General features: G+C 39.9%; 51 protein-coding genes and 1 pseudogene (1 of these 52 only partly in view). 17 read left to right on the top strand and 35 right to left on the bottom strand.

All coding sequences use genetic code 11. From position 1 onward, the window contains the following. Positions 1 to 560: 560 nt before the first annotated feature. From AC1M9I_RS06810 to AC1M9I_RS06790, 5 genes are all read left to right on the top strand, one after another. Positions 561 to 1,535: an MlaA family lipoprotein gene (locus AC1M9I_RS06810; protein WP_481593346.1), complete on the top strand. Its 975-nt coding sequence runs from the start codon at positions 561 to 563 to the stop codon at positions 1,533 to 1,535. A gap of 117 nt (positions 1,536 to 1,652) precedes the next feature. Continuing rightward, positions 1,653 to 2,621: an RsbU family protein phosphatase GigA gene (gene gigA / locus AC1M9I_RS06805; protein ID WP_035268527.1), complete on the top strand. Its 969-nt coding sequence runs from the start codon at positions 1,653 to 1,655 to the stop codon at positions 2,619 to 2,621. A 112-nt stretch (positions 2,622 to 2,733) separates the two neighbouring features. Further along, positions 2,734 to 3,240 carry an anti-anti-sigma factor GigB gene (gene gigB, locus AC1M9I_RS06800; RefSeq protein ID WP_035268529.1) on the top strand — a complete coding sequence of 169 codons (507 nt, stop codon included), beginning with the start codon at positions 2,734 to 2,736 and terminating at the stop codon, positions 3,238 to 3,240. Between the two features lie 38 nt (positions 3,241 to 3,278). After that, on the top strand, positions 3,279 to 4,106 hold the full coding sequence (locus AC1M9I_RS06795) for a carbon-nitrogen hydrolase family protein (protein ID WP_481588732.1): 828 nt from the start codon (positions 3,279 to 3,281) through the stop codon (positions 4,104 to 4,106). A 108-nt stretch (positions 4,107 to 4,214) separates the two neighbouring features. Beyond that, on the top strand, positions 4,215 to 4,640 hold the full coding sequence (locus AC1M9I_RS06790; RefSeq protein WP_481588731.1) for an organic hydroperoxide resistance protein: 426 nt from the start codon (positions 4,215 to 4,217) through the stop codon (positions 4,638 to 4,640). A 317-nt stretch (positions 4,641 to 4,957) separates the two neighbouring features. On the opposite strand, the gene AC1M9I_RS06785 is transcribed toward AC1M9I_RS06790, so the two are convergent. Both AC1M9I_RS06785 and gspE read right to left on the bottom strand, forming a co-directional pair. Continuing rightward, on the bottom strand, positions 4,958 to 6,655 hold the full coding sequence (locus tag AC1M9I_RS06785; protein ID WP_481610845.1) for a DUF4394 domain-containing protein: 1,698 nt from the start codon (positions 6,653 to 6,655) through the stop codon (positions 4,958 to 4,960). A gap of 616 nt (positions 6,656 to 7,271) precedes the next feature. Next, positions 7,272 to 8,759 (bottom strand): type II secretion system ATPase GspE, encoded by a 1,488-nt coding sequence (gspE, locus tag AC1M9I_RS06780; RefSeq protein WP_481595073.1) that lies wholly within the window; start codon positions 8,757 to 8,759, stop codon positions 7,272 to 7,274. Between the two features lie 99 nt (positions 8,760 to 8,858). On the opposite strand from gspE, the gene AC1M9I_RS06775 reads away from it, so the two are divergent. Then, positions 8,859 to 9,677, top strand: coding sequence for a hypothetical protein (locus tag AC1M9I_RS06775; RefSeq protein ID WP_092768367.1), 819 nt, complete (start codon positions 8,859 to 8,861; stop codon positions 9,675 to 9,677). Positions 9,678 to 9,686: 9 nt separating this feature from the next. Further along, positions 9,687 to 10,604 carry a mechanosensitive ion channel family protein gene (locus tag AC1M9I_RS06770; RefSeq protein WP_035268545.1) on the top strand — a complete coding sequence of 306 codons (918 nt, stop codon included), beginning with the start codon at positions 9,687 to 9,689 and terminating at the stop codon, positions 10,602 to 10,604. Positions 10,605 to 10,633: 29 nt separating this feature from the next. Here the strand turns inward: AC1M9I_RS06770 and AC1M9I_RS06765 are convergent, their stop codons facing one another. Continuing rightward, positions 10,634 to 13,345, bottom strand: coding sequence for a DUF2339 domain-containing protein (locus tag AC1M9I_RS06765; protein WP_481610844.1), 2,712 nt, complete (start codon positions 13,343 to 13,345; stop codon positions 10,634 to 10,636). Between the two features lie 160 nt (positions 13,346 to 13,505). Here AC1M9I_RS06765 and polA point away from each other — a divergent pair, with 160 nt between their 5' ends. Next, a complete protein-coding gene (polA, locus tag AC1M9I_RS06760; protein WP_481595071.1) occupies positions 13,506 to 16,265 on the top strand; it encodes a DNA polymerase I in 2,760 nt (919 codons plus the stop codon). Positions 16,266 to 16,343: 78 nt separating this feature from the next. Here the strand turns inward: polA and AC1M9I_RS06755 are convergent, their stop codons facing one another. From AC1M9I_RS06755 to ppx, 5 genes are all read right to left on the bottom strand, one after another. Next, positions 16,344 to 16,892, bottom strand: a complete 549-nt coding sequence (locus AC1M9I_RS06755; RefSeq protein WP_481595070.1) for a YggT family protein — start codon at positions 16,890 to 16,892, stop codon at positions 16,344 to 16,346. Between the two features lie 23 nt (positions 16,893 to 16,915). Beyond that, the gene (gene proC, locus AC1M9I_RS06750; protein WP_179998602.1) at positions 16,916 to 17,746 is read right to left on the bottom strand and encodes a pyrroline-5-carboxylate reductase; all 831 of its coding nucleotides are present in this window, start codon (positions 17,744 to 17,746) and stop codon (positions 16,916 to 16,918) included. Between the two features lie 21 nt (positions 17,747 to 17,767). Beyond that, positions 17,768 to 19,120: a tRNA lysidine(34) synthetase TilS gene (gene tilS, locus AC1M9I_RS06745; RefSeq protein WP_481595069.1), complete on the bottom strand. Its 1,353-nt coding sequence runs from the start codon at positions 19,118 to 19,120 to the stop codon at positions 17,768 to 17,770. Next, complete coding sequence (locus tag AC1M9I_RS06740; RefSeq protein ID WP_035268558.1) at positions 19,057 to 19,881, bottom strand: acetyl-CoA carboxylase carboxyltransferase subunit alpha; 825 nt, start codon at positions 19,879 to 19,881, stop codon at positions 19,057 to 19,059. The genes tilS and AC1M9I_RS06740 overlap by 64 nt, the downstream gene beginning before the upstream one ends. 67 nt (positions 19,882 to 19,948) lie before the next feature. Continuing rightward, positions 19,949 to 21,469 (bottom strand): exopolyphosphatase, encoded by a 1,521-nt coding sequence (gene ppx / locus AC1M9I_RS06735; protein WP_481595068.1) that lies wholly within the window; start codon positions 21,467 to 21,469, stop codon positions 19,949 to 19,951. Between the two features lie 269 nt (positions 21,470 to 21,738). Between ppx and trxA the strand changes: the two genes are divergently transcribed. From trxA to AC1M9I_RS06720, 3 genes are all read left to right on the top strand, one after another. Then, entirely contained in the window at positions 21,739 to 22,065 is a 327-nt protein-coding gene (gene trxA, locus AC1M9I_RS06730) for a thioredoxin (protein WP_035268564.1), read from the top strand. A 319-nt stretch (positions 22,066 to 22,384) separates the two neighbouring features. Next, entirely contained in the window at positions 22,385 to 23,653 is a 1,269-nt protein-coding gene (gene rho, locus AC1M9I_RS06725; protein WP_035268567.1) for a transcription termination factor Rho, read from the top strand. A gap of 401 nt (positions 23,654 to 24,054) precedes the next feature. Then, positions 24,055 to 24,339 (top strand): hypothetical protein, encoded by a 285-nt coding sequence (locus AC1M9I_RS06720; protein WP_035268570.1) that lies wholly within the window; start codon positions 24,055 to 24,057, stop codon positions 24,337 to 24,339. A 143-nt stretch (positions 24,340 to 24,482) separates the two neighbouring features. On the opposite strand, the gene AC1M9I_RS06715 is transcribed toward AC1M9I_RS06720, so the two are convergent. The 3 genes from AC1M9I_RS06715 to pheS all read right to left on the bottom strand — a co-directional run bounded on the left by AC1M9I_RS06715 (position 24,483) and on the right by pheS (position 28,258). After that, the gene (locus AC1M9I_RS06715; protein ID WP_035265376.1) at positions 24,483 to 24,779 is read right to left on the bottom strand and encodes an integration host factor subunit alpha; all 297 of its coding nucleotides are present in this window, start codon (positions 24,777 to 24,779) and stop codon (positions 24,483 to 24,485) included. After that, the gene (pheT, locus tag AC1M9I_RS06710; RefSeq protein ID WP_481595067.1) at positions 24,776 to 27,157 is read right to left on the bottom strand and encodes a phenylalanine--tRNA ligase subunit beta; all 2,382 of its coding nucleotides are present in this window, start codon (positions 27,155 to 27,157) and stop codon (positions 24,776 to 24,778) included. Before pheT ends, AC1M9I_RS06715 begins: the two co-directional genes overlap by 4 nt. Before the next feature lie 120 nt (positions 27,158 to 27,277). Further along, on the bottom strand, positions 27,278 to 28,258 hold the full coding sequence (gene pheS, locus AC1M9I_RS06705) for a phenylalanine--tRNA ligase subunit alpha (RefSeq protein ID WP_035265373.1): 981 nt from the start codon (positions 28,256 to 28,258) through the stop codon (positions 27,278 to 27,280). Between the two features lie 169 nt (positions 28,259 to 28,427). Between pheS and AC1M9I_RS06700 the strand changes: the two genes are divergently transcribed. Next, positions 28,428 to 29,453 carry a hypothetical protein gene (locus AC1M9I_RS06700; RefSeq protein WP_481588721.1) on the top strand — a complete coding sequence of 342 codons (1,026 nt, stop codon included), beginning with the start codon at positions 28,428 to 28,430 and terminating at the stop codon, positions 29,451 to 29,453. Here AC1M9I_RS06700 and AC1M9I_RS06695 read toward each other — a convergent pair. The 6 genes from AC1M9I_RS06695 to AC1M9I_RS06670 all read right to left on the bottom strand — a co-directional run bounded on the left by AC1M9I_RS06695 (position 29,438) and on the right by AC1M9I_RS06670 (position 32,197). Next, positions 29,438 to 29,977, bottom strand: coding sequence for a P-loop NTPase family protein (locus AC1M9I_RS06695; protein WP_481593335.1), 540 nt, complete (start codon positions 29,975 to 29,977; stop codon positions 29,438 to 29,440). The two genes, AC1M9I_RS06700 and AC1M9I_RS06695, sit on opposite strands and share 16 nt — an antisense overlap. 84 nt (positions 29,978 to 30,061) lie before the next feature. Next, positions 30,062 to 30,421, bottom strand: coding sequence for a 50S ribosomal protein L20 (rplT, locus tag AC1M9I_RS06690; RefSeq protein ID WP_004867327.1), 360 nt, complete (start codon positions 30,419 to 30,421; stop codon positions 30,062 to 30,064). A gap of 11 nt (positions 30,422 to 30,432) precedes the next feature. Continuing rightward, complete coding sequence (gene rpmI / locus AC1M9I_RS06685) at positions 30,433 to 30,627, bottom strand: 50S ribosomal protein L35 (RefSeq protein ID WP_004278281.1); 195 nt, start codon at positions 30,625 to 30,627, stop codon at positions 30,433 to 30,435. Positions 30,628 to 30,785: 158 nt separating this feature from the next. Then, positions 30,786 to 31,211, bottom strand: coding sequence for a YqaA family protein (locus AC1M9I_RS06680; RefSeq protein ID WP_481591523.1), 426 nt, complete (start codon positions 31,209 to 31,211; stop codon positions 30,786 to 30,788). Next, the gene (locus AC1M9I_RS06675; RefSeq protein WP_092768345.1) at positions 31,208 to 31,507 is read right to left on the bottom strand and encodes a hypothetical protein; all 300 of its coding nucleotides are present in this window, start codon (positions 31,505 to 31,507) and stop codon (positions 31,208 to 31,210) included. Before AC1M9I_RS06675 ends, AC1M9I_RS06680 begins: the two co-directional genes overlap by 4 nt. 72 nt (positions 31,508 to 31,579) lie before the next feature. Further along, positions 31,580 to 32,197 carry a glutathione S-transferase family protein gene (locus AC1M9I_RS06670; RefSeq protein WP_035265364.1) on the bottom strand — a complete coding sequence of 206 codons (618 nt, stop codon included), beginning with the start codon at positions 32,195 to 32,197 and terminating at the stop codon, positions 31,580 to 31,582. Between the two features lie 280 nt (positions 32,198 to 32,477). Here AC1M9I_RS06670 and AC1M9I_RS06665 point away from each other — a divergent pair, with 280 nt between their 5' ends. Then, positions 32,478 to 32,948: an Hsp20 family protein gene (locus AC1M9I_RS06665; protein ID WP_179998611.1), complete on the top strand. Its 471-nt coding sequence runs from the start codon at positions 32,478 to 32,480 to the stop codon at positions 32,946 to 32,948. Between the two features lie 459 nt (positions 32,949 to 33,407). On the opposite strand, the gene infC is transcribed toward AC1M9I_RS06665, so the two are convergent. Together infC and thrS are read right to left on the bottom strand one after the other, a co-directional pair. Next, positions 33,408 to 33,959 carry a translation initiation factor IF-3 gene (infC, locus tag AC1M9I_RS06660; protein ID WP_081403231.1) on the bottom strand — a complete coding sequence of 184 codons (552 nt, stop codon included), beginning with the start codon at positions 33,957 to 33,959 and terminating at the stop codon, positions 33,408 to 33,410. Positions 33,960 to 33,964: 5 nt separating this feature from the next. After that, positions 33,965 to 35,887, bottom strand: a complete 1,923-nt coding sequence (thrS, locus tag AC1M9I_RS06655) for a threonine--tRNA ligase (RefSeq protein ID WP_092768341.1) — start codon at positions 35,885 to 35,887, stop codon at positions 33,965 to 33,967. Positions 35,888 to 36,212: 325 nt separating this feature from the next. On the opposite strand from thrS, the pseudogene AC1M9I_RS06650 reads away from it, so the two are divergent. Next, positions 36,213 to 37,831 (top strand): annotated as a pseudogene (locus AC1M9I_RS06650) (glutamate synthase-related protein). A gap of 56 nt (positions 37,832 to 37,887) precedes the next feature. Here the strand turns inward: AC1M9I_RS06650 and AC1M9I_RS06645 are convergent. The 3 genes from AC1M9I_RS06645 to AC1M9I_RS06635 are packed head-to-tail and all read right to left on the bottom strand — an operon-like array spanning position 37,888 to position 42,119. Then, positions 37,888 to 39,087, bottom strand: coding sequence for an alanine racemase (locus AC1M9I_RS06645; protein WP_035265356.1), 1,200 nt, complete (start codon positions 39,085 to 39,087; stop codon positions 37,888 to 37,890). A gap of 3 nt (positions 39,088 to 39,090) precedes the next feature. Beyond that, positions 39,091 to 40,380 (bottom strand): D-arabinono-1,4-lactone oxidase, encoded by a 1,290-nt coding sequence (locus tag AC1M9I_RS06640; RefSeq protein ID WP_481595064.1) that lies wholly within the window; start codon positions 40,378 to 40,380, stop codon positions 39,091 to 39,093. Further along, positions 40,377 to 42,119 (bottom strand): neutral/alkaline non-lysosomal ceramidase N-terminal domain-containing protein, encoded by a 1,743-nt coding sequence (locus AC1M9I_RS06635; RefSeq protein ID WP_481595063.1) that lies wholly within the window; start codon positions 42,117 to 42,119, stop codon positions 40,377 to 40,379. Before AC1M9I_RS06635 ends, AC1M9I_RS06640 begins: the two co-directional genes overlap by 4 nt. A gap of 264 nt (positions 42,120 to 42,383) precedes the next feature. On the opposite strand from AC1M9I_RS06635, the gene AC1M9I_RS06630 reads away from it, so the two are divergent. After that, on the top strand, positions 42,384 to 44,024 hold the full coding sequence (locus AC1M9I_RS06630) for an acyl-CoA synthetase (RefSeq protein ID WP_035265353.1): 1,641 nt from the start codon (positions 42,384 to 42,386) through the stop codon (positions 44,022 to 44,024). 57 nt (positions 44,025 to 44,081) lie between these two features. On the opposite strand, the gene yjgA is transcribed toward AC1M9I_RS06630, so the two are convergent. From yjgA to mazG, 9 genes are all read right to left on the bottom strand, one after another. Continuing rightward, complete coding sequence (gene yjgA, locus AC1M9I_RS06625; protein ID WP_035265351.1) at positions 44,082 to 44,615, bottom strand: ribosome biogenesis factor YjgA; 534 nt, start codon at positions 44,613 to 44,615, stop codon at positions 44,082 to 44,084. Positions 44,616 to 44,617: 2 nt separating this feature from the next. Then, positions 44,618 to 44,887: an HPr family phosphocarrier protein gene (locus AC1M9I_RS06620; RefSeq protein ID WP_035265349.1), complete on the bottom strand. Its 270-nt coding sequence runs from the start codon at positions 44,885 to 44,887 to the stop codon at positions 44,618 to 44,620. Then, entirely contained in the window at positions 44,884 to 45,735 is an 852-nt protein-coding gene (rapZ, locus tag AC1M9I_RS06615; RefSeq protein ID WP_035265345.1) for an RNase adapter RapZ, read from the bottom strand. The genes AC1M9I_RS06620 and rapZ overlap by 4 nt, the downstream gene beginning before the upstream one ends. A 39-nt stretch (positions 45,736 to 45,774) precedes the next feature. Beyond that, entirely contained in the window at positions 45,775 to 46,614 is an 840-nt protein-coding gene (gene panC / locus AC1M9I_RS06610) for a pantoate--beta-alanine ligase (RefSeq protein WP_035265343.1), read from the bottom strand. A gap of 2 nt (positions 46,615 to 46,616) precedes the next feature. Continuing rightward, positions 46,617 to 47,426 (bottom strand): 3-methyl-2-oxobutanoate hydroxymethyltransferase, encoded by an 810-nt coding sequence (panB, locus tag AC1M9I_RS06605; RefSeq protein ID WP_035265341.1) that lies wholly within the window; start codon positions 47,424 to 47,426, stop codon positions 46,617 to 46,619. Between the two features lie 40 nt (positions 47,427 to 47,466). Next, positions 47,467 to 47,955, bottom strand: coding sequence for a 2-amino-4-hydroxy-6-hydroxymethyldihydropteridine diphosphokinase (folK, locus tag AC1M9I_RS06600; protein ID WP_035265339.1), 489 nt, complete (start codon positions 47,953 to 47,955; stop codon positions 47,467 to 47,469). Then, positions 47,952 to 49,409 carry a polynucleotide adenylyltransferase PcnB gene (gene pcnB, locus AC1M9I_RS06595; RefSeq protein WP_481595062.1) on the bottom strand — a complete coding sequence of 486 codons (1,458 nt, stop codon included), beginning with the start codon at positions 49,407 to 49,409 and terminating at the stop codon, positions 47,952 to 47,954. Before pcnB ends, folK begins: the two co-directional genes overlap by 4 nt. Before the next feature lie 153 nt (positions 49,410 to 49,562). Further along, on the bottom strand, positions 49,563 to 49,973 hold the full coding sequence (locus tag AC1M9I_RS06590; RefSeq protein WP_035265336.1) for a ComEA family DNA-binding protein: 411 nt from the start codon (positions 49,971 to 49,973) through the stop codon (positions 49,563 to 49,565). Beyond that, on the bottom strand, positions 49,966 to 50,760 hold the full coding sequence (gene mazG, locus AC1M9I_RS06585; RefSeq protein WP_180028508.1) for a nucleoside triphosphate pyrophosphohydrolase: 795 nt from the start codon (positions 50,758 to 50,760) through the stop codon (positions 49,966 to 49,968). Before mazG ends, AC1M9I_RS06590 begins: the two co-directional genes overlap by 8 nt. A gap of 107 nt (positions 50,761 to 50,867) precedes the next feature. Between mazG and AC1M9I_RS06580 the strand changes: the two genes are divergently transcribed. Together AC1M9I_RS06580 and AC1M9I_RS06575 are read left to right on the top strand one after the other, a co-directional pair. Further along, complete coding sequence (locus tag AC1M9I_RS06580) at positions 50,868 to 51,644, top strand: SDR family oxidoreductase (protein WP_481593324.1); 777 nt, start codon at positions 50,868 to 50,870, stop codon at positions 51,642 to 51,644. Between the two features lie 78 nt (positions 51,645 to 51,722). Then, positions 51,723 to 52,154, top strand: a complete 432-nt coding sequence (locus tag AC1M9I_RS06575) for a hypothetical protein (RefSeq protein ID WP_035265332.1) — start codon at positions 51,723 to 51,725, stop codon at positions 52,152 to 52,154. A gap of 55 nt (positions 52,155 to 52,209) precedes the next feature. Here AC1M9I_RS06575 and AC1M9I_RS06570 read toward each other — a convergent pair whose 3' ends face one another. The 4 genes in view from AC1M9I_RS06570 to cysM are tightly spaced (at most 53 nt apart) and all read right to left on the bottom strand, a layout consistent with a single transcriptional unit that may run on beyond the window. Next, positions 52,210 to 54,516, bottom strand: coding sequence for a RelA/SpoT family protein (locus AC1M9I_RS06570; RefSeq protein WP_035265331.1), 2,307 nt, complete (start codon positions 54,514 to 54,516; stop codon positions 52,210 to 52,212). Between the two features lie 53 nt (positions 54,517 to 54,569). Next, positions 54,570 to 55,937 (bottom strand): 23S rRNA (uracil(1939)-C(5))-methyltransferase RlmD, encoded by a 1,368-nt coding sequence (gene rlmD / locus AC1M9I_RS06565; RefSeq protein ID WP_481595061.1) that lies wholly within the window; start codon positions 55,935 to 55,937, stop codon positions 54,570 to 54,572. Between the two features lie 9 nt (positions 55,938 to 55,946). Continuing rightward, positions 55,947 to 56,768 (bottom strand): 3'-5' exonuclease, encoded by an 822-nt coding sequence (locus AC1M9I_RS06560; RefSeq protein WP_481595060.1) that lies wholly within the window; start codon positions 56,766 to 56,768, stop codon positions 55,947 to 55,949. Between the two features lie 16 nt (positions 56,769 to 56,784). Then, positions 56,785 to 57,671, bottom strand: partial view of a cysteine synthase CysM gene (cysM, locus tag AC1M9I_RS06555; protein WP_179998626.1) — the 3' portion only. It continues 34 nt past the right edge of the window; only the last 887 of its 921 coding nucleotides appear in the window; its start codon lies off the right edge, out of view; its stop codon occupies positions 56,785 to 56,787.

Raw genomic sequence — 57,671 nt, 5'->3', positions numbered from 1 at the left:
ATAGTGTACCAATCTTGGCTCATCAATTACTGACAAAAAATTTGCTCAAATAAACTTCGAGAAATTTCTACCAATCATCAATGATAATATATATCGATCAATCAACCAGTAAAAATCCACACAAGTTGTTCTTCATAATCTCTTAATGATCTTCTTAATGCTTCGTCAGCATCAAGCTAGGTCGGCTATATTACCCTTTCTTTTCAGAAAGTCAACTAGCAATGTTAATTTATTTTCTAACTCATTCTCAAAACCTAGATCCAACCTATTCAGCTAAATCCTTGTTTTTCAACAAGTTTTAATCAACATCACCGCCGATGGATGTGCATTCTACAGCATTCCTCCCCCAATGCAACCTCTTTTGTAAAATTTAATTATATTTTCTTAACAAGTGATTATATTTTCTACAAAATCACTCTTTTTTCACGGTTAATTCACATTTTTTGTGCAAATATACTTTAGTAAACTGCTTTCAACTCTCGCTATAATGGCGTTATTCTGTTCGTACTTACTATTTATTTAATAAGACTAATATTCAGCTTTTATTCTAGGATGTTTTTATGCAGTACTCTCAACTTCTTTGGGTCAGTATGTTAAGTATTGGTTTAGCTGCACCCGCTTACGCCCAACAACCTGAGATTGCAGGCAATAAAGTTGCTGACGATACTGCATTATCTACATCTGATGAATTGTCTGCCACAAATGATAATAATCAGCCTTCAGACAACGATACTGCTAACGCCTCAAACCCTGCTTTAGAAAATTCAGTTAATACCAATGGATCTATCAAAGATTTAAAAAATTTAAAAATTGATAACTTCAAAGTCAATGCAACAGCAGCATTACCTGAAAATGAAAAAGATCCACTTCAACCTTTAAACAGACAAATCTATGCATTTAATGATGTTGTCGATCAAAATGTCTTGCGCCCTATAGCTGTGCAGTACGCTGATAAAATTCCAGAACAAGTTAGAGATTCAGTACGTGGCTTCCGAGACAATTTGGGTGAGCCATGGAATGCTGTAAATCAGGTTGCTCAAGGTCGCTTTAAACGTGCCGCACAAACGTTTGGTCGTTTTACATTAAATACAATTACAACGCTTGGTTTCGCTGATCCTGCACGTCGCTTATCTCTTCCGATGGAAGATGAGGATTTTGGAACTACTTTAGGCTATTACGGTGTCCCTTCTGGTCCTTACCTTGTTCTACCCTTTATGGGCCCAAGCACCTTCCGTGATACTGTTGGCCGCGTAGTAGATAGTCAAGCACGCCCTCAAAAATACCTACTCGATGGTCATGATCGTATTTATTATAGTGACTGGGCACTTAGCGCATTAGATACACGTGCTCAACTTTTAGAGATTGAACAAGTCTTGCAAGGTGATAAGTATGCAGCAATGCGTGATGCCTACTTACAACGAAAAAACTATGTTATTGCTGAAAAACGCGGTTTAGAAACTGGTTCTGGACTATTTATTGAAGATGATTTTTCAGATGATGAATCCTTCATGGATGAATCTATCGAATCTGAATAAAAGCCATATGTAAGTTAAAGTCTAAATCTTTTGTTTTTAGACTTTAACTTGGCGTTCGATATAAGTTCGTCTAAGATAGTTTTATAAATAAAGCATTTAGGATTGATTCTTTCATCTATGTATTTCATTCAACCCACTCGTGACATCCATCTTCTAGATAGCGTTCTAGAGGCTCTGCCGAGTTTACAAATGATTCATATAGATGATCTTCATCTTTACGATTCAACCATCATTGCCATTAGTGATGTTAATGATTTTCTGCAATATAAATGGACCCTCCCTACGATCGTGATAGGTCATGCAGATGAGGGACTTCAACTCTCGCAAGCATGGGAACTTGGCGCACTCGCTGGCTGGATTTGGGACCGTCTTCCAAAAGATCTCGCAAAATCGATTGCTAAAATTGAAGCAAAATACAAACGCAATCAGGACAGCCGCGACCTGCCCTCTGCAGCTGAATTACAAAAAAAACTATTACCCAACCCAATCGACCTACTTAATTATAAAGTCGAGACTTTATTTCAACCGTCAGCTTACTTATCTGGTGATTGGTATGATTATTGGAAACTCAGTGATCGTGAAATCTTATTTTATCTCGCGGATGTTTCTGGACATGGTGTAACAAGCTCACTTCTTACCTCTTGGATGGCTGCATTTCACGGTAGATCGAAAACCCCACGAGAACTTCTCAAAAAACTTAATGGCATGCTTTTGCAAGAGAACATTGAAAAGCATATTACAATGATTGCAGGCACATTGAATCTAGAGACCCACCAACTTAAGTGGTCCAGCGCAGGGCATTACCCTCCAGCAATTATCTTTGAACCTAATCAGGATGCTCGTATCCTCAACACCAGCAGTTTCCCCTTAGGGCTTACTGAAGACCTCGAAATTGAAGAGTTTGAATGTACGTTGAATCGTGGAGCTCGTTTTATTATTTGCTCAGATGGTGCGCTTGAACCTTTTGATGGTGGTTTGAATGAACAATTCACCCAATTGGTCTATCACTTGCAAAATCAATCATTCGAAGTTCCTGAACATGTTGCAGATGATATTGCAATACTCAGCTTCCAACGTCTAAATTAAGTTAATAATCAATAGTGTAGCTGTTTAGAAATCGATCTACGACTGAAGACTACTTGAGTATCGACTTGCGCTATGTGATAATTTTAGCATCCTTTCTGCAAATGGCATTTATATGTCAACAGGTCATGTTGAATATGCAAGCTTGGATGGTACGCACATTTTCAAACTTATTGGAGAAGTGCGCGCTCAATCTTGTATAAGCCTTGATAAATTATTATCTCGGATTGAACAACAACAAAACGTCGTAGGCGCAATTGTTGATTTAACCCAAACTACATTCATAGACAGTACTGTGCTTGGAATCCTCGCAAAACTAGGATTAAAGCTCAAACAAGTGCATCAAGTTCAAGCTGTTATGTTATCTACTAACCCAGATATCACTACACTTGCGAACAGTATGGGTCTTGGTCAGGTTTTCGTAATTTTAAACTATTGCGGAGATCCGAATGTGTGCACGCGCGCTTTATTGGACGAACACATCACACATAATGCAATGCTTTCAACTGTATTAGATGCTCATCGTACATTAATGAAATTAAATGCTGATAATCAAAATATGTTCGAGCCTTTGGTTAAGCAATTAGAACAACAACAAGATACCATCGATCACAGCATCTGATATTCTCTTAAGCATACTGAGCGCTTAAGGAGAACCTCATGACAACCTTACTTTCTGTCACCCAAATGAACTCCCAAAATGATATTGAAAATAACTTTCAAGTCATTGAATCATTGTTAGCAAAAAGTAAGAATCAAGGGGCCTCCTTGATCGTTTTCCCGGAGAATTTCGTTTGTTTTGCGGCAGGCAAACAGCGTGAGACTGCTGAACGATTTGAAGAAATACAATCTCGTTTAGAACAACTTGCTCATCAATATCAAATGTGGATTGTTGCTGGGACACTCCCCTGTCCTTTTCGCCCAGACGGCACCATTGTGCCAGATAGTCGTGTCAGAACAACCAGTCTTTGTATTAGCCCTGAAAAGACAGAAGCACGTTATGACAAGATTCATTTATTCGATGTTCAAGTCGGTGATGCGGTAGGTGGATATCAAGAATCTAAGTATTTTGAACCAGGTGATCAAACCGTCATTGCTAAAACTCCATTTGGCAATATTGGTTTAATGGTCTGCTATGACCTTCGTTTTCCTGAACTTGCTTTAAAGCTGCGCGCACAAGGCGCAAATATTTTAACAGCACCTTCTGCTTTTACTTACACGACAGGTCAAATGCACTGGCAATTACTTTTACAAGCTCGTGCCATGGATAGTCAATGCCAAGTTTTAGGCTCAGCTCAACAAGGGTGGCACGGTGAAAAAAGACAAACCTGGGGTCACTCTGGTGCTGCGAATTCTCGTGGTCAATTGTTAGATATCATCTCTGAAGAAGGTGCTCAAATGATTACAGTTCCGTTTGACATCGATGCACAGAAAAAAATTAGAGAATCGATGCCATTAATTCAGCATCGTAAACTTATTCAGCTTTGACCTGCTCAGACATAAAAATTGAATACCAAGCTTTACAAAATTACCGCTTATCATTCCTTTTAAATCAGAGAGTATAGATATTCACCTATACTCTATCTGGAAGGAATCATGTCATTAGAAAAAGTTGTTTATACCGCACATGCAAAAGCTACTGGTGGGCGTGATGGTCGTGCTACATCATCAGATCAAATTTTAGATGTTCAGCTCGCTGTACCAAAAGAAATGGGTGGTCCCGGTGGTGGAACAAATCCAGAGCAATTATTTGCTGCTGGTTATTCTGCATGTTTCTTAGGTGCGATGAAATTTGTTGCCAACCGCGATAAATTGAAAATCACACCAAATGCTTATATTGAAGGCGAAGTGAGTATTGGTCCTATTCCAACTGGTTTTGGAATAGCAGCCACTTTAAATATTCATCTGGAAGGCTTGGATAAAGAGGAAGCTCAAAAGCTGGTAGATGCTGCTCATATCGTTTGCCCATATTCAAATGCAACACGTGGCAATATTGATGTGACCTTGAATGTGATTGTTTGATCCAGTTGTTTCAATCCTAAAAATCACGCTGATATGCATATGCATCTCAGCTTTTTTGTGGTTATAAGTTAATTTCAACTTAGAAAAAGAAATTTTATATTAGGTGGGATCAAGTAGATTTATGTGTATCTAAAGGAATAATGACTCTTTGCCTCAGCTTGCAGTAATCAGTCCTGCAGCTTAATTTAAAGAAAAATAGTGATTTGGAGATACCTCCACTAACTAGTTCAGTATCTCCAAAATTTCCGTCTTCAACTATATCAATTCAAAAGTACATATGTCTTTTTGACTATTACTCTTTTAATCTAGCAAGTAAACTATTTAAAAAGTATTGCTAAGTCAATTAAGGCGGGCGTTGTAATTGAGCCGATCATTGACTTCATAACACTAGGCGTCCCATTAACGGAAATAGCTGGACGTGCACGAGGAGTTGTAAGTGCTGTATCGCTATTTAGATCTATACGGTATAGGATAGAAGCACCATTATTGTTGCTTATCGCCGCTAGAGCTAATCCATTATCACCACCAGCAATATCGAAACCATCATTCAAGCTTAAGTTCACGCCAAGACTACCTAATCTCACCAATGTTCCATCATTGGGTGGAACTTGCTTCGTCAGTAACTGATTGGCCTGATCTAGATTAAATAATTCGGTGCTAAGAGCTGAAATAGGTGTTTTAAAACTGTTGGTATATGCCGCAGCGCTAATCACTGCATTTGTGATCCCATTAATTTTGCCATCTTGAATGGTTTCACCCGTATCGACATTGATTCGCAGATTTTGCCCTGAATTACTGATGACTCTTAAACGGTCAGCCGTTGGATTGAAGTCAACAGCAAACTGTGTGCCGTCTAGAGTACTAAAGTTACTACCCGTGCCTGCTTTAAGTGCAGTCACAAGTGTTGCAGCACCAGAATTTGGGTTAATGGTATACAAGTTTGCTTGATTAGTTAAACCATATAGTGTATCGGATTTATCAGTAGCAGTACGTAATCTAAAATCAATACCTACGAATTTTTCATTGACCAATACGCCTGTAATTTTTTGTTCGGTCGTATCATTTGGACTATTGATTTCAAATCTAATTAAAGAATTATTATTGGTCAACCCAATTCCTTTTGAAGTGGTTTCTTCTGCTCGATTAAGCGCAATCCCACGAATGGAGGTTTGACGATATTCGTTAGGCAAGTCGCTTGTCTCAAAAATAGCGTTATTGGTCGTTCCGACTTGAGCAAGATTAACTTGAAATAGTTTATATGCACCCGAGACTTTTAATGCAGCAAAACCAATATTATTTATTGGGTCTATATCAAAACCACCGTTATTCGATACATCCTGACCTAAGGGTGCAGAGATACCTAATGTTCCGGCATTTGCATTTTGCAGATAAATGCGATCTGTCGAAGATTCGATACTGTATAATTTTGTACTTGCCGTTCCAGCAAAAGCATTGGTATAAGCTGCGGCACTTACTTCGGTTGTAGCATCACCAACCCGACTAATTTCTCCATCGGTGATGGTGAGACCTGTATCAACATTAACTCTTAGGTTTTGACCATCTTGACCAATAATTCTTAGACGATCCGCAGCAGGGTTGAAATTCACGCTAAGCGCATCAGGATTGGAAGTAATTTTACTAAAAGCTGCATTACCATCTGTCGTATCTGCTGGATCAGCTGTCATTTTAATAACGAATTTTGCTACTCCAGAACTTGGATTTAACGTGTAAATATTACCCAACAAACCTACTGCATATAACTTTCCATCACTTGGACGATGGTCCATTCCAACCAGTTGATCCCCAGAAACTAAACCTGAAATTTTAATATTTGAAATCAGCGAACTAGGTTGGTCATGATTGAGTGAGCTAATCATACCGTCACTGGTCAGTACCAAGAGATTACCAGTAGCATTTGTTGGAGGAATAGGCTCAGATGAATTTGAATCATTACATCCAACTAATCCGATACCACCGAGTACGGTGAGGGTGCAGATGAGTGTTTTGAGTTCCATGTATAATTTTCCTTAATTACTGATATTTGATTTTGAAGAACTTCTGATTACACGGTTCAATATGTAAAACAACTCAGCTTTGCTGAGAAACACGTCGAGGTATCTTTAGACTTGGAAAGGATCATTCTCTATAGTTAAGCATGTAGAATACATAGAAATGTAGATCTTCAAGTTCAATGTCTGTCGCATGTTAATTAACCATATGTTTTTATTATTTTTTAGTAAATATATGTTTTATAGCTATTGTTTTGTATTGTTAGATCTATTTGGTAATACTTCACAGATTTTTCACATTATGTATGAAACCAAATGCAAAATTAAATTATCACATTGCAAAATCTAAATATTACATAATCTTTAATTTTGTAAAATAATTTTAGTGAGATGTCTTACAGTAATGGCGTTTTGACATAAGATAATTCATAAATATTCCTATAATTGACCTTATAAACCTTATTCAAAATTATTTTTATTTATGAATGTAATTCATTACCTTATGCGAATGCGAAATGCCCAACTATTATAATTGGGCTCTTTTGTTGAATCCTCAGCTTTCGAGCTTACTTTCAAATCAGCGCTTCTTCGTTTTATCGAGAATTATTAAATAATCTCTGAATCACTCCGCCGCTTCATTTGTTACTCGAAGTACTTCCTCTAATGTACTCTTACCTTCAAGCACCTTTCGTAACCCATCATCACGTATCGAACCTGACTGCTGACGAGCATAGTTTTCAACTTCAAACTCTGCAGCATTCCCATGAATCAGACGGCGCATTCCATCATCAACAGGGACGATTTCATAAATGGCGGTACGACCACTAAAACCTGTATGCGCACAATGTTCACATCCCTCTGGTTGAGGCAGATTGAGTGCAGTACCATCATGGACATTCTTAAAAATTTCTTTTTCAAAATCATCCGCGGCACGCCAACTATGACAATGCGAACACAAAGTACGAACCAATCGTTGCGCAATCACACCAATTAAAGAACTCGATAGAAGGAATGGCTCAATTCCCATGTCTTTTAAACGCGTCACTGCACCAATCGCAGTATTGGTATGCAACGTCGACAATACCAAGTGACCCGTCAAGGATGCTTGCACAGCAATTTCTGCAGTTTCTAAATCTCGGATCTCCCCCACCATTACCACATCTGGATCTTGACGAAGCATCGCTTTCAATGCACGCGCAAATGTCATATCCACTTTAGTGTTAACCTGAGTTTGTCCAATACCTTCAAGTTGATATTCAATTGGATCTTCCGCGGTCAAAATATTCTTAGATCCGTCATTTAAATCCGAGAGTGCAGCATAAAGTGTCGTCGTTTTACCAGAACCTGTCGGTCCGGTCACGAGAATGATACCGTGAGGACGATGCACTAATTGGGTTAATCGCTCGTAATCATCTTTCATCAGACCCAAATGGGTCATATTTAAACGACCTGCTTGCTTGTCTAAAAGACGCATTACTACGCGCTCACCATGTGAAGAGGGTAAAGTCGAAACACGGACATCCACCTCACGACCTGCCAGTCGTAAAGAGATACGACCATCCTGAGGAATTCGCTTTTCAGCAATATCAAGTTTTGCCATTACTTTAATACGTGAAACTAACAATGGGGCAAGTTCACGACGTGGTTGCACGATTTCTCGAAGTTGCCCATCAACACGTAAACGAACCGATAACTTTTTTTCAAAAGCTTCAATATGTATATCTGATGCACTCACTCGAATGGCTTCGGACAATAATGCGTTAATCAATCTAACAATCGGAGCATCGTCTTCCTGATCCATCAGATCTTCTGCTTCAGGTACTTGATCGGCTAAACTTAACAAGTCAGGATGATCTTCTAAACCAGCAGCCACTTGCTGAGACTCGCCTGTCTCGCCAGCATAACTTGAACTGAGTAACTGACTAAAATCTTGTTCAGTCGCCAATTGATATTTGGCTGTATGCCCCACGTAACGGCGTGCTTCTTGCAAAGCAACCAAAGCAGTATCTTGACGACGGACAATAAAAACTTGATCCCCTTCATAACGCAACAAAACGCCATGCTTTTTTGCAAAACTATACGGTATTTGTATTTGTTTAAGTACTTGCATAAGGGATGATAATCATGATTAAAATTACCTCGAGTGTACTCTAAGCATTTGACAGCGTGAAGACAGTTTTTTAATGAATTTATTTAAGGATATTCCCTATTGTCACTAGATCAGAAACTTGAGCAAAACCCTTCGACTTTAAGATGGTGGGGTGAGCAGCATTTTGAACTCAATCAAGTGCGTGCTTGGCAATTTGGTTCATTGCTCTTTCGACTCACTCGTGGCTTACAAGAATGGCGCATGGAGTACTACCGTCCTCAAATTCAATACGACTACGAACAAAAGTGGCAGGAAATGGATGACCCCCATTTTTCATTTCCTCGTCCAGTACATGTTGAACGTTACATGTTCAGGGAAACTCACCCTAAAATTCAATTGATACCACGTCTTGCAGATCGATCTGTGGTGATCCGTCCTGTAGACCCAATATACATTCCAGCTGGTCAACGTGGCACGCTTTATATTAGTACCCCTCTGTGGCTTTCAGGTTATGTCGAAAGTCAAAAGACCCCATTATTCGATATACCGGTCATTATGCCTAAAGATACATGGTTCGGACCTGATCAACGCAGTGGTGAAATGTGTTACGCCACTTCAGTTGATGGTCGAACAGAACTCAAACAACTTCGTCCACGTGCATTTCGTGCAGTCACTCCAATTGACTTTCACAATGTCAGTGGACATCAACTCCGTTTCGATCGAATGAATGTACCTGTTCCTGCCCTGCCTTTGTTTTATAGTGAAAGTACAGAGCGATTATGGACGTCACAAATTAAAGTCATTCACGAAGGGATGGATCGACCAGCACGTATTCGTATTGAAAATCGCACCCCACCATTGGCTGGTGATGTAATTTATGTCAATCCAGCACGTGCCCCAGGTAGTACTTTATTTAACATGTTTGATTCATTCTTCTAAGGGGGGCATATGGCAGATAGTCTTACCGGCACCATTGCTGATAGCCTCAAAAGTATATTTACCAATATCAATACGGATCGCCTAACTGAAATTATTATTGCGATTGTGCTTTGCTTTATTGGATTCCTTTTTGCTCGAGTCGTTTCCAATACTTTTGTGAGAACGATCGGCGCCAAATTTAATGCTCATCAGCGTTTGGTATGGCGGCGCGGTATTTTTTATTTTATTTTCCTCATCTTTGTGATGGCGAGTTTAAAAGAAGCAGGTTTTAAATTAAGTGTATTTCTAGGTGCCGCTGGTATTTTGACCGTAGCACTGGGTTTTGCATCTCAAACCTCTGCGACGAACTTGATCAGCGGTTTATTCTTGATTGGTGAAGGTTCTTTTGAAATTGGTGACACCATTCAAATTACGTTAATTCGTGGACATACCATCGAAGGTGAAGTGATCTCCATTGATTTACTGTCTGTCAAATTACTGACTCAAGATAATGTCTATGTCCGTTTACCTAATGAGCAATTAATTCGTGCTCCCGTACACAACCTTTCTAAATTCCCGATACGGCGCATCCCCATTACACTTGCAATCAACTTTCATGAAGACATCATTAAAGTACGAGAAGTTTTATTAAAAGTGGCAAACAGCTATCCTTTAGTGTTAGCAGATCCCAAACCTGCTGTAACGGTAACCGCATTCCGTGAATCTTCAATCGAATTGTTATTCGCCATTTGGTGCCAACAGGAAAACTTTTTAAAAGTGCGTGATGAAATGCAAGAGCGGATTCGAAACGGTTTTGTTGATCACCATATTGAAATTCCTGTACCTAAAATGGGTTTTGTTGATCGCCCTCCACAACCCTCGTTAACAGATGAGGAAATAGACCAATACGCCAATGCTAAGGAAATCAAAAGAGAGCCTAAATTATAATGAATTAAGGTTAATGCTTGATCTCAGGATCAAGCATTAGTCTCTTCTACTCGTTTTTGCTCTGGCGCTGGAGCGATGTACGCAATAATCAACATTAATCCTCCCGCGCCTAAAAATGATAAAACTCGACTTAGAGTGCCGATATGGGATAAATCTAACAACACCAACTTAAAAGTCACGATCGCCAAAATACTTGCACCAAACATCCATACCACTCGATTATGGTTGATAGCGGCATATTTCATCACAATGAATGCCATGACCACCCACAATAATGTCAACGCCAATTGCACTGCAGAATCTTGCCAAATGATCCACTGGTTATAAGGTGTAGCAAAATAAAAATGTAAGGCTCTAAGAAGTACATAACTACTTACCCATAGCACAGCGAGTAAGATCAAGAATGCGCCAAGTGTTCGCTCTAGCCCCATTCTGATTTGACTGCGAAGCACCTGAATAAGCACCCACAAACCAGTCAGACTGACGAAATCAATAGGGTTTAAGATTGGGATAAAATATTTCCAAAAGGGTTCTACCACCCAAATTTGTGAGCTGACAATCCAGCACAACAATAAAATGAGGCTAGTCTTAGTTAACCAAAGCTTATTCAAGTCTGTTGTTTTAGAAACACTATAGCCATAAAGTATCAAAGGTAAAAGGACAGCTCCCATCATAGGTGACATTGAAACTACACCCACGCTGGCACAAGCTAAAGAAGCGAGTCCACCAAAGGCGATCCATTCATTTTCATACTGAGCATTTGAAATTGGTTTTAACCACAGATAGCTCAGGCCCAAACAAGCCAAGATAAACAAGCCTTGCGCACCAAATGACTGCCAGACGATGACTCCTTGAGTGTATTGATCGATCAGCATAATAGCTGCGAACACTACAATAGGAATCAGCCCCAACCATTTTGGTAATAACCATGACCATGAGACTACTTGGCGCGGTTGTAAGACTAAATTAGCAGCAAAATAAATCGCAGTTGTGAATGCAAGTGTGTAGATTAATCTCATCGGTTCACTAAAACTTTCCACACCTTGATAAAGCAGTAAAAGACTCGCAAAAAAAGAAAAAATAGACAGGAAAATTTTATCTGACAGTGTCAGCTGTTTTTGATAACGCATAACAACATTGGAGACCGCAATCGCAAGGATATAACTTAGACCTAGTAACCATGGGATGATATTTGGAATTGATGCTAACTCGATCAAATAGTATAAATACGAAAATAATCCAACTGCTAACAACGCATAACCTAATGTTCGCCCTACCCTAAACTCACGATGCAAGCCCCACATTAAAATAAGCAGTCCTTCAATGATCCACCCGATCACACTCCATGCTTGTGGAATCAAGATCGGCGGGATAAAACTTAGAAAAATAAAACCTAACATTAAATAATTTTGTTTAATCGCCGTATCAAATTTTGCGTGCTGCACAACTTTAAAAATCGCAAAGTGAGTCAATGCAAAACCCAAACACAAGGCAATTTGAACCGATGTTTGATCTAAATACATGAGATGTAAAAATGCATATGCGACCAAGGGACTGACATAAATCAATGCGGAGTCAATAATACGCTGACCTAAATGAGCCTGATTTTGATGTGTAGCGAGCTGGTTAAATCTGAAACCCAACCAAATAAATACACTCGCATGTGCAATAACTAGACAGGATAAAACGAATCTCTCTGCAACACCGCCATTCAAAAAGGCATAACCACCACCGATAACAACAATGAGCAGCAACGCTATTTGAGTGAGTATTTTCCATGGATGTAATGTACAAATTACACCTACAACACTATTGACCGCTAGATAATAAGACAGTAATTGAGCTGAGGAAAAATCTGCATGAGGTAATGTGAACGGTGCAATATAAGCAACCAAAACTCCCATCTGGGAAAGCTCCACTGACCGCTGTTTTAAAATCAGTATGACCAACGACAGCATGCTCAAGCTGTAAAGCGTAATCGTATTAATGAGATTTAACAGATCATAGTGATAAGCAAATAGAATACTTAATAACAATCCCGCAAAACCCAGTCCTTGTAAAGCAAGACCAAAGCCGCGGTTTTTTTTCTGTATATGATAACCAAAGGCAACACATATGACGGCGATGACAGCAACAGCCAAAAGTTTGATTGAAAGACTTAAGGTCCAATGTTCAACCATATATCTCAATAATAAGACGACCCCAATCACTAGGACGGTAATCGCAACTTTGAGAACAGGATTACCATGAAAGATCCATCGTCTGATTTGCATCCCAAAACCCAAATCATGCTGCTGATTTGTCTGGATTCCCTCTGAATCTTGTAAAATACTTGTGGTGCTGGTCTGATCGTCTCGATCTAGTTTTATTAGCTTTTCCTGCAAAGCACCGATTTGAATTAATCGACCCTCAAGTTGTCGCAACCAGTTTAGAAAAAAATAAATCCAGAGTGTTAAACCTAATCCAACCAACCATGTCCAATCGAACAAGCTGCCAATTAGTGCAAGAAATGACGAAATATATAAGGGCAATCGTGATGTATTCTGTTTCGAATAATGAGTCTGTTGCTCAATGTTGGTAAGCGGTTTTTCAATATGATGGGCATATTGCATAACACTTATGAGGAATGCAGCAACACATAAAAACATAATGATCGGCAACGCTAGAACCCAAGTACTGATCGCTACTATGATGAGTAGCATCAACCAAATCATTTTTATTTCACTATATTGCTTCAGCATACACATCATTCCTTTTTAGCTAGATTGATGATACCTCAGCAAGAATTGGCATTTTGCGTTTTTCATCGCATATTCTGTACACTTGATTGCAAATCTTGTATCAGCGCAACTGCTGAAAATCACGTACAATGAAAAAGTTAATTGGATTAGGAACGTTTCAATGCCACCATTTGTCTTGGTCGATGGGTCATATTTTTTATTTCGTGCTTATCACGCACTACCACCGCTAACGACGTCAACAGGTTTACAAACCAACGCAATTCGCGGAGCTATTTCTGCTATCCAAAAGTTAATGCGTCGTGTTCAACCTACACACATGGCTGTCATTTTTGACACACCTGAACCAACTTTCCGTCATCAACTTTCCCCAATATATAAAGGGGATCGACCGAGCATGCCTGACGAACTCGCTCAACAAATTCCGTATTTACATAATTTAATTCGTGCTTTAGGTATCCCACTCCATGCCATACCTGGTGCGGAAGCCGATGATATCATAGGTACGCTGGCAAAACGCGCAGAAAAAGAAGGCTATCAAGTCTTGATTTCCACAGGCGATAAAGACATGGCTCAATTGGTCACGGACAAAGTAACACTTGAAGACAGTTTTAAAGACAAGCCCATGGATGTGAATGGCGTTTTTGAAAAGTTTGGTGTTTGGCCGAACCAAATTATTGATTATTTAACCCTCATGGGAGATGCCTCTGACGGCATCATGGGCGTTCCTGGTATCGGGGCAAAGACTGCGGCTAAACTGCTGAATGAATATGGTTCAATTGGTGGCATTCTTGAAAATGTCGATAAAATTAAAGGCAAAGTAGGTCAAAATATTAAAGACAATGTAGATGGTATTGCGCTAGATCATCAGCTAGCAAGTATTGTTTGTGACTTAGACATGAATCTGACCTACGATGATCTTAAACTCCGAGATCCAAATGTTGCAGAGTTACGTCAGCTTTACACCGAACTTGAGTTTAGAAATCAACTTCAGTCTTTAGATCATCCCAACAATCCAAATAATGCTGCGTATAAACAATCAAGTCAAGTTGTCGCAAAACCGAGTACTGCAACATCGAAAATCGAAGACCAAGCGGTTCAGACTAGTGTAGATGATCAGCTTGGCGAGGCAACTTACCATACCGTTTTAACACCAGCGGATTGGGAAAAACTCTTTCAAAGATTGACTACTGAGAAACGTTTTGCTTTCGATACTGAAACCACAAGTTTAGATTATCGTGTTGCAGAGATGGTAGGCTTCTCTGTGGCATTTGATGCCCAAGATGCATATTACGTTCCGCTTGCTCACGATTATGAAGGTGCTCCAGAGCAATTGGATCGCGACGCTATTATTGCGCAAATCAAACCAATTTTAGAAAACGCTGAGATTGAGAAGATTGGTCATCATTTAAAATATGATGCTCATATTCTCGAAAATCATGGAATTCATTTACAAGGCTGGTACTTTGACACCATGCTTGCCTCGTACGTGCTCAATGCTGTGGCGACGCGCCATGGTATGGATGACGTTGCGCGCGTTTATCTTAGCCACTTAACCACTACTTACGAACAAGTGGCGGGCAAAGGTGCTAAACAAAAAACCTTTAATCAAATTGAAATCGAAACAGCAGCTCATTATGCCGCTGAAGATGCCCATGTAACCTATCGTTTGTATGAGGTATTGGAGCGTAAGCTTAAAGAAATCCCAGAGCTTCTCAATATTCTTCATCAAATCGAAATGCCGACAGCTGCAGTTCTGACGACGATGGAAGAAAATGGAATTCAGCTCGATTTGAGTTTCCTCGATCAATTGGGTCAAGAATTTTCTAATACAATTCTAGAGTTAGAAAATCAGATTATTGAAATCGCGGGTCAACCTTTCAATGTCAGCTCACCTAAGCAGGTGGGTGATATTCTTTTTGATAAGTTAGGTTTAAAAGGTGGTAAGAAAACTTCAACAGGTCAATACAGTACCAGCGAAAGCATTCTTGAGAAAATTGATCACCCGATCGCTGCACTTATTTTAGAATATCGCGGCTTGTCTAAGTTAAAAAGTACCTATACTGACGGTTTAATCAAACAAGCCAATAACGAAAGTCATCGTGTTCATACCAGCTACCATCAAGCTTTAACCGCAACTGGACGATTATCTTCTACTGATCCTAATCTTCAGAATATTCCAATTCGCGAAGAGATCGGTCGTCAAATCCGAAAAGCTTTTGTTGCACCTGAAGGTCGGGTTTTACTTGCTGCCGATTACTCACAAATTGAACTACGTCTTATGGCACATTTTTCACAAGATGAGGCTTTAGTTGACGCGTTTAATCACGGCCAAGATGTTCATCGCCGTACTGCAGCAGAAGTATTAAATATTGCTTTGGATGATGTAACCAATGATCAACGTCGCCAAGCCAAGGCCGTCAACTTTGGATTACTTTATGGCATGTCTGAGTTTGGTTTAACACGTCAATTGGGATTCACACGCGAAGAATCTCAAAATTACATTAAACAATATTTCCATCGCTATCCTGGCATTTATGAATATATGCAACGCACACGACAAGTCGCATTAGAACAAGGCTTTGTTGAAACCATTACAGGGCGACGCTTATACACACCAGATATCGATGCGCGCAATATGATGATTCGAAAGGCAGCTGAACGCGCTGCAATTAATGCGCCTCTTCAAGGTTCTGCTGCGGAGATTATCAAAATGGCAATGATCGAAGTAGATAAAATTCTACCTAAAGATCAGGCCAAATTATTATTGCAAGTTCACGATGAATTAGTGTTTGAGGTAGATGAAGCGATCGCTGACGAGATCGCTATTAAAATCGCAGATGCAATGCAACGTGTTGTTCAACTCTCTGTGCCACTTGTTGTTGAAGTCGGCAAAGGGAAAAACTGGGGTGAAGCGCACTAATTTCTAAGATTCTTAGATTGTAAAAAAGGACTCAAATGAGTCCTTTTTTATGAAATTGTTTAAATCCACAATTTAGATTTAACCAATTGATTTCAACATGATTTCAGCAATATAAAGTGTAAAGAATGCAAGGATTGGAGAAAGATCAATCATCCCTAAATTTGGCATTACTTTACGGAATGGTGCCAACATCGGTTCAGCTAATTCTTGAATCACTTCAATATAAGGTGAACGTGTTTGTGAAAACATTAAAATCCAACTACAGATAATGTAAGCGAACAGCAAATATTTAAGAATTGAAATTAATGCCTGCAACATTGAAAGTACTGTTGAACCAATAAAGTACAATGCATCGCCTGTTGGTAAGGCATTTAAATATTTATAGCCAAATACCTTAAGAAAATACAACAATACGATCAGCACTAAAGCTGCTAGATTTACACGCCCCTGTGCCACAGTTGGCAAGATTCGTCCAAACACATCTACAATTCTAGTTGCTTTCACTGTCGATAGCACAACAGGGTTATATGGACTGACTGCCGCCAATTGCATTAAAAAACGGAAAAATACCAATAAAATCGCAACATTAATGATAATGTCAAAAAATAGCGCAGAGTTCGCACCCATACTTCAATTTTCCTAAAATTTAGTTATTTAGAACTATCACTTAATTCCTGAGCGAGCTCCTGACTGCGTTTTTTTGCAGCCGCAAGAGCAGCCTGAATATTCTGTGAAATTTGCGCTCGATCAAAAACTTCCAAGGCTGCTTGAGTTGTACCATTTGGTGATGTCACATTTTTACGCAGTTCAGATGGCGTATTAGAACTGGTGATCGCCATTTGCGCAGCACCGAGAGCTGTTTGTAGCGTTAAGGCTGTTGCAGTTTTCTCATCCAAGCCTAAATTTTTCCCAGCACGAATCATACTTTCCATCATATAGAAGAAATACGCTGGACCTGAACCCGATACCGCAGTTACTGCATCAATTTGCTCTTCTGAGTTTACCCAAAGTGTTAAGCCTGTTGCAGCTAAAATCTGACTTGCCAATTCACGCTTTGCTTGATCAACAACGTCATGTGCATATAAACCATGGGCACCTGTTTGAACCAATGCAGGTGTATTAGGCATGACACGAACGATAAACTCCGTCCCCGTTAATGCAGCAATCGTTGCAATTTCAGCCCCTGCTACAATCGAAACAATTAACTTATTCTCAAATTTACCTTTTAACGGTTTAAGGACTTGTGCCAGTACTTGTGGTTTCACCGCCAGAACAACAACATCAGCATTTTGGATCGCGTCTTCATTATTGTCTGTAACTTGAATTTCTTTTTCTTTTAATAACTCTCTCACACGTTCTACAGGATCGGAAACTGTAATACGCGTTGTTGGTAAACCACGACTAATCAACCCTCCAATTAGGGCTTGAGCCATATTACCACCACCAATGAAACAAATATTACAGTTTAACGCAACACTCATGAACGACTCTCAACCTTGATTTTATAGCGATGAAACTAACTTTGGCTGCCAACCACCGACTTCACAATACTCTGATTCAGCCAGCCAAAACCCTTTTGGCGTGAAAACACCAAGCATAACATTATCTAAGCTTAAAATTTGAATAGTATGACGCTTCCATGGAAAAATTTGTGCCTCTTGAATTGCTTTTTTTAATGGCCATTTCCCCACACGTCCATGCAAATGGACTTTTTCCCCACCTTGACGATAATGCAATGTCAAAGGCTGATTTAAAAGTTCTATACGCAGACCATACTCTTCCTGATGTTGGCAGATCTTAAATTGACCCGAAGCTAAATTTACAACATGCTGGATTTCAAATTTTATTTCTGAATCAGTTGTATTTGATGCTGCTAAGTATTCATCCTTAGGAACTCGATATAAGATATTTTGGAAACGAACATAATATTGTCCATTCCAATGCAATGCTGCTTGTGCATCAGGTTTCGCCAAAATAACTTCTTCAGTCAACCGCTCTACCATCTCAAATGCAGGACGGTATTGGTCTTGTCCTTTCATCCAATTGGATAAAAGTTGTCTTCTTCTTGCTAAACTTAATTGATTGAGTTGTCGTAAATCTAGATGATCATCATCGCCACAGAATGCCAAATCCTGTTGTAAAACCTCTTGCAAAATTTCATTCGCATCTTGCATCAGCACACTGGTTCTCACAATCGCCTGTTGCATTTTAGGGAATCGGCTTTGCAAAATATTCCAAAGCTCATGACGACACCAAGCTCGATCATAATGCGTATCAAAATTGGTCGGGTCATCCACGTAGGGCAATTCGAGTTGCTCTACCCATTGGCAAATCTGCTCACGACTTAGATTCAATAATGGTCGCCAAATAATGATGTCTTCACGTGAATCTAATAATTTCATCGCGGACAACCCCTGTATTCCAGCACCAGAGAACAAACGTAATAATACGGTCTCAGCTTGATCCTGCTGATGATGTGCCAGTACTAAAATATCTGTGTCGGATAAATGATGTTTAAAAGCTTGATAACGTGCTGCTCGAGCTTGCTTTTCCAAATTCCCTTCAGCAACTTGAACTGTCTCGAGAACCACAGGGATGTGCGCTGCCATACAAAATTGATGGACGAATTCAGCCCATTCCTGATTTGCAGATTGCAACTGGTGGTTAATATTAATCGCACGGATTTTTTGGGGAATTAATTGAGACATGACATACAGCAACAGCATGGAATCCATGCCGCCACTGCATCCCACTAAGAACGTGTGTTCATCACCAAATTTGGCAATTTGTTTTAAGAAGCTAGACCTGAATTGTCGCTGCCAAACTTCATTAAACGTTGGTAACGTGCTTCGCATCTTGCATTTGCATCCATTGGAACAAGCTCATCAAGTGCAGCTTGTAACACATGTTTTAATTTATCCATGACTACGTCTGGCTGAAGATGAGCACCCTCACCTTCATCTACAACATACTCAACAATACCAAGTTCTTTCAGTTTATCTGCAGTGAGTGCAAGTGCTTCACTCGCTTGCTCAGCTTTTTCAGCAGTTTTCCAAAGAATTGAGGCACAACCTTCAGGTGAAATCACAGAGTAAATACTGTGAGAAAGCATAATCACACGATCTGCAACGCCAATGCCTAATGCGCCGCCAGAACCACCCTCGCCTAGAACAGTCGCGATGACAGGTACTTTTAAACTTGAGAGTTGAGCTAGACTCGTAGCAATTGCTTCTGCTTGTCCACGCTCTTCAGCACCTACACCAGGGTATGCACCCATGGTGTCAATAAATGTGAAAACTGGAAGATTAAATCGTTCAGCCATATCAAGTAAACGCTGAGACTTGCGATAGCCTTCTGGATTACTCATCCCAAAATTATGCTGTAACTTTTCACGTGTACTACGACCACGATGTTGACCAACCACCATCACAGCCTGACCATTAAAACGTGCTAAACCGCCAACCATTGCACCATCATCACCATATAAACGGTCACCATGAAGTGCATCAAATTCTGTAAAAATTTCGCTCACATAATCTAAAAATTGTGGGCGATCTGGATGACGCGCAATTTGAACCGTTTTCCATGCTTTAGATTGAGCAGCTTTATTTTTCATAAGTCGATGAATATCCCTAAATTAACTATGACGTAGTTAACTAATAAAATTCGCTTATCAGCTTCTGTTAGCCAATAAATTGTTCCGACTGAATATTCAAAACGATATCCCAATGTTTAAATTGCACCTGCTCATCATGCAGCTCTGCAACCAACAAAGGCCATTGTTTTGCATCACCAGAAACTTTCAGTTGCCATTGTTGCTCATCTAATATCTTTAATTCAATGGCAGGAAGCATCTCATCGCTTCGGCTGTGATTCAGCAAAATTGCGAGACGAAGGAGCAAACATAGATAGACAAGTTTAATTCCACCGACTTTCGTCACATCATTTTTTGCTTCAGCACGCAATTTACGGCGATGATGAGCGACCAAATGTGACAAATGATTTTGATCAATTTGTGAAAAACCAGCAATGTCAGAATGCTGAAGCAAATATGCGCCGTGACGATGATAACCACTATGACTAATCGCTAAACCTATTTCATGAAGATAAGCTGCTCGACGTAGCAAATCACTATCGTCATTATTTAGACCAAGCGTTCCTGCCACGCTATCAAATAATTGTCGAGCCGTTTCAACAACACGCTCTGCTTGTTTTTGATCAGCACCATAACGCCCCATCAAGGCTTGTACGCTACGATCTCGAATATCTTCATGCTGGAAACGCCCGAGTAAATCGTACATTACACCTTCTCGTAAGGCGCCATCTGAATAGACCAGCTTATCAACTTGAAGAACTTCAAATACAGCGTATAAAATCGCAATACCCGCAGGTAGGACTGCACGACGATCTTCCTTAAGACCCTCGAATTCTATGTCTGAAATATGCTTGTATTTGAGTAACTTATCTTTAAGTTTTTCCAAGCCTTCTCGCGTCAAGTTTTCCTGATCATCGCTCCAACCCATATTTACCGCAATTTGACGACAAGCTTTAATGGTTCCACTTGAACCAACAACAGTATCCCATCCTGCCGCACGGTAAGTAGTCGCGATACCCGAGATTTCTTTGCGTGCGGCAGTCACCGCACGATCGAAAGCTTTTGGATTAATATCGCCGTCTGCAAAATAGGCCTTCGTAAATGCAACGCATCCCATTTGCACGGATTCAGTATGAATCGGCTCAAACTCTTCACCAATGATTAACTCGGTCGAGCCACCACCAATATCAATGACCAAACGGCGACCGCTGTTCGCCATAGTATGTGATACACCTAAATAAATTAAGCGTGCTTCTTCACGACCAGCAATAATTTCAATAGGTTTAGGCAGAATTTCAGCTGCTTTTTGAATGAATTCATGCCCATTTTTAGCTTGGCGCAAAGCATTGGTGGCCACAATTCTTAAACGATTCGATTGGACTGAACTTAGGCGCCCTACAAATCGAGCCAAGCATGCTAAACCACGTTGTTGAGCAGCTTCTGTCAAATTTTTATTTTCATCTAAACCTGCGGCCAATTGGACCTTTTCAGACATCGATGCGACTTTTTTTACCTCACCATGATCAACTCGAGCAATCGCCAAGTGGAAGCTGTTTGAGCCCATATCAATGGCTGCAAGGAGTTCTTCATCAATCAAAAAATCAGACATTGTTGCGCTAAGTTCAACCAGAATTGTGCCTAGATTAATTCACATAACTGTAATTTAAAAGCCATTTATTTAGTCAATTTAACGACTATTTAAAAAATCATCATATATGACAATTGTGTTACACCGATCATGGAAATCGTGAGCATCAATTAGACATTTACAGAATTTAGTCCGAAAATAAACCCTATCCCCTACTTTGTTAAAGTGGTCTATGTAATACTTATATACATAGATAGACCGTTTTCAAAAAATTATTCGGAGCAAATTCCATGTCTGCTAATATCGTTAATACAACTGATGCTAATTTTGAAGCTGACGTTTTAAATTCTGACACGCCAGTTCTTGTTGATTTTTGGGCAGGCTGGTGTGCGCCATGTAAAGCTATTGCTCCTGTACTTGAAGTTTTAGCAACTGAATACGAAGGTAAAGTTAAAATCGTAAAAGTTGACGTAACTTCATGCGAACAAACTGCTGTAAATTACAATATTCGTAATATCCCAGCTTTATTGATGTTCAAAAATGGTGAAGTTGTTGCTCAACAAGTTGGTGCAGCTCCTAAATCAAAACTTGCAGCTTTTATTGAAGAAAATATCTAATTCTTTCAATTTTAATGGCTTTGAAAGCGTCAAATTTTTGGCGCTTTTTTTGACGGTAAAATTGACAAAGAGCCATATCTCACTTATATTGCATGATCAAGAAACACTTGGACAATTTCTCCTCGTTTCTTACAATACACAAAACATAAGATCGCCGCTCGGCTAAAGAAATTGTTTACACATTTCTCCTCGAAAGAACTTACTAGATTCTGAGTTTGTTATTGTGCAAATCAATTGCTGCTCTTTTCTTGCACTGCGGATGTCTTTTGCTTCTATTCTATCTGTGTTCCACACTTCCTTTTAATTCAATCGACCATTTATGAACTTAACTGAACTCAAGAAAAAACCGATAGGCGAACTCATCAAAATTGCTGAGTTCATGGGCCTTGAAGGAATGGCACGTAACCGTAAGCAAGACATTATTTTTGCCATTTTGAAACGCCATGCTATGAATGGTGAAGAAATTTTCGGCGATGGTGTTCTTGAAATTCTGTCTGATGGTTTCGGTTTTTTACGTTCTGCAGCAGGGTCTTACCTTGCGGGTCCAGATGACATTTATGTCAGCCCTTCTCAAATTCGCCGCTTCAATTTGCGCACTGGGGATACGATTACAGGTACGATTCGTCCACCAAAAGAAGGCGAACGTTATTTTGCACTTTTAAAAGTGAATCAAATTAACTACGACACGCCAGAAAACTCTCGCAATAAGATTCTTTTCGAAAACTTAACGCCTTTATTCCCAACTGAACAATTAGTGATGGAGTTAGGAAATGGTTCGACTGAAGATTTAACTGCGCGTGTTGTCGATTTAGTTGCTCCAATTGGTAAAGGTCAACGTTCAATTATTGTTGCACCACCCAAAGCTGGTAAGACAATGTTGATCCAAAACATTGCTCAATCTATTGTTCGTAATAATCCTGAATGCTTCCTAATCGTTCTTCTCATTGATGAGCGTCCAGAAGAAGTAACAGAAATGGAACGTACCGTTCGTGGTGAAGTTGTTGCTTCAACATTTGACGAATCACCTGCACGTCACGTTCAAGTCGCTGAAATGGTGATTGAAAAAGCTAAACGTTTGGTAGAACACAAAAAAGACGTTGTTATTTTGCTTGACTCAATTACACGTTTAGCACGTGCATATAACACGGTTATTCCATCATCAGGTAAAGTTTTAACTGGTGGTGTTGATGCCCACGCTTTAGAACGTCCAAAACGTTTCTTCGGTGCTGCACGTAATATCGAAGAAGGTGGTTCACTTACGATCATTTCTACTGCTTTGATTGAAACTGGCAGTAAAATGGATGAAGTCATCTACGAAGAATTCAAAGGTACAGGTAACCAAGAGATTACGCTTGATCGCCGTATTGCTGAGAAACGTGTATTCCCTGCGATGAATATCAAGAAATCTGGTACACGTCGTGAAGAACGCCTCATGGATGAAGATAAACTACGTAAGGTTTGGATTTTACGTAAGCTTCTCCATCCTATGGACGAACTTGCTGCGATGGAATTCTTACTTGATCGCATGAAGGAAACCAAGACCAATGATGATTTCTTCGATCAAATGAAACGCAAAGCTGCCAACTAATACGCAAAAGGCCATCATTTATTGATGGCCTTTTATTTGGGTTGACTCCATTTACATAAATACACAATACTAACTTTTGAATGTAACTTTTCTTGCAAGTATGTGATTTTTATCATTTTGTATTTTAATTCCCTTTATTTTTTAAGTATTTACTTAGTATTTCTCCAATTCAAAATGCAAAAATGATTGTAATTTTCTGTTAAAAATAGGGTCAAATTTCTCATTTTTTAAGCATTTTTTCATTTCGCCTAGTAGTAATTCAAAATACTCAGTGATAGCATGTCGGCATACCAGTTAGGCTGCTCCATGCGTTATTAACCTTACTAACGTTAGGAATAATAAAAGCACACAACAGACTAACCGGGTTTTTTGTCTCAATTTATTTTAATGAGAGTGATGCCATGTTATTCAAAAAAATTGCTATTGCTGCTGCCGTTGCTACTACTTTAGCTTTCGTTGGTTGTGCTAAAAAAACTGAAGAAGCTGCTGCTGACGCAAACGCTGCTGCATCTGAAGCTGTAGAAGCTGCTTCTGAAGCTGTTGTAGCTGCTGACGCTGCTGCTGTTGAAGCTTCTTCTGAAGTTGCTGCTCAAGCTGACGCTGCTGCTGCTGAAGCTACTGACGCTGCTGCTGAAGCTACTGACGCTGCTGCTGACGCTACTGCTGCTGCTTCTGCTGCTCAATAATCTAAAGTTTAGATTATTCGAAAAAAAGAGAACCTTTGGTTCTCTTTTTTTTTATGCGCTGAATTTTATGAATACGCATAAAGTTAAGAGCATAAAAAACCTGAGCTGAGCTCAGGTTTTTTAAATGTTATTTGATCAAGCGATTAATCGACTTGCTCTGTCCCTACACGCTGTCTAAACTTTTGACCAGCACGGAAGGTCACTACACGGCGAGCAGAAATAGGAATCTCCTCACCTGTTTTTGGATTACGCCCTGGACGCTGACGCTTGTCACGCAGTTCGAAATTACCAAAACCCGATAATTTGACATGTTCACCTGCAATTAATGCCTGGCTAATTTCATCAAAAAACAACTCAACCATTTGTTTAGCTTCACGACGATTTAAACTCGTCAGCTCACTCAAATGATCAGCCATTTCTGCTTTTGTTAATGCTGTCATGAGGCCCTCAATGTCGCTTGGTAAGTGTTTTCTAACACTTGTAAAATATTATCCATACCAGATTTAATTTCAGCATCCTCAAGCGTGCGACTCGGATGCTGCCATAAAAGTGCAAACGCCAATGAACGTTTACCCTCTTCTACACCTTGACCCGTATACACATCGAATAACCAAGAAGAATCAAGTAACTCTCCTCCAGTTTTTTCGATAAGTTGCTGAATTTCACTAACATTAATCTTATCACTAATTAAAACTGCAATATCACGTCTCACTGAAGGAAATCGTGATAATTCTGTAAAATTAGATACATAAGTTTGCAAAACAGACGATTGATCGAGTTCTGCTACCCATGTCGTTGCGAGATCAAGCTCATCTTCAAGCGATGGATGTAAACGACCAATATAACCAATCGATTTTCCGTCCACTAAAATTTCAGCAGATTGACCTGGATGTAACCATGAACGCTCTGAACGCACATATTCTACTTGAACTCGCCCAGCCGCCAATACAGCCTCAATTTCACCTTTAAAATCGAAGAAATCCATTGGCTGAGGTTTAGCATGCCAAGATTCCTGATTCTTCGCACCTGTTGCCACAATCGCAAGTGTAGGTATTTGCTTAAGATCATGAATACTGGTTGCTTCTTGATAATCAAAACGTAAGCCAAGCTCAAAGAAGCGTACGCGACTTTGTTGACGATTAACGTTGTATTGGACACAAGGAATTAAGCTTGAAAGTAAAGTCGAACGCATTACAGCCAAATCACTTGAAATTGGATTTGCTAATGCCAAAGGATTTACACTTGGATTTAACTGTTTTTCAAGTTTTAAATCAGCAAAACTAAAGCTGATTGCCTCTTGGTAACCAAGTGCAACCAAAGTTTGACGTAATTGTGCAACTTCAAATTGATCTTGGTATTTTGCAAGTTTCACATCAATCACAGGCAAGCTGATTTGAATGTTGTCATAACCATGAATACGCGCAACCTCTTCAATTAAGTCTTGGTAGATTGCCATATCATAACGATGTGATGGCGGTACGACAGACCATTGACCTTGTGCTTTAATTGTTACCTGACAACCTAGACGTGTTAACGCATCAGTAATAAAGTCAGAGTCAACTTTATAACCAAGAAGTTGATCAACTTGCGCCTGCTCAAGCTCGATTGCTTCGCGTGTTGGCAATACTGTTGGATTTTCTGCTACAGTAATTGGACCAAATTCACCACCTGCAAGCTCAGAAATCAACTGAGATGCACGGTGCATTGCGATCATTGGAAGTTCGAAATCCACTCCACGCTCATAACGCTGAGACGCATCTGTATGTAAACCGAAGCTACGCGCACGACCCGCAATATGAAGTGGTGCAAAGAATGCTGATTCAAGGAAGATTTCAGTCGTTGCGTCTGTCACCGATGAAGACAAACCACCCATGATGCCTGCAATTGCTAATGCTTTTTGGTCGTCTGCAATCACCATCACGTTGTCTTGCATTTCAACTTCTTGCTCATTCAATAGAACAAGTTTTTCACCTGCAGTTGCTTGACGAACGTGTACCGCACCTTGAACTTTACCACCATCAAATGCGTGAAGCGGTTGACCCAACTCCATCAATACATAGTTGGTAATATCAACCAAGATACTGTGCTGACGGATACCAGAACGAGCCAGTGCACGCTCCATCCATTCAGGAGTTGGCGCTTTAGTGTTGACATTTTTGATCACACGACCTAAGTAACGTGGGCAACCTTCAGTAGATATAACGACCTTCTTTTCATCAGCAATCGTTGCAGCAACTTCTTTAATTTCAGGCGCAGTCACAGGAAGTTGGTTAATCACACCAATTTCACGTGCAATCCCACGAATACTGAAACAGTCACCACGGTTTGGTGTGATACTAATATCAATCACGTTGTCATCAAGGTCCAGATATTCACGTACGTTTACACCGACTGGCGCGTCCGCAGGAAGCTCAAGTAGACCATCGATTTTATCTTCTAAATCAATTTCAGATGCACCGCACAGCATACCTTGTGATTCAACACCACGAAGCTTACCTTTTTTGATTTTAAAATCACCCGGTAATACTGCACCAATGGTCGCTACAGGTGCTTTCATACCTGCACGTACATTTGGCGCGCCACAGACGATTTGTAATGGTTCACCCGAACCAATGTTGACAGTCGTTACACGTAAACGATCTGCATCTGGGTGCTGTTCTACCGTAAGTACTTCACCTACAACCACACCTGTAAATGGTTTTGCAGCAGGAGATAAATCATCTACCTCAAGGCCAAGCATGGTCAGTTGGTCAGATAAAGTATCGCTATCGATGGCTGGGTTAACCCATGTGCGTAGCCAATTTTCGCTAATTTTCATTGATATAAAACCTGTAATTCAAATCTCTAGAATCCTCCCTCTACCCCCCTTTGCTAAGGGAGAGAACCCCAAATGATTCTGTGGAGTTCCTCAAGTTAGGAGAGGATTTAATAAAAAGTTTTAAGCAAACTGGCGTAAGAAACGCACATCATTTTGGTAGAACATACGCAAGTCGTTTATGCCATAACGAAGCATTGCAAAACGTTCAACACCTAAACCAAATGCAAAGCCTTTGTACTTATCTGGATCAATACCCGCTGAACGAAGAACATTTGGATGCACCATGCCACAACCTAATACTTCTAACCATTTTCCTCGCTCATCCATGATGTCGACTTCAGCACTTGGTTCTGTGAATGGGAAGTAAGATGGGCGGAAACGTACTTTCAAGTCTTTTTCAAAGAACTCATTCAGCAAATTAACCAATAATCCTTTCAATTCAGCAAAGCTCGTATTTTCTGCAACGTACAAACCCTCAATTTGGTGGAACATCGGAGAATGTGTTTGGTCTGAGTCACAGCGATACACACGACCTGGACATACAATACGAATTGGTGGTTGCTGTGTTTCCATCGTACGAATCTGTACACCAGAGGTATGCGTACGAAGCAAATGGTTTACATCGAAGTAAAAGGTATCGTGCATTGCACGCGCAGGGTGATGACCCGGAATATTTAATGCCTCAAAGTTGTGATAGTCATCTTCAACCTCTGGACCAGTCGCAACAGAAAAACCTGCTTTCGTGAAGAATTGACAAATACGCTCTTGTACTTGGGTCACTGGGTGGATACTACCCACCTGTTGACCACGACCAGGCAACGTGATGTCTATCTGTTCACTTGCTAATTTTTGTTCTAGTGCAGCTTTTTGTAATGCAGTTTGACGCTCAGTTAATGCGCCATTAATCGCTTCTCGAACTGAATGAATCTGCGCACCAAAGACCTTACGCTCTTCCGGATCCATTTTACCCAGTGCTTTCGATTGTTCAGCAAGCTGGCTTTTCTTACCCGTAAATTGCACTCGAACCTGATCGAGTGTTGCAAGGTCTTGAGCTGCTGCAATGGCAGCGAGCGCTTCAGTGGTCAGGGCTTCCAGTGACATAGTAACTCTCAAAGCAACAAATATAAAAAATAATATAACTGCGCATTCTAACAGCTTTTATAGCTCCGTATGAAGATCAGCAAGTGTTAAAATTGGATGTGGAATTAAATTGGAAATTACATTTATAAAAAGTTTAAGATATGCGCAATGATCATTGAGAAGATATGTCATGGCATTAGATCAAATTTGGAAACAACAGCTCACACTCGTGACTTATGGCAATGAGTTTTTAAGTCAGGATTTAAGTTTTCAACACTGGAAAAATCATGCGATTTTTAATCAGCACCATTTCCTTTTTCGAGATTTAAATACACAACACTTATTGGCACAACACTTCCAAGTTTGGTTAGAAAGCTTAAAACGTCAGGGTGTCACACGCTTAAGCCTACATAACTCAAGTTTATTAATCGATGAAAAAAATCCCAATCCAAATGTTGAACTTTTACCATATCCCCATTTCATTGTCAGTCATCACCGTAATGTAAAAACAGCATGGATCTGTGGTAAAGAACTTGCCGAATGGTATAGCTCTGAACAAGACTTCGACATACCAAACAATCAAACACTCCCTGCACGAATTGAAACATTTTGGCGTTTTGATCTATCCACCCAACATATCAAACGTGTTGAGGCAGATCTTCAAGCACCTAATTGGAATGATATTCACGACTACACAGAGAATGAGCTGTTCGATCGCGCATTAGCACAAGGGGTGGAATCCGTTAAACGTGGTGCAATCTTTTATGGTACTGACGATCAATCACCCTCCAACGCTGGAGCTGCCTTACCATTACTGCCACAAGATTATGCAGCACCTTATGCCAATGAAACCTTAGTGCGTTTCATGCATCTAGAACAACATTTAAAGATTCAAAAACGAAAGCTTTTGGAGCAAGATCATCAAGAATCTCTTGAGGAAGAAAAACAACTGAAGGTATTTCAACAAAAGTTAGATGACCTGAGTGCAAAATTCATTACTAAAGTAGCAAATCACTATAAAACTGCTCATTTAAAAAGCCCCGAAATTCACTCCCCTTTGGATGAAGCCTCAACACATACTCAACATGGAAAACGCTTTTTCAACAATGATTCCAGTTCTCACCAACCCACACCTAAAACAGGTAAATCAAATGTGTTTGCCCTCATTTTAGTCACTGCAATAATCTGTTTCTGCGCTTACTATTTTGGACTGTGATGTTTTAAAAATTCATCTAATTGTTCAGTTTTATGAAAATGTAGCCACTTTATATGATGATATTGAGTGGCATTCATCATCTGCAAATATTTAAGTCTATTTTTCCCATGTGTTTGGACTACCCACAATATTATTGAGTCTTTACTTAATAATTTCGCCCAATGTTCTCTATTGTTAGAATTTTTCCATATTTTCTTTTGGCTAATCACACGGTATAGCGACCTCTTAATCACACGATAAAGATTTACGCGTAGTGAAAAATCCAACCACATCACAGTGTCGATCTCATTTAAGATTAAATTTTGAATCAGGGAATAATTACCATCAATCACGAAGCCCTTATTCACAGACCTAACACGATTTATAAATTTTTCTTGAAATTGTATTGAAGCTGACTTGGTCCAGTTATCCAACCAAAAGAGATTATCAAGTTCAATATGATCGACTTGCAGTTGAGCAGCCAACTTACGTGCAAAGGTTGTTTTCCCAGATGCTGCTGTACCGACGACCATAATTTTATTCATACTAATCTCTTGGCTTTATTTAGTCGTAAACAATGAAAATAAAAAAAGACCGCTAAAAAGCGGTCTTTTTCTCATCTACGATGATTAAGCAGCTAATGCGCCTTTAGCTTTTTCAGCTAAAGCAGCAAATGCAACTGCGTCATGCATAGCGATGTCAGCAAGTACGCGACGGTCGATGATCACTTGAGCTTTTTTCAAGCCATCGATCATACGGCTGTACGACAAACCATTTTGACGTGCACCAGCATTGATACGCGCAATCCATAAAGCACGGAATTGACGTTTCTTTTGACGACGGTCACGGTAAGCATATTGACCTGCTTTGATTACCGCTTGGAACGCTACGCGGTAAACGCGTGAACGAGCACCATAGTAACCTTTAGCGCGAGCAAGAATTTTTTTGTGACGGCGATGAGCCTGTACACCACGTTTTACACGAGCCATTTATAATCTCCTTAGATGTACGGGCACATACGACGAACTGAAGCAACGTCACTTACGTGAACCATTACACAGCCGCGCAATTGACGAATACGCTTAGCAGATTTTTTGGTCAAAATGTGGCGTTTGAACGCTTGTTTACGCTTAAAACCGTTAGCAGTCGCTTTGAAGCGTTTTGCTGCACCACGGCGAGTTTTCATCTTAGGCATAACAACCTCTTTTGAACACCTGTTCGGCTCGTTTGCACCATTACAATACGACCTGCAGGTAAGGGAGCGAGTATTCTATAGCATCTTTGCGCAAAACAAAAGCACCGTTAATCTTGATTCAGACAAATTAATCTTGATGAGTTTTACTCTACGAAAATTTAGAACAAACCAAGATACACCCAGTAGATAAATAGATATCGACCTGTTTTCGCTATACCCACCACGAAGATAAATTTCCAGAATTTTTCTTTCAAAATTCCTGCAATTAAGGTGATTGGATCACCAATGATAGGCACCCAACTTAAAAGAAGTGACCATGTACCATACTGCTGATAAGCCCGTTGAGCACGAATCATTTGATCTGACTTAAATGGAAACCACTTTTTAGTTTTAAACTGCTCTATTTTTAAGCCCAACCACCAATTGACGCATGAACCCATCACATTCGCTACACTTGCAACAAAAATAAGCATCCACGGCGAAAATTGTTTTAAAGCAAATGACCCCAACAATACTGCTTCGGACTGTAAGGGCAATAAAGTGGCGGCTCCAAAGGCACTTAAAAACAATAAAATCAGATTCATTTACTGGACTTGTTCGCCGCTAAAAGTTTCTGCGTTTTGCGATATTCTTTTATCGACCAAGCAATTGCCAACACTACTATGATGGCACGTAGCACCGTATATTTATTCGTTATCGCTGGAATCACCTGTTTTAATTGATCCCTAGAATCTGGTTCGATTGCTGCAATGATATTTTGCACATGAAATATTTCGACGATATAAGAAGCAACACAGAGTAAAATACCAGCAATAATTGCCCAGTATACTTTTGAATTAGATTCAACAATTTTGCTGAAATTTAAAAAAAAATCCTTCATGGCAGTTCTCCATAAAAAAACCACCAAATGGTGGTTTAGATGTATAGAGTTTAGCACACTTAAATCCGTGATCTACTTTAGTAGTGCAAGCGCCTTTTGTACCGCTGGTCTCTGTTGGATACGTTGAATATAAGCTTCCACTTCAGGAAACTCTGCTAAATGAATACTTTGCCACTCGTGCCGCATCAACCAAGGGAAAATTGCCATATCCGCAATAGAGTACTCACCAGCCACATAGTCTTGCCCAACTAACTGCTTATTGAGCACCCCATATAATCTTTTAGTTTCTGTAATGTAGCGCTCGATCGCATAAGGGATTTTCTCTTTAGCAAATTTAGCAAAATGATGATTTTGACCTAACATCGGTCCTAGACCACCCATTTGCCACATCAACCATTGTTCAACCTGAATCCTCGCGATTTCGTGCTGAGGATAGAATTGTCCCGTTTTACGTCCTAAATATTGCAGTATTGCACCAGACTCGAAAATCGAAATCGATTGATTATTCGGTCCATTTTGATCAACTATCGCAGGAATTTTATTATTAGGAGAGATCGCAAGAAAGTCAGTTTGGAACTGATCATTTTCTAATATATTGATTGGATAGATTTGATAATCTAAAGCCATTTCTTCGAGTGCAATTGTTATTTTTAATCCGTTGGGTGTTCCCCAGTAATATAAATCGATCATTACAGTTCAGGCTCCATATGCCCTTTGTTGATTGATTTATCCACCATAAATCATTTCAGACCAAACAACAAGGATAGAAATTCTTTATTTATAAGTTATAAAAAATCAATTATTTATAAAATATTTTAAAAATTTTTTGAATTTATTATTGAAAAATTTCGGTCTGAACCTATATAAAAACTTGCCAGATTTATGATGATCATCTGGTTCTGTTGATGATAGTCATGACAGAACAACATTCTTATTTTTATGACTTTGCTGACCTCAGGAGGTTTTAATCATGAGTAACTTAAATCTTCATCCATTGTTTCGTCGTAGCATTGGTTTTGATCGTTTAAACGATTTTATTGATTATGCAATGCAAAGTGATGCTCCAAACTACCCACCTTATAACATTGAAAAAAAAGGTGAGAATAAATATCGCATCGTGGTCGCTACTGCAGGATTTAGTCAAGATGAGTTAAATATCAGTCTTGAAAATCAGCTTCTCTCGATCACAGGAAAACCAGAAGCTATTCAATCTGAACAAACCGAATATCTTCATAAAGGAATTGCGCGTCGTTCATTTAAATTATCGCTTCGCTTAGATGAACATATTGAAGTTCAACAAGCAGATTATGAAAATGGCTTATTAGTGATCGACTTAGAGCGTATCATTCCAGAAGAGAAATTACCTCGACAAATTCCAATTGGCAAAAAACTTCTGTTAGAAAATACAGAGTCTACTGAAAAAACAGTTCATGTCGAATAAAGCATCTAACTTAATGAGTCACAAAAAAAGCCGATGCAAAAGTATCGGCTTTTTTTATAAATCAAATCTACAGCTACTTTGAGCAACGAATTTCCTGATGTGCTGATGTGCTGATGTGCTGATGTGCAATATAAAAAATCCTTTTTGGGTCATCTTTCAAGACAGTAAACACTCTAAACCTATTCAGTTTTACCATCCATCTAGAATTTTCTATGCATAAGTCCGAGTTTACCTGTCGAAATAATTACATTTTTTACTCAAGCCACAAAATGATTCGAGAAGTTTAAAATATAAGTTTATTAGACTTCACTAAAGTACTGCCTGATGGAAATATTCAACTGATGATTTATACCCCAACTACAGTCGTTCCTCTCTTTACTAACTCAGGATGTACCTATATCCCTTCAATCAACATATAAAAAAGCCCTGCATGTGCAGGGCTTTTTCTCTAAATCGGTTTTACTTTTTCTTTTTAGGACCAAGTAACATACCCATTTGACGGCCTTCCATTTTTGGTGCTTGTTCCACTACACCGATTTCAGCCACATCAGCTTCAATCTTTTGTAATTGAGCAAGACCCAATTGTTGGTGAGCCATCTCACGACCACGGAAACGTAGAGTAATTTTAACTTTGTTGCCTTCTTCAAGGAATTTCAGAATAGCACGCAACTTAACATTGTAATCACCAACGTCTGTACCAGGACGCAACTTGATCTCTTTAACCTGAACTTGATGCTGCTTTTTCTTAGCATCTTTTTGCTTTTGCTTCAGATCAAATAAATGCTTGTTGTAATCCATGATTTTACAAACAGGCGGCTCTGCATTCGCAACGATCTCAACGAGGTCAAGATCAACTTCTTCTGCAGCACGCAACGCTTCAGCAAGTGAAACGATGCCTTTTTGTTCTCCGTCAGCGCCAACGAGACGCACTTCTTTCGCACGAATCTCATCATTTAATGCAGGACGATTGCTTTTAGCACCTTGTTGTTGGTTACGGTCAGGCTGTTTAATCTTTCTTACTCCACAATATACCGGCCGCGTTCGGCTACGGCTACTTTCACTAAGTCAACGAATGCATCGATAGACATAGTACCTAAATTTGTTCCAGAGCGAGTACGTACATTCACTGTACCTTCCTCTACTTCTCGATCCCCAAGCACCAATAGGTATGGAATACGCTCTAAAGTACGCTCACGAATCTTAAAGCCGATTTTCTCATTTCTCAAGTCTGAAATCGCTCGAATGCCATTTTCTTGCAATTTAGCGACGACTGACTGACAAGCATCTGCTTGAGAATCGGTAATATTCATCACACATGCTTGAATTGGTGCCAACCATGGTGGCATAAATCCAGCGTAGTGTTCAATAAGTATACCAATAAAACGTTCAAAACTGCCAAGAATTGCACGATGAAGCATCACAGGATGATCACGATCGTTGTCTTCAGTGACATAAGATGCATCTAAACGTAATGGCAAGTTAAAATCGCATTGGATTGTACCGCACTGCCAGATACGACCTAAACAATCTTTCAAAGAAAATTCAATTTTAGGACCGTAGAACGCACCCTCACCAGGTTGTAAATCCCAAGCGAGACCTGCTGCATCCAGTGCGTCAGCTAAAGATTTTTCAGCAACATCCCAAAGCTTATCATCCCCTACACGCTTTTCTGGACGTGTTGAGAGTTTCATTTGCACTTCTTCAAAACCGAAATCTTTATAAACATCTAAAGTCAGTTTGATAAAGTCAGCAACTTCTTGACCAATTTGCTCAGTTGTACAGAAAATGTGTGCGTCATCTTGGGTGAAACCACGAACACGCATAATCCCGTGTAATGAACCCGATGGTTCGTTACGGTGACATGAACCAAATTCAGCAAGACGAATTGGTAAATCACGGTAAGATTTTAAACCTTGGTTAAACACTTGAACATGACATGGGCAGTTCATTGGTTTAACGGCATAGTTACGGTTTTCAGAATGTGTAGTAAACATGTTTTCTGCATAGTTTGCAGCATGTCCTGATTTTTCCCACAGACTAAAATCGACCACCTGAGGTGTGCGAATTTCTTGATAACCATTGTCCTGTTGAACTTTACGCATGTATTGTTCTAAAACTTGATAGATTGTCCAGCCATTTGGATGCCAGAACACCATGCCTGGTGCTTCTTCTTGCATGTGGAACAGATCAAGCGCTTTACCAATTTTACGGTGGTCACGCTTTTCAGCTTCTTCAATACGTTTGATATAAGCAGCCAACTGCTTCTTATCCGCCCAAGCCGTACCATAAATACGTTGAAGTTGTTCGTTTTTCGCATCACCACGCCAGTAAGCACCTGACATCTTCGTCAACTTAAATGACTTTAAGAATTTAGTGTTTGGTACGTGTGGACCACGACACATATCCACATATTCTTGATGATAATAAAGACCCATTTGAGTCTCATCTGGCATATCTTCGATGAGGCGTAATTTATAATCTTCACCACGCTCAGTGAATACTTTGATCACTTCATCACGAGGTGTCATCTTTTTAATGACATCATAATCTTGATCGATGAGCTTTTTCATACGCTCTTCGATGGCAGCCATATCATCTGGTGTAAATGGTTTTTCACTGTAGATATCGTAATAGAAACCATCTTCAATGACAGGTCCAATCACCATCTTTGCTTCGGGGAAAAGCTGCTTCACTGCGTGACCAACTAAATGGGCACAAGAGTGACGAATAATTTCAACACCTTCATCATCTTTAGGCGTAATGATCTGCAACGTGGCATCATCAGTGATTAAGTCACATGCATCAACTAGATGGCCGTTTACACGACCTGCAACCGTATTTTTTGCAAGACCTGGACCGATGCTTTGAGCAACTTCCATGACAGAGACAGCTTGATCAAATTGTTTTTGATCGCCGTTTGGCAAAGTAATAATTGGCATAAAAAATCCTTAAGGAGTGATGCCCCGTACAATGGAGCATGTCACCGCGAGATTATGATCGAGGCGAACCTCAAAAGATAAAAACGGTGGATAAATAAAATCGCTAGAGATTTTACACGTGTCACGTTGTTTAATAAACCGTTAATCGAGCATTAGGCGATAGCAGTTTTAATTGTGACAAAAATAGTTAAAATATATTCCCAATTTAATATTTAAACCAATATTATCCCAATTATAGAAAAATAATCTTTTATACTTTCTATTAGATGATCAACATACTTTTAAACAAATAAATATAACCCACTGAAATCATTAGGCAGGTCATATGAAATCTCACCCACTAATTGCTTGGTCTACACTCCAACCGCTTAAACCCGCATATGCTTTAGCAGCCAATGTGGATCTTGTTGTTCTTCGTCTTGAAGATCATGATGAAGAAAAAGTCGTTGTCATGTATGGTCGTTGTCAGCATCGCGGAGCACTCATGTCCGATGCCCATATTCAAGGCGACAAAATTGTATGTGGCCTTCACGGCTCTCATTACCTCTATAAAACTGGCATTAACCCGAGATATCTCAATAAAAATCTGCAAAAATTTAAAGCTTGGATTCATGATGATCATGTCTATGTTGACTTAGAAGAAATCGAAGCTTGGGAAAAAAGAAATCCACAGCAATTCAATCGTGATCGTTATCAAGGACTCTACGCAGATTCTCAGCCTGCTCCTGAAGAGCCACACAATAGATTCATCTTAGAATTAGCTCGAAATGGTCTAAAAAATTTCGGTCATCATGGTCCTACCGCAGCCATGGGTGTGCCTTTTGACAAACTTCCAAAATGGGAAGATATTCAACTGGTCACAGCTCAACTTTGGAAAGTTCCTCTACTGGATGATGCCCCCGTTGCAAGCGAAGTGATTATTGGACCAAATGCAAAAAAACCATTGAGACTCAATATTCCATTATTTGTTTCCGACATGAGTTTTGGAGCTTTATCGCAAGAAGCAAAAACTGCACTGGCAATGGGTGCGGAAATGGCAGGTACTGGCATCTGTTCTGGTGAGGGTGGAATGTTAGATGATGAACAAGCCTCGAATTCACGATATTTTTACGAACTGGCCTCTGGTCGTTTTGGCTATGACATTGAAAAAGTAAAAAATGCCAAGCTTTTCACTTTAAAGGTGGACAGGCAGCAAAAACAGGAACAGGCGGACATCTACCCGGGCATAAAGTGGTCGGAAAAATTGCAGAAGTACGTGGTTTAGAAGAAGGACAATCTGCGATTTCTCCCGCAACCTTCTCGGATTGGACTGAACTTTCACAGTACAAGGAGTTTGCAAACTATATACGCGAGCAGACAGGTGGTATTCCGATTGGCTTTAAACTTTCTGCACAGCATATCGAAAAAGACATTGATGCTGCGATTGCGATAGGTGTGGACTACATTATTTTAGATGGTCGTGGTGGTGGTACAGGTGCAGCACCAACATTATTCCGTGACAATATTTCAGTGCCGACCATTCCTGCCTTGGCACGGGCACGTCGTCATTTAGATCGTTTAAGACGTCGTGACATTAGTTTGGTCATTACAGGTGGTTTACGTGTCCCCGCTGATTTTATTAAAGCCTTAGCGCTGGGTGCAGATGCCATTGCCCTGTCTAACTCTGCCATGCAGGCAATTGGTTGTTTGGGAATGCTCGCGTGTAATACAAATGAATGCTCTGTCGGTATTGCAACACAAAAAGATCATTTGCGTCGAAGACTCGAAATTGAAAAATCAGCACAGCAACTCGCCAACTTCTTCAATGCTTCAGTCGAATTGATGCAGGTAATGGCGCGTGCTTGTGGGCATGACCATTTAAGTAAATTTAATTTGGATGACTTAACCACTTGGAAAAAAGAAATCAGTGAATTAACGGGCATCCACTACGGCGGTATCCAATAAATTTCAAACCAATGCTAAAAAGGGATGATTAACTTCATCCCTTTTTCTTTTAATCACTACTCTCTAAAATTTTCCCAAGGTTCAAATCTACTCGTTTCCAAATCAGATGAATTCCACTCATTTTCTTTTCGATAAAGGTACGTGCGATTGAACTGCGGGATGACCACCTCACTCTGGCTCGGTCGAATAATTACATAGTCATCAGGATGGATATCAATTTTACGATCGACACAAATCATTTCCTGATTGGTGCTTCGTCCATACAATAAATGAGGATGAGATTTTGCTGGATAAACATATTGACCCATCCAATAGCCACCGTAGATAAAAACCGATTGATGCTTCTGAAAGAATTTTATTTTTTTAAATGAAGGCATTCCTGGCAATGAAACTTGGTCTAAAACTTTCAGTACGGGACTCGCTATATATAAAGCAGATTTAAGTGAAGAAAGATATTCAGAATCAAAATCGCTGGGCTTAAGCAACATTGAGCCAAATGACAGATCATTACACACACTATGTTTCACGTGAAAACTAAAGGTTGGACTTCCTCCTCCGTTAAAACACAGCTGAGCATGATTTAAATCTGGGAATTGGTGCTTTAAGATGTGCTGATAATTTTGATAAATATGTTGAGATTCAGCATAAGCTGTTTCTGCACGCTTCACCACCTTAGGTAGTTTAGTGACATGCGCATCGTAGCCCATTAAGCCACTCAAATTTAGCGTTTTTTGATGCTGCTGAATATAATTGAGCATTTGTATAAATTCAGCAGAATTTTGAACGCCTCCACGATGTAATCCCACATCAATTTCAAGATTGATATTGAAGCTAAGTCCCAGTTGATCAGCCAAGGCATGATATTGTTGCAAACGAGCAAAGGAATCAATTAACCAATGTATCTTGCATTGGATTGGCGTGTGATGGTTTTGATAAAACCTTTCTACTGCACGAATTGGCATCGGCTTGCCAAAGAGTAAATCAGCTTGATCAAAATGATTGAACATCAATTCTAAGTGATCAATATGGAACACCATAAAGTGTCGGGTGTCTAATTCGAAACTTAGCTTTTTTAACAAAGGCAAACAAGCCAAAGATTTAACGACCAACCGCGGTTTTAAGTGCTTTGCTGAAGCTAGCTGCTGTTTTACATAAGCAATATTAAAGTTTAATGCATCCTCATCGATCAAGAGCATAGGTTGACCTAAACCATGTGCCCGCAGATCATCATTCATTTGATTAAAAAAACTATTCATCTCTCATCCATGTTGCCCAAGTAATAGTTTTTCAAGATAGGGATTGAGAAACTTTCGATGGGGATCGAGCGCTTCTCTGATTTGCATAAATTCATTCCATTTCGGATAAAGAGCTCGAATCTCTTGGTGAGACAGTTGATGCATCTTAGCCCAGTGTGGACGGCCTCGATATTTTTGAAAAATCGGCTCAATAAGATCAAATACTTTTTGAGGTGACTGCTTATAATATTGATGGATTGAAATCGAAATACTGTCTTGCTGATAGAAAGGACTTAGCCAAATATCATCCCCTTTGACCACGCGGAATTCGATAGGGAAAAAAGAATTTATTTGATATTTTCTAAACGTTGCAATCACTTCTTTGATGCATTGAATACCATTCTCAATTGGAATTTGATATTCCATTTCATTGAATTTGGTATTCCGAGGTGTTGCAAAAATATCACCCGACCAATCAATGAATTCTGTTGGCTTCACAAAAACACCGACTAATTTTTGAAGATATTTCGTCAAAAAAGGGGCTTTTTTAGAAATTTCACAACACCATGTTAAAAGTTGATCCTCAGATGGCCAAGAAGTTTCTCTTGGCTTCACCTCACCCTCTGTAACATCAAGTGTTTTAAAAATTAACTGATCTGTAAAAGGGAAAATAAAATACTCCAAATGCCGATGTTGGTGCATCAATTGGAGAAATTGATCAAGGCTTTCTTCTACAGGGGCTAAATGAATTTTCTCTTCCAATTTATATCTAGGGCGGTTTTGCATGGTTATTTTCGTTAATATCCCGAGTGATCCCAACGATACTCTCCCTGCCTGAAAAATTTCAGTGTTCTCCGTCTTGGAGCATTGGATTAACTCCCCGTTTGCCTGTAATAGCTCAAAATCTTCTACATAGCCTGAAATAGAATATAGCGCTGCACCTGTCCCGTGTGTTCCTGTAGACACAGCACCAGCTAAACTTTGTTGATCAATATCACCCTGATTCATAAGCGACTGTTCATAAGGAGCAAGATGCTGGCCTAAATTGAATAGTCGAGTACCTGCCCATAACGTCGCTTGGCATTTAGCCTGATCAGCATTTAAGACACTTGAAAATCGGTCTAAAGAAATAATAGACGCATCCGTTTTTACCAAAGGAGTAAATGAATGCCCTGCACCAACCACACGAACTTTAGGATGTTGAATCACAATATCCTGTAATTCATGTAATTGATCTGGATATAAGATGTGTTGCGGGTTTGAGTGGCAATATCCCGACCAGTTAGACCAATAATGATGTGTCAGATTACTCATGTTGCCAACTCCTTTTGTGCAACGGCGGTTTGAACATTTCCCCGATTGGTTCTTTTCTCTAATTCTTTTTGAGGTACTGCTTTAGGTACGCAATTTGATAATTGACGTTGTTCAGGTGGCAAACAAATCTGTTTAGCCAAATGTTTAAAATAGGTTTGAAAAGCTGCCAAAGTCCATTGACCAAATAAAGTGTGTCCACCTTCATAGGCTTGTTCTTGATATTCTTCGAATGTCGTGACATAGCCCATATAGTCATTACAATAAGATGCAAACCAAATTTTTGCGTTAGGAAATGTCGGTAATACACTTTTCTGAATGGTATTTAATACGCGCTTACCTGAAGTTGTTGTAAACTCTCCGGGAGCACATACCAAAAAAAGTTGACCGATTCGAATGAGCTGAATTGGCACAATATGTGGCACTAAATCGCTCTCTTGAATTGCGCCAGCGTGAACTTGAGCATTCATTTCAGCAATGAGTGGATCTAAAACACCAGGAAGTGAACCTAATTTTTTTCCTAATATCCGATGCTGACCCGATTCAAAAATAATATTTTTGGGTCCTTGAGCATGATAAAGCTTCTGATAATAAGCACTTTCCGCTGGATCTTTTGAATTCAATTTACTTCGTTTGAATTGTTTTGAAAGTAAATTCATAGCCATGATCAATGGCTTTGCAGCACCCACACCATCGACTGGTGTGCCCGCAATAAATGCTGTCCCATGACAAGCTTGGCTTGTTATCGCATTGCTATATCCACCTGAAAACTCTGGATCAGCCACAGTATTTGCCATATCAACATACTCGAGTACTGCATCCAAATCTTGATATTGGATGTTTTGATTCTGTTGCTCAAGTAAAGCGGCTAAAGCATACTCACTCTGTATACGACCATTGTTTCTCGCATAGATGTATTCTGCTTCTCCTTTTATCTTTTTTCTGATCTTAGTCTGATTCTTTCCATGGAAGTGTGGTGACACATCGCCTGCTGTTGCTTGCGCAAATATACAAACTGGTCCATCCACCCCAGCAGCACTTAAGGTCTCTTCCGAAAGTGTTGCGGCATAGCCTTTATTATCACCATCATGAGCGTCTAATTGATTGCCCAAACATGTCGCATGCACACCAAACAGTGACAACAGAGAATGAAGCTTTTCCCCACGATAAAAGCCAAGGACTTGCATTTGTCGATTGATTGCTTTGTAAGCTTCAGATTCACCGACGAATGCAGTATCGAGATTTCGATTATACGCTTTTATCGAGCGATTCCATGCCACAGGGACTTGCTCAGGAATGTCAATTGTCGCTAACCGAATCTCTGTAAAATCGCGATTGGATAATGCCTGTTGAATACTGGATTGCACAGCATCCACAACTGCATCAAGGTGCTCAGGCACAAATCCTGGTGTCGGCATATTATAAAGAGCTTCATAACCACAACCGCCTGGACCTGAATGGGTATGCGTTGCCATTAGAACCAAACGATGTGGATCGAAACGATCGCTCAACGTTTCATTCAAGCGTTGGATTACAGTAATTCGAATTGCTGAAGTAATACAGCCAAAATCTAGACAACATAAAATTAATGGAGCATCTCGATCTTTTTGAATGGTCACTGTTCTCGCATACAGCGCAGTTCTTTTTTTATAGGCACGGTGATGCCACATCCCATAGCCAAACATGGCATAGCCTTTGGGTTCGATGTTAATTTCATCTTTCCCCCACCCAACAATATACATATGCAAAATCCTTTTGCTTTTATTATTCGATTTTGAAACTTAAAATCTGTTTAAAATTTACCCTATTTCTAGATCAATTACATTAATCAGCACAAATAAATATCACCAACTTCACGAATAAAACGCAATAAATTGAAATTAAAAAATATGAATTTTCGCCTAATTGACAAAATGTCACGTTTGCTCGACTAAAGGATAAATGTATTCCGTTTCTTTTTTGCTTATCTTTTACTCAGGATTATAAAAATGAAGATGGATACTAAAATGAATTTAAGTCCGTATGACGAACTACCTAGAACGCCGGCAAATTTTGTTGCCCTTTCTCCACTCAGATATTTAGAGCGTGCGGCCTACATCTACCCTCAGCAAGATGCAATTATTCATGGTACACGCCGGATTAGCTGGAAAGAAAAGTACCAACGTTGCCGTCAATTTGCCGATCAGCTGCAAAAGCTTGGTATTCAGAAAAATGATACTGTATCAGTATTACTTCCAAATATTCCAGCCATGATCGAAGCGCATTTTGCAGTGCCTATGGCAGGCGCTGTACTCAATACATTAAATACGCGCCTAGATGCAAAAACACTCGCATTTATGCTTGAACATGCTGAATCAAAAGTACTTTTAGTTGACCCTGAATTCTCAGAATTAGCACAGGAAGCTTTAGCACAAGTTCCTCAGGACATTTATGTTATCGATGTTGCAGATACTGAATATGAATTCAATGAACAAGCGCCCCGTATTGGAAAAATTGAGTATGAATCTTGGCTTTCACAAGGTAATCCTGAGTTTGAGTGGCAATTACCACAGGATGAATGGGATGCCATCAGCTTAAACTACACCTCAGGCACAACTGGGAATCCAAAAGGTGTGGTCTATCATCATCGTGGGGCTTATATTAATGCAGCAAGTAATATCATTGCTTGTGGTATGACACCCCGTGCCACCTATTTATGGACTTTGCCTCTGTTCCATTGTAATGGATGGTGTTTCGCTTGGACCATGGCCGCCAACGGTGGCACAAATGTTTGTCTTCGAAAAGTTGATCCAGCACAGATCTATCAATTGATCGCGGATCATCAAGTCGATTACTTCTGCGGTGCACCAATTGTATTGTCCATGTTGATCAACACACCAAAAGAGCAACAACGCGAAATTAATCATCGAGTTGAAGTGATGGTTGCTGGTGCAGCGCCACCAGCTGCCATTATTGAAGGTATGCGAAATCTAGGAATCAATGTTACCCACGTCTATGGTCTCACTGAAACCTATGGACCATCAGCGCTATGTGCTTCGCAAGCAGGCTGGAGTGATTTAAGCATCCAAGAACAAGCTCAACTACATTCACGTCAAGGTGTACCTTATCCACTTCAAGATGGGATGAAAGTACTAGATCCTGAAACGATGCTGCCTGTACCGAATGATGGTCAGACCATGGGGGAAATTATGTTCCGTGGCAACATTGTCATGAAAGGGTACTTGAAGAATCCTGAAGCCACCGCTGAAGCATTTGCTGGTGGATGGTTCCATACTGGCGATCTTGCCGTATGCCAGCCTGATGGTTATGCCAAAATCACAGATCGCTCGAAAGATGTGATTATTTCTGGTGGTGAAAATATTTCTTCACTTGAAGTGGAAGAAGTACTGTATCAACACCCTGCCGTGCTGACAGCTGCAGTTGTTGCAAAACCTGATCCACGTTGGCAAGAAGTTCCATGCGCATTTATTGAATTGAAGCAAGGGCAACAAGCTACACCTGAAGAAATCATTGAATACTGCAAACAACATCTTGCTCGATTCAAGGTACCTAAAGACGTAGTGATTACTGAAATCCCTAAAACTTCAACAGGTAAACTGCAAAAGTTTGTGTTGCGAGATTGGGCAAAAGATCGTGCTGCACTCTAAATATTAAGCATCTAAGAAATAAAAAAGGTCTGAAACATCAGACCTTTTTTTTGACCATTAACGATCAGAGATAAGTGCAACTTGCTGAACGTAATTCAGCAAATTTAACTTAGATTGTGCAACAGCATCCTCACCTAAGTTTTTTTGAATATCACGTTCAATACGAAGTAAATGCTGACGTATTGCATGATGCTCTGCAGCATTGTAAGTCTTCATAAATTCTTTAATAACAGGCTCACCTTGTGCAATCATACGATCGACCCAGCGGTGCAATTGTGCTGTCTTTTTCGCCCCTTGTTGAGGTGTCAAATAAGATAAGATCATGCTCTCGTCTTCATTGCGTAATAATTTACCAATACGCAAAAATTGACGACGACGAGCCTCACCTGATGTTATCAATTGAACATCCAATAAAGCTTCAATTAAGCGCTCTTCCACAGGAAGGCTTTCAATCTTTTTTTTGGGTAACTCAGCAAGTTGAGCCCCTAAAGCAGCCATACGTTGTACAGCTTTCTTTTGTTCAGTTTTACTTGCACGTCCTTCTAAAGACTCAAAATCATCTTCAGTAAAACGTTGCGATCGACGTGCCACGATTATTCAGCCTCGTAAAATTTTGCTGCGAATAATGCTTGAACTTCAGACAAAGCTTTCTCTTCATCTGCCCCTTCAATCACTAGTCTTAATGTAGTTCCTTTGCCTGCACCGAGCATGAGCAAAGACATAATATTTTTGGCATCGACTAATTTATCGCCCTTACCAATTTTAATCGAACTTCGAAATTTGGTAGTGACCTCAATGAGCTTGCCTGACGCACGCGCATGTAATCCTAATTTGTTAATTACGTCAACAGTTGTGTCAATCATGACCAGTGCTTCATTTCTCTATGCAAGACCTGAATAGACCATTGTGCCTCAAGCGCCTTTTTGAGTCTATCCACAATAAATACAGAGCGGTGCTGACCACCTGTACATCCTATCGAAACCGTAATGTAATGGCGATGCCCTTCTGCAAAGGCAGGCAACCACTTCTCTAAAAACTGCTTTAAATCCTCAAACATCATATTCACTTGGTCAAATGATGTCAGGAATTTTTCAATGGGCTCATCTAAGCCCGAATATTTTCTAAGCTCTAAATCCCAATGTGGATTGGGTAAATGCCGCACATCAAAAATAAAATCAGCATCCAACGGAATACCATGCTTATATCCAAAAGACTGTAAAATAACAATTAAGTTATCTACCTGCCCTAAGCGGGATAATAATGTATCTTTAAGATCATGGACACTTTTATCTGATGTATCAATCTGTACAGTTGCTCTTAATTGAATCGGCAACAGTAATTGTTTCTCTTCTTGAATGCACTCATTCAGACTTTTAAAACGATTCGCCAGTGGATGAGGTCGACGCGAGGCACTAAAACGAGCAATTAACTCTTGATCTTTGGTCGTGAGATAAATGACCTCGACTTCACCATGTTTTTCCAGTTGCTGATAAACTTGCTCAAATTCTTGCAAATCAGCGCGTGTACTCCGAACATCAACCCCTAAAGCCAATTGTTCTAAATTATTTTCTTGATCTAACTTTCCAACGATCTCAGGAAGTAATGCTAGCGGCAAATTATCGATACAGTAATAACCTAAATCTTCGAGAACCTGCAATGCAGATGACTTCCCTGAACCGGATTGTCCTGTAACAATAAGAATTCGCTTCATGCACCACACCTGACGATCATCATCGAGTTTAATCCTGTTTTAAAGACTGATTTGTAAATTGTCGATCAAGCGTGTCGAACCAATTTTCGCAGCAACAAATAACACAATATCTTGGTCAAATTGCTCTACTGCCTGCAACATTGGATTACGTGCTTCAACATAATCCACGACAAAGCCAGCATCACTTAAAGTTGATTTTATCTCAGCAAGAACCTCTGTAAGCGCTTGACCTTGTTTTAAATTTGTTTCAGCAGTTTTTAAAGATTGATAAATGACTGGTGCAATTTGACGATGTTCAGCCGAAAGATAACCATTACGTGAACTTAATGCCAAACCATCTTCAGCACGTGCAATTGGCACACCAATAATTTCAATCGGCATGTTCAAGTCACGTACCATTGTCTTAATCACAGCCAACTGCTGGTAGTCTTTTTGACCAAAAAATGCAAAATGTGGTTGTACGATATTAAATAACTTCGTTACTACTACCGCAACACCATCAAAGTGCCCCGGACGTTGAGCACCACATAAATCATTGGTAATTTGACCGACACTAATGTTTGTTAAGCGAGGTTGACTGCCATACATTTGCTCAACTGAAGGTGCAAAAATAATGTCACAACCCTCTTCAGCCAACAACTGACTGTCTTGATCAAGTGTGCGTGGGTAACTGTCATAATCTTCATTTGGGCCAAATTGAATCGGATTCACAAAAATACTGACCACAACCACATCACATAATTTACGTGCTTCACGTACTAAATTTAAGTGACCTTGATGTAGATTCCCCATGGTCGGGACAAAACCAATAGTCTTTCGTGCTTGACGAGCAGCATGAAGTGATGCGGTTAAACCATGGATTGTTGTTTCAGTTTTCATGATTAAAGCTCAACTTGGAACGTATGTTCTTTAGCAGGGAAAGATTGATCTAGTACAGCAACATGATACGATTTGATTGCATCAAGAATGGCCGTTTCACCAGACTGTTCTTTCATAAAATTACGTACAAAACGTGCAACACGACCGAAGTTTAATCCCAGCATATCTTGAACAACCAGAACTTGACCATCGGTTTGTGCTCCAGCACCAATACCAATCACAGGTACATGCGGAAATAGTTCTGTAATTTCTTGACCCAATTGTGCAGGTACACACTCTAGCAATAACACTGCAGCCCCAGCCTCAACAACGGCTTTACAATCAGCAATCAGCTGATCCGCAGCTTCACGCGTTTTGGCTTGTAATTTATAGCCACCAAATACATGAACGGATTGTGGCGTTAGTCCAAGATGGACACACACTGGAATACCATTGCGAGTCAATACTTCTACCGTTTCAGCAAGCCAAGCACCACCTTCAAGCTTGACCATTTGTGCGCCAGCTTGCATCACTTTTTTCGAGTTTACTAGTGCATCATTGAGTGTGGCATAACTCATAAAAGGCAGATCAGTTAAGATGAAAGCATGGTTATTTCCACGACGTACAACTGAGGTGTGATAGACCATATCTTCCACATTCACAGGCAACGTTGAATCATGGCCTTGAATAGTCATCCCAAGCGAATCACCAATTAAAATGGTATCTATTTCAGCAATTTCCATTGCCTTCGCCATACTGGCGTCATAACAAGTCAGACATGAAAATTTTCGACCTTGCTGTTTGAATTGTCTTAAATCGCTCAGACTGATCATAAGATGTCCTCTAACACAGTTCCTTAGAACATTTTAAAGTTTAAATATTGATCCAAGATGAATCTGCTAAAACATCCAATTGGCTGTGTTTTGCAATATTCGTTTCTCGAATTTTCTGTCCATGAATTTCTAATTCGACATCCAGATCTAATAACGGCAGTATGACAAAATCTCGCTCAAATATCCCGATATGTGGAACAGTTAAGCGATCATTTTGAATCGTTTGATCACCATATAACAATAGATCTAAATCGAGTGTGCGTTCACCCCAACGACGTAAACGCACCCGCCCTGCTTCATTTTCTATTTTTTGTAATTCATCTAATAATTCAAGCGCCGTTAGACTCGTATCTAAACGAACGACCGCATTGTGGTAATGTGGTTGGTCTTGAGGACCCATAGGTGGACTATGATAAAGCCTTGATGCTTTCACCACACCCAGCATTGCCAGTTTCGTATAGGCTTCTGCCATCAACTGCTGAGAATCACCTAAATTACTTCCCAGTCCAATATATGTTCGTACTGTCATTGGATAGGACCAAACACCACTGTATTTAAATCACGTTTAACACGTTTACGCTTCAAAATAGGATGATCAGCTGCAATACCATTATCCAAAGCGATACTCGCATTTTGCTCTGTTCTTCGCTCATTCGCTGAAGCGGCCTTACGACTGCGGCGGCTACGTGACTCCGTTTCTTTAACTAGCGGTTCAATCTGCTGAGGCTTTGTTTCCGCAACATCTTCGATCACGGCAACTTTACGTCGTGATTTAGTCCGTTGACGATTGTACTGCGCAATCACACGCTCTTTTTCGTCCAAAGACATCAACTGATAAGCATCCCACCATTGACCCATGCCATTGGTCGTCTGATCTCCAGACTTTTCACGCAGCAACATAAAGTCAAAACCTGCTCTAAAACGAGCATGACCTGAGAGTGCTTCAATTTGCTGAGGTTTTGGGTTCAACAAACGAGTTTGCATTTCCCAAACTTCACGAATAAAGGTTTCTGCAAAACGCGGGATAATCGTGCGTGTCGCTTGGCGCTTCAGCACATCTAAGCCAGCTTGAGCACGTGCTTCAGCTGCCACAACACCTTTATGCATATAAAAATCACAACGCTCAAGGAATGGTTTCCACAACAATACCGCATAGAAAAATGCAGGGTTGATCGTTTTACCAATTTGAATTCGCTGATCTGTATTTTTCGCTGCACGTTCAATAAATGCATCAATATGAGGAGGAATATCTGCAAATAATTGTTTCCAGATTCCAAACTCAATCAACATTGGGAGCACACGATTCAAATGCCCCATTGTGAATAACTTTTGAGATTCATCATATAAACGATGGGGTGATACATCACGTAAAAGCAAGGCTGCTTCAGGTGTAAATACATCTAAAATTGCAGGATCAATTTTAAAGTTAAGTTTCGCAGCAAATCTCAGTGTTCGTAACATACGAACTGGATCTTCTTCAAAACGTAACTTTGGATCACCCAATAAACGCAATGTTTTTGTTTTTATATCATCAATAGCGTTACAGAAATCAAGAATGATACCCTTACGCGGTTGGTAATACATCGCATTGATTGAGAAATCTCGACGAGCAAAATCTTCTTCAATTGAGCCCCAATTATTATCTCTTAGAATCATCCCTGCAGCAGAAGTCACTGCTTTTTTAGGAGGAGCTCGGAAAGTGGCCACTTCAATTAATTCACGACCAGAATAGACATGAGCCAACTCAAAACGACGACCAATAATTCGGCAACGACGACCAAATACTTCTTTAATTTGTGAAGGTGTCGCATTGGTTACAGCATCGAAATCTTTAGGCGCAAGTCCAAGCATCAAATCACGGACACCACCACCGACGATGTAAGCTTCATAGCCGGCTTTAGTTAAAGAATCAATAACATCTAAAATGGAAGAAGGTAATTGTGCAGTGGATAAACCGCACTTTGACGCGTGCAAAGTTTGCAAAAGACGCTGTCTCCTACGTCAGAACGTAAAATCATAATTGTGCTAATCATAGCTCTAACACAATCAAAGGGCAATTTTATTCTCCAAGATTCACCGTCAAAATTGATTAAATTTCAACACCCCTTAGTGCCATTTGACCTCTATAAAAATGTGTTAGAGGGCTAACTGGTTGCGATTCTTTTCGATAAACTTTGGACCTATTCCTTTGACATTTTGAAGTTCATCTACTGACTTAAAACTGCCATGCTTTTGCCGATACTCAATAATTGCAGCAGCTTTCTTCTCACCCACTCCTTTAATCATTTGTAGTTCAACCATTGAAGCCGTATTAAGACGAACTTTAGTTGATTGCCCGACACCACCAGCTGATTGCTTTGATGATGTATTTACGGCTGGTCGAGATAAATAATGGTTCGCACTTTGCCGGTTAAGTCGTTGATCATGAGCTTCTTGCTCTGCTTTCCATTTTAAGTAAGATTGATCAAACTGTTGTGGATATGCCGAACTGATTAAACTCACACATGCAGTAAATATCAGAAGAAGAAAAGAAATGATGCTATTCATGTTGAACCTGAATGTTATTGTTATGTTGCTTTAGATACACTTTTGCCTGACCCCACAATTGGTCCATTTCTTTGAGACTCATATTTTCAATGGGCGTATTTCTATTTTTTGCCTGCAACTCAATGTATGAAAAACGTTGTTTAAATTTGTGGATGGTTCCAAGTAGAGCCATCTCACTTGAAATGCCGATTTTACGTCCAACATTGATTAAAGAAAATAAACAATCTCCAAACTCCTCTTGTATTTCGTCGGAATTTTGATGGTTGAGCGCCTCTCTCAATTCAGATAACTCTTCATCTAACTTTTCATACGCTTGCTCAACATTTTCGAAATCAAATCCAATCTGAGCTACATTTTTTTGAATTTGTTCGGCTTGATCTAAGGCAGGACCCGCTTTAATTTCATCTAAACGTGATTTAGTTTTGTCTTTTTTCTCTTCAGCCTTAATTTTTTGCCAAAGTTCACTCACCTGCTGTTCATTCAGTTGTTCAAATTGAGCCGATTGAAAGACATGAGGATGTCTTCGAATCAACTTGTCGCACAACGTTTCCACCACATCATGAAAATTAAATGCTCCTTGCTCACTATACATTTGCGCTTGAAATACAACTTGCAGCAGAAGATCTCCTAATTCCTCTTTTATATGCGCTGTATTTTGTGATCGAACTGCTTCTTCAACCTCATAAGCTTCTTCAATCGCATAGCGAGTCAAGCTTTCAGGCGTTTGTTTTTGATCCCATGGACATTTCGCACGAAGCTCTTGCATGATATTTAAAAGTTTTTCCATGAAAGTTGATCTCTAGTGAATGATGAGTTTAAAGATATTGTTGATTCAATGAACAATCTTATGCTCAACTAGGAACATAAAATGATGTAAAACAACAAGGATTTTCGATGACATCTAGTATTTTTATCAGTGGCGCAGCACAAGGGATTGGCGCAGCTACCGCAAAACTATTCTATCAGCAAGGTTATAAAGTCGGTATTTATGACATCAATCTCGAACAAGCTGAACAATTGGCTCAATCTTTAGGGCCAAATGCTAAAGCGGGTTTGCTAGATGTTTCCCAATACGACCAATGGCAAAGTGCTTTAACTGAGTTCAACGAATGGGCTGGTGAAATAAATATATTATTAAATAATGCTGGCATCTTATATTCAGGGGCATTCGAAAATACAGATATCTCATCGCATCATCGAACATTTAATATCAATGTTAACGGCGTTCTCAATGGCTGTCATGCTGCGCTCCCTTTCTTAAAACAGGCCTCCCACGCACGTATCATCAATATGTCCTCTGCTTCTGCTATCTATGGTCAAGCTGATTTAGTGTCCTATTCAGCAAGTAAATTTGCTGTTCGCGGCATTACAGAAGGTCTTGATGTTGAATGGCAAAAATATGGAATACGCGTATTAGACATCATGCCATTATTTGTTCAGACTGCCATGGTAAAAGGCATGGATGCGGGTACGATTCAAAATATGGGAGTCAGTCTCAGCGCCCAAGACGTTGCTCAGGAAATTTACCGTGTCGCACGTTTAAAAAGCCATCACTTAACCGTGACTCACCATACTGTTGGCATCAAAACTGAACTAATGTATCACCTGTCAAGATTCAGTCCTCAATTGATCAATAGAGTGACAAATTTAATATTAAGTAAAAAGAAATGACAAATTAGTCACATTTGTGTATATTCTCTCGCCCCAACAGGGGCATTTATAACAATGCGTTACAAATGAGAATATATAATGAAAAAAATTTTAACTTTAGCTATCGCTACTGCTTTAACAACGACTCTTGCTCAAGCTTCGGGTGAACTACCAACGAAACAACACTCAACTGCTGAACTCAAGGCAATGGATTGTGCAACACTAGCTGTTGAAAAAGCCAATGCTAAGCGTAACTTAGAAAATGCTGATAAAAATATTGCAGCTGCTGCAACCCAAACGCCAGCTAAATCATTGAGCAAATGGGCGGGTATGGCAGGTAATGCATTATCTACTTTCGGTGGCAACTCAGAAAAAGCAACAAAAATGGGGCAAGTTGCAAACTCTGTAGCGGGTGAAAGCGATACTTCTGATGCTGCAAATATTCCATTACAGCAACAGATCAAAGCTGCATCGCAAGCAAACATCGATAATATTGGAATCTATCAAGGTTCTAAAAAATGCAAAATCTGATTTAACTCTATTTGAGTGATCAGTCATAAAAAAGCCTGCTAAAGCAGGCTTTTTTTTAATTTCCTTGAACCAAACGTCTTGCGCTAATGATGCCTGGTTGCTGTTCCAATCGAGCCAACAAGCGAGACAATTGAGCCAAACCTTTGACCTCAATCAATAGTTTCATATTGGCAATACCATCCGCTTCCGAAATAGTATTCACTTGGCGAATATTAATCTGATCTGAAAAAATCACTTGGGTTAGATCCTTCAGCAGTCCTCGACGATCATAAGCCTCAACCACAATTTGGACACTCTGCCCTCTTGTGGGTTGCATTTCCCAATCTGCTTCAACAGCGCGTTCAGGTTCTTGGCTGATCATACGCACATAATCCGGACAAGCCACCTTATGAATACTCACGCCACGATTGAGTGTGATATATCCAGCAATCGACTCACCATGAACAGGCTGACAACATTGTGCAATATGTAGTTCAACATTATCCAAACCGTCAATCAGAATCCCATGCGCTGATAATGTATGACTCGCCCGTGGATTTAATGCTGGCTTCAGCACTAACTCAGGCTCATCTTGATCCAAGTGCATATGACGATTGACTTGATTAATCAATGCATGAAGACTGATATCTCCACTCACCAAGGATACAAGAATGTCCTCACCTGTTTTAACGTTAAAGTGAGCACAATAATCACTCAAATCAATACTTTTTGGGTGAATTGCAAGACGTGATAATTCCTTGGTGAGAATCTCTCGACCGACTTCTAAGTTCTTACTACGGTCTTGCTGTCTGAACCAATGGCGCAACTTGTCTCTTGCACGTGCTGTCTTGATATAACCTAAAGAGTTCACCAACCAATCACGATTTGGCTCACGATCTTTCTTGGTCAGAATCTCGACTTGTTCACCTGTTTTTAATGTATAAGTCAGTGGCACATAACGTTGGTTCACACGTGCTGCATAACACTTATTACCAACCTCAGTATGCACATGATATGCAAAATCTAAAACGGTTGAATTACGCGGTAATTCTTTAATGTCACCATCACGACTAAAAACATAAATTTTTTCAAAATCTTCAAAATCTTGAAGCTGATTGAAATTTTCAGTTTCGTCTTCATTCGGATGCGCACCTGCTTCATTTCGTTCTTGATAATGTTCAAGCACGGAACGTAAAGAGTGCAAACGATGATTAAATGAATAATCTGTAGTTTTCGCACCTTCTTTATAATTGAAATGAGAACAAACGCCTAACTCAGCTTCTTCATGCATTTCAGTGGTTCTGATTTGTATCTCTAAAGATTTATTTTCAGCAATCACTGCAGTATGTAAAGAACGGTAGCCATTGGCTTTTGGGTTAGTGATGTAATCATCAAACTGATGGGGAATATGACGCCAGATTTGATGTACGATCCCCAAAGCGTGATAACACTCAGATACATTCTGAACCAGTACACGAACAGCTCGAATGTCATATAGCTGATCGAAACTTAAGTTCTTACTTTTCATTTTTCGATAAATCGAATAAATGTGTTTCACACGACCTGAGATTTCAGCCTCAATGCCATGCTTCAACAACTCACTTTTCAGCTTATCGACCACGAATTGAATATATTGTTCGCGCTCTAAGCGTTTTTCATTGAGTAAAGATGCAATTTCTTTATAGCGCTCTGGTGCTAAATAACGGAACGCAAGATCTTCAAGTTCCCATTTTAACTGCGCGATACCAAGACGATGCGCCAAGGGCGAGTAAATGGTCAAAATTTCTCGTGCGACACGCTCTTGACGCTCTTTTGGAGAGTTTGCCAACTCACGCAAAGCCAGCGTACGCTCAGCCAACTTGATTAATACAACGCGAACATCCTCTGTTACTGAGATCAACATCTTGTAAATCCCAGTTAAATGTTCACGCTGATTATTATTGAAGTGATCTTCTAAACGTTTATTTTTTTCGATCAGCTCTGACAACTTACCCATTGCCAAAGTGCCTTTCACCAAATTGTAGACACTTTCACCAAAGCTTTTACGAATCTCCTCAAGCGACGTCATGCCCTCACGCACACTACGATAAAGCATCGCTGCTGACAAAGTATCTTCATCAACATGTAGGTGAGCCAAAATATCTGCCATACCTAAGCCAGTCGCGAAGGTATTGGTTTTATGATGGTGATCAGAAGTCAGTTCTTTTTTTAAAACACTAAGAGCGACTTCTTCTAATTTTTTAAGTTCTGCACCGTCTAAAATAATCCGCGCACGGTCTAGCCAAGTTGCTAAACCAAGTTGCGCTTCAGCGGCATGTTCTACAGTCGTTTCCTCAGACAACTCAGTCAGTCGTCCAGGTAACTGCTCACGTACTGTGACCATACCCTTCTCCTTTTTTAAATCTAATCTTCATTTTATTAAATCAACACTTAGCACTAGCTTTTTTCAAATAAAGCAATAGATTCAACATGGCCTGTATGACTGAACATATCCATCACACCAGCTTTCTTCAACTGATAGCCATGTTGTACTAAAATCCCTGTATCACGTGCTAATGTAGCAGGATTACAGGAAACATAGACGATTTTTTTTGCACCAAAATTTGGCACATAGTGCATAATTTCTTCAGCTCCAGCGCGTGGTGGGTCTATTAAGAGTGCATCGAACCCTTGATTTGCCCAAGAATGTTGCGAAAAATCTTGCGTTAAATCCTGAGCATAAAATTTTACGTTTGTGATGCCGTTTTTCAGTGCATTTTCTGTCCCACGCATCACCATTTCCTCACTTCCCTCCACCGCGACGACCTCACCCCGTGTTACAGAACGTGCAAGTGGCAATGAGAAATTCCCTAGACCACAGAATAAATCAAGAACACGCTCATTTCCGCTCAGGTCAAGCAATTCACATGCCAGCTTCACCATTTGTGGATTAATGGTGGGGTTCACCTGAGTAAAGTCAGTCGGTTTAAAACCAAACGTCACGTTAAAATCAGGTAGTGAGTAATGTAATCGCTCAGATAGGTCACCATCCGCACGATGAACACTACTTACACCAGCTGGTTGCAAATAAAGCTGCCATGATCTTTCTAACGCAAATTCACGCAGTTGGTTGACATCATTTTGCGGTAATTTGTTGGTATGACGTATCAAAAGTGCAACCTCTTGATCTCCTTTCGCCAATTCAATATGACCTATATCTGCTTTTGCTTTTAGATTTTCAAGGAGTACCTTGAGGTGAGGTAACGCAGCATCTAGCTCTGCATCTAAAATTTTGCAGGTTTTAATTTCAGTAAGCTGATTAGATTGAGCCTCACGAAAACCCATGACTAATTTATTTTTTTTAGCAATGTAGCGAACGCCAATACGAGCCTTGTGACGATAATCTTCACGTAACGAACGCAATGGTTCTAGCCACGACTCTGGAAGAGCACCTGCAAAGTGGGTGAGATGCGACTCTAAAACTGATTGTTTTAAACGAATTTGTTCATCTAATTTTATGTGCTGCATATTACAGCCTCCACATTTTCCAAAATGTGGACAAACTGGCTGTGTACGAATTGGACTCGGCGCCCCAATCAACTGCACACAATCAGCTTCTTCTAATTTTTTTGCCTGATGGGTAATTTGAGCTTCTACTGTTTCTCCTGGCAGTGCAAAACGAATAAAAACCTTTTTACCCAATTTGTCTTGAGGATGTTCCTGTCCTTGAAAATGTGCGATCCCTCGCCCTTCATGTGAAAGCCTCTCAACTGTAAATGTATAACGAGGAAGTTGAGATGAGCGATGTGCGGCACGTTGTTTCAAAGAGATAACCTAATGTTGAGTTGATTTAAAATCAGAAGCGGTGAAGTCAGTTTTTTCAGCAGTTTCTTGCCAAATACGCAAAAATTCTGTTTGCTGGGGTTGACCTTGAAGATAATGAATCGTCGCTTGAATCCACAGACGATGATCTTCAGGGAAAATCTGTCCTTTTAACAATACATAGCGCAGATAGACTAACCATGTGTTTAAAACATCCCCTTCACAATAACTGGTTAATTCTATCCAATTATTGTTACGAACATATTCAGGGATAAAATAACCTGGTGTTCCGCGCTTACCCGGGTAACCGAGCATATAGGCGACATCATCCAGTTTTTGGAAGTGACGCGCATTAAACATTGCCATAAAATCCATCAAATCAATATGACGATGATGGTAACGATTCTGGTAGTTATTATAGCGCTTTTGCGTATCAATTTCGCCTTGATCAAACAGACTTGGCGCAGACAACCCATGATACATTGCTCTATACATAATAACAGGCAGATCAAATTGGGAGCCATTCCAACTGACTAAAGTCGGATTACGTTTATCAAAAATTGATAGAAATTTTTGTAAAATTTCAGGTTCTGAATAATGTTCACGACTGAATGAAAATAATTTCATTCCTGCCTTTTCATCAATCCATAGTCCTGAAATACAGACAATTTCATGTAAAGCAAGTCGCTGAAAGTCAGTGCCCGCTTCTTGACGTCTTAACTTACTCAGCGCTTGTTCAATACTATCTTCTGGTAAATCTAAGCCATATAGATGCGCTCCTGATTTAAGATCGGTCAATGTTTCAATATCAAACACTAAAACAGGTAAGCGCATATAGATTTACTCGAATTTATTGTTCATCTTCTACAGAGAATAACCCCGTAGAGAGATAACGATCACCACGATCACACACGATACATGCAATCACAGCACCAGGATGTTGTTCAGCGATTTTTATTGATGCCCAAACTGCACCACCAGAAGAAGTACCAGCACTAATTCCTTCCTTACGTGCCAATTGACGAGCCATTTTTTCAGCTTCAATTTGTGGAATATCCATAATTTGATCAACACGAGAAGCATCAAAAATCGTCGGCAAATATTCTTGAGGCCAACGGCGAATACCTGCAATATTCGATCCTTCAGATGGCTGTAGACCAATAATTTGAATATCTGGATTTTGTTCTTTGAGGTATTTTGAAATCCCCATGATGGTTCCCGTTGTTCCCATCGAACTTACAAAATGCGTAATTTTACCACCAGTTTGTTGCCAAATTTCTGGACCAGTTGTCAAATAGTGTGCTTGGACATTGTCTGGATTACCAAACTGATTGAGCACCAAACCTAGACCATCTTTTTCCATTTGCAATGCGATATCACGAGCTTCTTCCATATTCTCGGATTCAATAAGCTCAGCACCATACGCACGCATTGCATCTTTGCGTTCTTGACTAGAGCTTGCAGGCATAATCAATTTCATTTTATAGCCACGCATTGCCGCAACCATGGCTAATGCAATACCTGTGTTACCGCTAGTCGCTTCGATCAGCGTATCACCTGGCTTAATGTCACCACGTTTTTCAGCTTGCATGATCATGTTATATGCTGGGCGATCTTTGACAGAGCCCGCTGGATTATTCCCTTCCAGTTTTGCCAATACAGTCGCTTGAGTATGACTTGCCAGACGCTGTAACCTAACCAATGGGGTTTTACCCACATAGTGGTCTAATAAAAAAT

The organism is Acinetobacter sp. ANC_7553 (genome assembly GCF_056779895.1).
This window is presented reverse-complemented; position numbering and strand designations above follow the sequence as displayed.

Excerpts from the sequence above, each read along its gene's own strand:
- AC1M9I_RS06810 (WP_481593346.1), top strand. The coding sequence starts at position 561 with ATGCAGTACTCTCAACTTCTTTGGGTCAGTATGTTAAGTATTGGTTTA.
- gigA (WP_035268527.1), top strand. The coding sequence starts at position 1,653 with ATGTATTTCATTCAACCCACTCGTGACATCCATCTTCTAGATAGCGTT.
- gigB (WP_035268529.1), top strand. The coding sequence starts at position 2,734 with ATGTCAACAGGTCATGTTGAATATGCAAGCTTGGATGGTACGCACATT.
- AC1M9I_RS06795 (WP_481588732.1), top strand. The coding sequence starts at position 3,279 with ATGACAACCTTACTTTCTGTCACCCAAATGAACTCCCAAAATGATATT.
- AC1M9I_RS06790 (WP_481588731.1), top strand. The coding sequence starts at position 4,215 with ATGTCATTAGAAAAAGTTGTTTATACCGCACATGCAAAAGCTACTGGT.
- AC1M9I_RS06785 (WP_481610845.1), bottom strand. The coding sequence starts at position 6,655 with ATGGAACTCAAAACACTCATCTGCACCCTCACCGTACTCGGTGGTATC.
- gspE (WP_481595073.1), bottom strand. The coding sequence starts at position 8,759 with ATGCAAGTACTTAAACAAATACAAATACCGTATAGTTTTGCAAAAAAG.
- AC1M9I_RS06770 (WP_035268545.1), top strand. The coding sequence starts at position 9,687 with ATGGCAGATAGTCTTACCGGCACCATTGCTGATAGCCTCAAAAGTATA.
- AC1M9I_RS06765 (WP_481610844.1), bottom strand. The coding sequence starts at position 13,345 with ATGCTGAAGCAATATAGTGAAATAAAAATGATTTGGTTGATGCTACTC.
- polA (WP_481595071.1), top strand. The coding sequence starts at position 13,506 with ATGCCACCATTTGTCTTGGTCGATGGGTCATATTTTTTATTTCGTGCT.
- AC1M9I_RS06755 (WP_481595070.1), bottom strand. The coding sequence starts at position 16,892 with ATGGGTGCGAACTCTGCGCTATTTTTTGACATTATCATTAATGTTGCG.
- proC (WP_179998602.1), bottom strand. The coding sequence starts at position 17,746 with ATGAGTGTTGCGTTAAACTGTAATATTTGTTTCATTGGTGGTGGTAAT.
- tilS (WP_481595069.1), bottom strand. The coding sequence starts at position 19,120 with ATGCGAAGCACGTTACCAACGTTTAATGAAGTTTGGCAGCGACAATTC.
- AC1M9I_RS06740 (WP_035268558.1), bottom strand. The coding sequence starts at position 19,881 with ATGAAAAATAAAGCTGCTCAATCTAAAGCATGGAAAACGGTTCAAATT.
- ppx (WP_481595068.1), bottom strand. The coding sequence starts at position 21,469 with ATGTCTGATTTTTTGATTGATGAAGAACTCCTTGCAGCCATTGATATG.
- trxA (WP_035268564.1), top strand. The coding sequence starts at position 21,739 with ATGTCTGCTAATATCGTTAATACAACTGATGCTAATTTTGAAGCTGAC.
- rho (WP_035268567.1), top strand. The coding sequence starts at position 22,385 with ATGAACTTAACTGAACTCAAGAAAAAACCGATAGGCGAACTCATCAAA.
- AC1M9I_RS06720 (WP_035268570.1), top strand. The coding sequence starts at position 24,055 with ATGTTATTCAAAAAAATTGCTATTGCTGCTGCCGTTGCTACTACTTTA.
- AC1M9I_RS06715 (WP_035265376.1), bottom strand. The coding sequence starts at position 24,779 with ATGACAGCATTAACAAAAGCAGAAATGGCTGATCATTTGAGTGAGCTG.
- pheT (WP_481595067.1), bottom strand. The coding sequence starts at position 27,157 with ATGAAAATTAGCGAAAATTGGCTACGCACATGGGTTAACCCAGCCATC.
- pheS (WP_035265373.1), bottom strand. The coding sequence starts at position 28,258 with ATGTCACTGGAAGCCCTGACCACTGAAGCGCTCGCTGCCATTGCAGCA.
- AC1M9I_RS06700 (WP_481588721.1), top strand. The coding sequence starts at position 28,428 with ATGGCATTAGATCAAATTTGGAAACAACAGCTCACACTCGTGACTTAT.
- AC1M9I_RS06695 (WP_481593335.1), bottom strand. The coding sequence starts at position 29,977 with ATGAATAAAATTATGGTCGTCGGTACAGCAGCATCTGGGAAAACAACC.
- rplT (WP_004867327.1), bottom strand. The coding sequence starts at position 30,421 with ATGGCTCGTGTAAAACGTGGTGTACAGGCTCATCGCCGTCACAAAAAA.
- rpmI (WP_004278281.1), bottom strand. The coding sequence starts at position 30,627 with ATGCCTAAGATGAAAACTCGCCGTGGTGCAGCAAAACGCTTCAAAGCG.
- AC1M9I_RS06680 (WP_481591523.1), bottom strand. The coding sequence starts at position 31,211 with ATGAATCTGATTTTATTGTTTTTAAGTGCCTTTGGAGCCGCCACTTTA.
- AC1M9I_RS06675 (WP_092768345.1), bottom strand. The coding sequence starts at position 31,507 with ATGAAGGATTTTTTTTTAAATTTCAGCAAAATTGTTGAATCTAATTCA.
- AC1M9I_RS06670 (WP_035265364.1), bottom strand. The coding sequence starts at position 32,197 with ATGATCGATTTATATTACTGGGGAACACCCAACGGATTAAAAATAACA.
- AC1M9I_RS06665 (WP_179998611.1), top strand. The coding sequence starts at position 32,478 with ATGAGTAACTTAAATCTTCATCCATTGTTTCGTCGTAGCATTGGTTTT.
- thrS (WP_092768341.1), bottom strand. The coding sequence starts at position 35,887 with ATGCCAATTATTACTTTGCCAAACGGCGATCAAAAACAATTTGATCAA.
- AC1M9I_RS06645 (WP_035265356.1), bottom strand. The coding sequence starts at position 39,087 with ATGAATAGTTTTTTTAATCAAATGAATGATGATCTGCGGGCACATGGT.
- AC1M9I_RS06640 (WP_481595064.1), bottom strand. The coding sequence starts at position 40,380 with ATGAGTAATCTGACACATCATTATTGGTCTAACTGGTCGGGATATTGC.
- AC1M9I_RS06635 (WP_481595063.1), bottom strand. The coding sequence starts at position 42,119 with ATGTATATTGTTGGGTGGGGGAAAGATGAAATTAACATCGAACCCAAA.
- AC1M9I_RS06630 (WP_035265353.1), top strand. The coding sequence starts at position 42,384 with ATGAATTTAAGTCCGTATGACGAACTACCTAGAACGCCGGCAAATTTT.
- AC1M9I_RS06620 (WP_035265349.1), bottom strand. The coding sequence starts at position 44,887 with ATGATTGACACAACTGTTGACGTAATTAACAAATTAGGATTACATGCG.
- rapZ (WP_035265345.1), bottom strand. The coding sequence starts at position 45,735 with ATGAAGCGAATTCTTATTGTTACAGGACAATCCGGTTCAGGGAAGTCA.
- panC (WP_035265343.1), bottom strand. The coding sequence starts at position 46,614 with ATGAAAACTGAAACAACAATCCATGGTTTAACCGCATCACTTCATGCT.
- panB (WP_035265341.1), bottom strand. The coding sequence starts at position 47,426 with ATGATCAGTCTGAGCGATTTAAGACAATTCAAACAGCAAGGTCGAAAA.
- folK (WP_035265339.1), bottom strand. The coding sequence starts at position 47,955 with ATGACAGTACGAACATATATTGGACTGGGAAGTAATTTAGGTGATTCT.
- AC1M9I_RS06590 (WP_035265336.1), bottom strand. The coding sequence starts at position 49,973 with ATGAATAGCATCATTTCTTTTCTTCTTCTGATATTTACTGCATGTGTG.
- mazG (WP_180028508.1), bottom strand. The coding sequence starts at position 50,760 with ATGGAAAAACTTTTAAATATCATGCAAGAGCTTCGTGCGAAATGTCCA.
- AC1M9I_RS06580 (WP_481593324.1), top strand. The coding sequence starts at position 50,868 with ATGACATCTAGTATTTTTATCAGTGGCGCAGCACAAGGGATTGGCGCA.
- AC1M9I_RS06575 (WP_035265332.1), top strand. The coding sequence starts at position 51,723 with ATGAAAAAAATTTTAACTTTAGCTATCGCTACTGCTTTAACAACGACT.
- AC1M9I_RS06570 (WP_035265331.1), bottom strand. The coding sequence starts at position 54,516 with ATGGTCACAGTACGTGAGCAGTTACCTGGACGACTGACTGAGTTGTCT.
- AC1M9I_RS06560 (WP_481595060.1), bottom strand. The coding sequence starts at position 56,768 with ATGCGCTTACCTGTTTTAGTGTTTGATATTGAAACATTGACCGATCTT.